The 57,671-nt window shown below is 41.8% G+C and carries 63 protein-coding genes (2 of these 63 only partly in view); 1 reads left to right on the top strand and 62 read right to left on the bottom strand.

Annotated elements, in window-relative coordinates; translation table 11 throughout:
* The 43 genes from NXG62_RS01730 to rpsO form a co-directional block, all read right to left on the bottom strand.
* A protein-coding gene (locus NXG62_RS01730) for a hypothetical protein (RefSeq protein ID WP_427113321.1) crosses the window boundary here: on the bottom strand, positions 1-187 show its 5' end (the start). 1,049 nt of this gene lie to the left of the window's left edge; only the first 187 of its 1,236 coding nucleotides appear in the window; its start codon is at positions 185-187; its stop codon lies off the left edge, out of view.
* On the bottom strand, positions 184-972 hold the full coding sequence (locus tag NXG62_RS01725; protein WP_427113320.1) for a phage distal tail protein: 789 nt from the start codon (positions 970-972) through the stop codon (positions 184-186). The genes NXG62_RS01730 and NXG62_RS01725 overlap by 4 nt, the downstream gene beginning before the upstream one ends.
* Before the next feature lies 1 nt (position 973).
* Entirely contained in the window at positions 974-4,069 is a 3,096-nt protein-coding gene (locus NXG62_RS01720; RefSeq protein ID WP_427113319.1) for a tape measure protein, read from the bottom strand.
* On the bottom strand, positions 4,057-4,344 hold the full coding sequence (locus tag NXG62_RS01715) for a hypothetical protein (protein WP_418804433.1): 288 nt from the start codon (positions 4,342-4,344) through the stop codon (positions 4,057-4,059). The genes NXG62_RS01720 and NXG62_RS01715 overlap by 13 nt, the downstream gene beginning before the upstream one ends.
* A gap of 38 nt (positions 4,345-4,382) precedes the next feature.
* On the bottom strand, positions 4,383-4,775 hold the full coding sequence (locus NXG62_RS01710) for a hypothetical protein (protein ID WP_187107529.1): 393 nt from the start codon (positions 4,773-4,775) through the stop codon (positions 4,383-4,385).
* Positions 4,762-5,238: a phage tail tube protein gene (locus NXG62_RS01705; RefSeq protein ID WP_118005337.1), complete on the bottom strand. Its 477-nt coding sequence runs from the start codon at positions 5,236-5,238 to the stop codon at positions 4,762-4,764. The genes NXG62_RS01710 and NXG62_RS01705 overlap by 14 nt, the downstream gene beginning before the upstream one ends.
* Positions 5,238-5,645 carry a DUF3168 domain-containing protein gene (locus NXG62_RS01700; RefSeq protein WP_427113318.1) on the bottom strand — a complete coding sequence of 136 codons (408 nt, stop codon included), beginning with the start codon at positions 5,643-5,645 and terminating at the stop codon, positions 5,238-5,240. The genes NXG62_RS01705 and NXG62_RS01700 overlap by 1 nt, the downstream gene beginning before the upstream one ends.
* Positions 5,642-6,082, bottom strand: a complete 441-nt coding sequence (locus NXG62_RS01695; protein ID WP_427113317.1) for an HK97 gp10 family phage protein — start codon at positions 6,080-6,082, stop codon at positions 5,642-5,644. The genes NXG62_RS01700 and NXG62_RS01695 overlap by 4 nt, the downstream gene beginning before the upstream one ends.
* Entirely contained in the window at positions 6,082-6,402 is a 321-nt protein-coding gene (locus NXG62_RS01690) for a head-tail adaptor protein (protein ID WP_427113316.1), read from the bottom strand. Before NXG62_RS01690 ends, NXG62_RS01695 begins: the two co-directional genes overlap by 1 nt.
* On the bottom strand, positions 6,402-6,668 hold the full coding sequence (locus tag NXG62_RS01685; protein ID WP_418804424.1) for a head-tail connector protein: 267 nt from the start codon (positions 6,666-6,668) through the stop codon (positions 6,402-6,404). Before NXG62_RS01685 ends, NXG62_RS01690 begins: the two co-directional genes overlap by 1 nt.
* 40 nt (positions 6,669-6,708) lie before the next feature.
* Complete coding sequence (locus NXG62_RS01680; protein ID WP_427113315.1) at positions 6,709-7,890, bottom strand: phage major capsid protein; 1,182 nt, start codon at positions 7,888-7,890, stop codon at positions 6,709-6,711.
* A 15-nt stretch (positions 7,891-7,905) separates the two neighbouring features.
* Positions 7,906-8,649 (bottom strand): head maturation protease, ClpP-related, encoded by a 744-nt coding sequence (locus tag NXG62_RS01675; protein WP_427113314.1) that lies wholly within the window; start codon positions 8,647-8,649, stop codon positions 7,906-7,908.
* Positions 8,600-9,934 carry a phage portal protein gene (locus NXG62_RS01670; RefSeq protein WP_427113313.1) on the bottom strand — a complete coding sequence of 445 codons (1,335 nt, stop codon included), beginning with the start codon at positions 9,932-9,934 and terminating at the stop codon, positions 8,600-8,602. Before NXG62_RS01670 ends, NXG62_RS01675 begins: the two co-directional genes overlap by 50 nt.
* 48 nt (positions 9,935-9,982) lie before the next feature.
* Complete coding sequence (locus NXG62_RS01665) at positions 9,983-10,396, bottom strand: hypothetical protein (RefSeq protein ID WP_427113312.1); 414 nt, start codon at positions 10,394-10,396, stop codon at positions 9,983-9,985.
* Between the two features lie 106 nt (positions 10,397-10,502).
* Positions 10,503-12,104 (bottom strand): terminase large subunit, encoded by a 1,602-nt coding sequence (locus NXG62_RS01660; RefSeq protein ID WP_427113311.1) that lies wholly within the window; start codon positions 12,102-12,104, stop codon positions 10,503-10,505.
* 87 nt (positions 12,105-12,191) lie between these two features.
* Entirely contained in the window at positions 12,192-12,416 is a 225-nt protein-coding gene (locus tag NXG62_RS01655) for a DUF7678 domain-containing protein (protein ID WP_427113310.1), read from the bottom strand.
* An 88-nt stretch (positions 12,417-12,504) separates the two neighbouring features.
* Entirely contained in the window at positions 12,505-12,681 is a 177-nt protein-coding gene (locus NXG62_RS01650) for a DUF5049 domain-containing protein (protein WP_427113309.1), read from the bottom strand.
* Positions 12,674-12,910 carry a DUF4314 domain-containing protein gene (locus NXG62_RS01645; RefSeq protein ID WP_288204386.1) on the bottom strand — a complete coding sequence of 79 codons (237 nt, stop codon included), beginning with the start codon at positions 12,908-12,910 and terminating at the stop codon, positions 12,674-12,676. The genes NXG62_RS01650 and NXG62_RS01645 overlap by 8 nt, the downstream gene beginning before the upstream one ends.
* A complete protein-coding gene (locus NXG62_RS01640; RefSeq protein WP_412619587.1) occupies positions 12,894-13,631 on the bottom strand; it encodes a virulence protein in 738 nt (245 codons plus the stop codon). Before NXG62_RS01640 ends, NXG62_RS01645 begins: the two co-directional genes overlap by 17 nt.
* A gap of 106 nt (positions 13,632-13,737) precedes the next feature.
* Positions 13,738-15,012 (bottom strand): site-specific DNA-methyltransferase, encoded by a 1,275-nt coding sequence (locus tag NXG62_RS01635; RefSeq protein ID WP_427113308.1) that lies wholly within the window; start codon positions 15,010-15,012, stop codon positions 13,738-13,740.
* 108 nt (positions 15,013-15,120) lie between these two features.
* Complete coding sequence (locus NXG62_RS01630; RefSeq protein ID WP_118005324.1) at positions 15,121-15,696, bottom strand: terminase; 576 nt, start codon at positions 15,694-15,696, stop codon at positions 15,121-15,123.
* A gap of 131 nt (positions 15,697-15,827) precedes the next feature.
* On the bottom strand, positions 15,828-16,181 hold the full coding sequence (locus tag NXG62_RS01625) for an HNH endonuclease (protein WP_427113307.1): 354 nt from the start codon (positions 16,179-16,181) through the stop codon (positions 15,828-15,830).
* A gap of 140 nt (positions 16,182-16,321) precedes the next feature.
* Positions 16,322-16,741 (bottom strand): DUF1492 domain-containing protein, encoded by a 420-nt coding sequence (locus NXG62_RS01620; RefSeq protein WP_118005322.1) that lies wholly within the window; start codon positions 16,739-16,741, stop codon positions 16,322-16,324.
* A gap of 67 nt (positions 16,742-16,808) precedes the next feature.
* Positions 16,809-18,164 (bottom strand): SNF2-related protein, encoded by a 1,356-nt coding sequence (locus tag NXG62_RS01615; protein WP_427113306.1) that lies wholly within the window; start codon positions 18,162-18,164, stop codon positions 16,809-16,811.
* Entirely contained in the window at positions 18,139-18,732 is a 594-nt protein-coding gene (locus tag NXG62_RS01610) for an HNH endonuclease (RefSeq protein ID WP_196592866.1), read from the bottom strand. The genes NXG62_RS01615 and NXG62_RS01610 overlap by 26 nt, the downstream gene beginning before the upstream one ends.
* Positions 18,710-18,994: a VRR-NUC domain-containing protein gene (locus NXG62_RS01605; RefSeq protein WP_427113305.1), complete on the bottom strand. Its 285-nt coding sequence runs from the start codon at positions 18,992-18,994 to the stop codon at positions 18,710-18,712. Before NXG62_RS01605 ends, NXG62_RS01610 begins: the two co-directional genes overlap by 23 nt.
* A 225-nt stretch (positions 18,995-19,219) precedes the next feature.
* A complete protein-coding gene (locus NXG62_RS01600; RefSeq protein WP_427113304.1) occupies positions 19,220-21,568 on the bottom strand; it encodes a VapE domain-containing protein in 2,349 nt (782 codons plus the stop codon).
* Positions 21,561-21,992 carry a DUF4406 domain-containing protein gene (locus tag NXG62_RS01595; protein ID WP_427113303.1) on the bottom strand — a complete coding sequence of 144 codons (432 nt, stop codon included), beginning with the start codon at positions 21,990-21,992 and terminating at the stop codon, positions 21,561-21,563. Before NXG62_RS01595 ends, NXG62_RS01600 begins: the two co-directional genes overlap by 8 nt.
* Positions 21,982-22,782, bottom strand: a complete 801-nt coding sequence (locus NXG62_RS01590) for a phage antirepressor (protein WP_427113302.1) — start codon at positions 22,780-22,782, stop codon at positions 21,982-21,984. Before NXG62_RS01590 ends, NXG62_RS01595 begins: the two co-directional genes overlap by 11 nt.
* Before the next feature lie 62 nt (positions 22,783-22,844).
* Complete coding sequence (locus NXG62_RS01585) at positions 22,845-23,372, bottom strand: sigma factor-like helix-turn-helix DNA-binding protein (protein ID WP_427113301.1); 528 nt, start codon at positions 23,370-23,372, stop codon at positions 22,845-22,847.
* Positions 23,373-23,738: 366 nt separating this feature from the next.
* The gene (locus tag NXG62_RS01580) at positions 23,739-25,325 is read right to left on the bottom strand and encodes a hypothetical protein (protein WP_427113300.1); all 1,587 of its coding nucleotides are present in this window, start codon (positions 25,323-25,325) and stop codon (positions 23,739-23,741) included.
* Entirely contained in the window at positions 25,300-26,052 is a 753-nt protein-coding gene (locus tag NXG62_RS01575; protein WP_427113299.1) for a M48 family metallopeptidase, read from the bottom strand. Before NXG62_RS01575 ends, NXG62_RS01580 begins: the two co-directional genes overlap by 26 nt.
* Complete coding sequence (locus NXG62_RS01570; protein ID WP_427113298.1) at positions 26,045-29,170, bottom strand: type I restriction endonuclease subunit R; 3,126 nt, start codon at positions 29,168-29,170, stop codon at positions 26,045-26,047. The genes NXG62_RS01575 and NXG62_RS01570 overlap by 8 nt, the downstream gene beginning before the upstream one ends.
* 13 nt (positions 29,171-29,183) lie before the next feature.
* Entirely contained in the window at positions 29,184-30,365 is a 1,182-nt protein-coding gene (locus NXG62_RS01565) for a restriction endonuclease subunit S (RefSeq protein ID WP_349702116.1), read from the bottom strand.
* A complete protein-coding gene (locus tag NXG62_RS01560) occupies positions 30,359-33,049 on the bottom strand; it encodes an N-6 DNA methylase (RefSeq protein WP_427113297.1) in 2,691 nt (896 codons plus the stop codon). Before NXG62_RS01560 ends, NXG62_RS01565 begins: the two co-directional genes overlap by 7 nt.
* A 36-nt stretch (positions 33,050-33,085) precedes the next feature.
* A complete protein-coding gene (locus NXG62_RS01555) occupies positions 33,086-33,298 on the bottom strand; it encodes a type II toxin-antitoxin system Phd/YefM family antitoxin (protein WP_047388351.1) in 213 nt (70 codons plus the stop codon).
* Positions 33,299-33,616: 318 nt separating this feature from the next.
* On the bottom strand, positions 33,617-35,002 hold the full coding sequence (gene rlmD / locus NXG62_RS01550) for a 23S rRNA (uracil(1939)-C(5))-methyltransferase RlmD (RefSeq protein ID WP_427113296.1): 1,386 nt from the start codon (positions 35,000-35,002) through the stop codon (positions 33,617-33,619).
* A 13-nt stretch (positions 35,003-35,015) separates the two neighbouring features.
* Entirely contained in the window at positions 35,016-36,323 is a 1,308-nt protein-coding gene (locus NXG62_RS01545) for a thymidine phosphorylase (protein WP_427113295.1), read from the bottom strand.
* Between the two features lie 24 nt (positions 36,324-36,347).
* Positions 36,348-37,523, bottom strand: a complete 1,176-nt coding sequence (locus NXG62_RS01540; RefSeq protein ID WP_427113294.1) for a phosphopentomutase — start codon at positions 37,521-37,523, stop codon at positions 36,348-36,350.
* A 19-nt stretch (positions 37,524-37,542) separates the two neighbouring features.
* Positions 37,543-38,091 (bottom strand): NUDIX hydrolase, encoded by a 549-nt coding sequence (locus NXG62_RS01535; RefSeq protein ID WP_427113293.1) that lies wholly within the window; start codon positions 38,089-38,091, stop codon positions 37,543-37,545.
* A 12-nt stretch (positions 38,092-38,103) separates the two neighbouring features.
* Positions 38,104-38,553, bottom strand: coding sequence for a dUTP diphosphatase (gene dut, locus NXG62_RS01530; protein ID WP_427113292.1), 450 nt, complete (start codon positions 38,551-38,553; stop codon positions 38,104-38,106).
* A 10-nt stretch (positions 38,554-38,563) separates the two neighbouring features.
* Positions 38,564-40,741, bottom strand: coding sequence for a polyribonucleotide nucleotidyltransferase (locus tag NXG62_RS01525; protein ID WP_427113291.1), 2,178 nt, complete (start codon positions 40,739-40,741; stop codon positions 38,564-38,566).
* 181 nt (positions 40,742-40,922) lie between these two features.
* Positions 40,923-41,189, bottom strand: a complete 267-nt coding sequence (gene rpsO / locus NXG62_RS01520) for a 30S ribosomal protein S15 (RefSeq protein WP_091649210.1) — start codon at positions 41,187-41,189, stop codon at positions 40,923-40,925.
* Positions 41,190-41,477: 288 nt separating this feature from the next.
* On the opposite strand from rpsO, the gene NXG62_RS01515 reads away from it, so the two are divergent.
* Positions 41,478-42,989 carry a dihydrolipoyl dehydrogenase family protein gene (locus NXG62_RS01515; protein WP_427113290.1) on the top strand — a complete coding sequence of 504 codons (1,512 nt, stop codon included), beginning with the start codon at positions 41,478-41,480 and terminating at the stop codon, positions 42,987-42,989.
* A 59-nt stretch (positions 42,990-43,048) separates the two neighbouring features.
* Here NXG62_RS01515 and NXG62_RS01510 read toward each other — a convergent pair whose 3' ends face one another.
* The 19 genes from NXG62_RS01510 to NXG62_RS01420 all read right to left on the bottom strand — a co-directional run.
* On the bottom strand, positions 43,049-43,924 hold the full coding sequence (locus NXG62_RS01510; protein ID WP_427113289.1) for a 5'-nucleotidase, lipoprotein e(P4) family: 876 nt from the start codon (positions 43,922-43,924) through the stop codon (positions 43,049-43,051).
* A 47-nt stretch (positions 43,925-43,971) separates the two neighbouring features.
* Positions 43,972-45,369: a class II fumarate hydratase gene (gene fumC, locus NXG62_RS01505; protein ID WP_427113288.1), complete on the bottom strand. Its 1,398-nt coding sequence runs from the start codon at positions 45,367-45,369 to the stop codon at positions 43,972-43,974.
* A 68-nt stretch (positions 45,370-45,437) separates the two neighbouring features.
* Positions 45,438-46,712: a phosphoribosylamine--glycine ligase gene (gene purD / locus NXG62_RS01500; protein WP_427113287.1), complete on the bottom strand. Its 1,275-nt coding sequence runs from the start codon at positions 46,710-46,712 to the stop codon at positions 45,438-45,440.
* A 1-nt stretch (position 46,713) separates the two neighbouring features.
* On the bottom strand, positions 46,714-47,316 hold the full coding sequence (locus NXG62_RS01495; RefSeq protein WP_427113286.1) for an IMP cyclohydrolase: 603 nt from the start codon (positions 47,314-47,316) through the stop codon (positions 46,714-46,716).
* Positions 47,317-47,318: 2 nt separating this feature from the next.
* Positions 47,319-47,942, bottom strand: a complete 624-nt coding sequence (gene purN / locus NXG62_RS01490; RefSeq protein ID WP_427113285.1) for a phosphoribosylglycinamide formyltransferase — start codon at positions 47,940-47,942, stop codon at positions 47,319-47,321.
* Complete coding sequence (purM, locus tag NXG62_RS01485) at positions 47,935-49,011, bottom strand: phosphoribosylformylglycinamidine cyclo-ligase (RefSeq protein ID WP_427113284.1); 1,077 nt, start codon at positions 49,009-49,011, stop codon at positions 47,935-47,937. Before purM ends, purN begins: the two co-directional genes overlap by 8 nt.
* Entirely contained in the window at positions 48,989-50,416 is a 1,428-nt protein-coding gene (purF, locus tag NXG62_RS01480; RefSeq protein WP_427113283.1) for an amidophosphoribosyltransferase, read from the bottom strand. Before purF ends, purM begins: the two co-directional genes overlap by 23 nt.
* Before the next feature lie 15 nt (positions 50,417-50,431).
* Complete coding sequence (gene purE, locus NXG62_RS01475; RefSeq protein WP_427113282.1) at positions 50,432-50,926, bottom strand: 5-(carboxyamino)imidazole ribonucleotide mutase; 495 nt, start codon at positions 50,924-50,926, stop codon at positions 50,432-50,434.
* Positions 50,927-51,163: 237 nt separating this feature from the next.
* Positions 51,164-51,883, bottom strand: a complete 720-nt coding sequence (locus NXG62_RS01470; protein ID WP_091649238.1) for an amino acid ABC transporter ATP-binding protein — start codon at positions 51,881-51,883, stop codon at positions 51,164-51,166.
* Positions 51,870-52,535: an amino acid ABC transporter permease gene (locus tag NXG62_RS01465; RefSeq protein ID WP_427113281.1), complete on the bottom strand. Its 666-nt coding sequence runs from the start codon at positions 52,533-52,535 to the stop codon at positions 51,870-51,872. Before NXG62_RS01465 ends, NXG62_RS01470 begins: the two co-directional genes overlap by 14 nt.
* Positions 52,536-52,664: 129 nt before the next feature.
* Positions 52,665-53,627: a 6-phosphofructokinase gene (gene pfkA / locus NXG62_RS01460; RefSeq protein ID WP_427113280.1), complete on the bottom strand. Its 963-nt coding sequence runs from the start codon at positions 53,625-53,627 to the stop codon at positions 52,665-52,667.
* Positions 53,628-53,631: 4 nt separating this feature from the next.
* The gene (locus NXG62_RS01455) at positions 53,632-54,180 is read right to left on the bottom strand and encodes a shikimate kinase (protein ID WP_427113279.1); all 549 of its coding nucleotides are present in this window, start codon (positions 54,178-54,180) and stop codon (positions 53,632-53,634) included.
* A 184-nt stretch (positions 54,181-54,364) separates the two neighbouring features.
* A complete protein-coding gene (locus NXG62_RS01450) occupies positions 54,365-54,673 on the bottom strand; it encodes a hypothetical protein (protein WP_427113278.1) in 309 nt (102 codons plus the stop codon).
* Between the two features lie 127 nt (positions 54,674-54,800).
* Positions 54,801-55,346: a hypothetical protein gene (locus NXG62_RS01445; RefSeq protein WP_427113277.1), complete on the bottom strand. Its 546-nt coding sequence runs from the start codon at positions 55,344-55,346 to the stop codon at positions 54,801-54,803.
* Between the two features lie 11 nt (positions 55,347-55,357).
* Complete coding sequence (locus tag NXG62_RS01440) at positions 55,358-56,038, bottom strand: hypothetical protein (RefSeq protein WP_427113276.1); 681 nt, start codon at positions 56,036-56,038, stop codon at positions 55,358-55,360.
* A gap of 111 nt (positions 56,039-56,149) precedes the next feature.
* Positions 56,150-56,587 (bottom strand): hypothetical protein, encoded by a 438-nt coding sequence (locus NXG62_RS01435; protein WP_427113275.1) that lies wholly within the window; start codon positions 56,585-56,587, stop codon positions 56,150-56,152.
* Positions 56,577-57,134, bottom strand: a complete 558-nt coding sequence (locus NXG62_RS01430) for a pilus assembly FimT family protein (RefSeq protein WP_427113274.1) — start codon at positions 57,132-57,134, stop codon at positions 56,577-56,579. Before NXG62_RS01430 ends, NXG62_RS01435 begins: the two co-directional genes overlap by 11 nt.
* The gene (locus NXG62_RS01425; RefSeq protein WP_427113273.1) at positions 57,082-57,438 is read right to left on the bottom strand and encodes a hypothetical protein; all 357 of its coding nucleotides are present in this window, start codon (positions 57,436-57,438) and stop codon (positions 57,082-57,084) included. The genes NXG62_RS01430 and NXG62_RS01425 overlap by 53 nt, the downstream gene beginning before the upstream one ends.
* Positions 57,431-57,671 carry the 3' portion of a pilus assembly FimT family protein gene (locus NXG62_RS01420; RefSeq protein WP_427113272.1) on the bottom strand. The gene runs 215 nt beyond the window's last position, so only the last 241 of its 456 coding nucleotides appear in the window; its start codon lies beyond the right edge, outside the window — the gene reads right to left on this strand; its stop codon occupies positions 57,431-57,433. The genes NXG62_RS01425 and NXG62_RS01420 overlap by 8 nt, the downstream gene beginning before the upstream one ends.

Below are 57,671 nucleotides of genomic sequence, written 5' to 3'. Positions count from 1 at the left end.
AGGAGTTTTTCTCACTGCCGCTGCCAAAAAAGGCTGTCCTTGTACCGTCAGCAGCATATGCAATAACCGTATACTGACCGGAATAATACTTCTTAGTTTCGCCTCTGCCGGCTTCCGCTACATTTCCTTTGGTAGTGCCAGCAAAGATAAACCGACCGAAGATACTTTTGCCAAAAGTAAAATTCATATAAACCACCTATTGGTATAAGTAATTTCAATACGGCCTGCTCCTCCTGTATAGAAAAAGCTGTTTTTCCCTGGTATAGCCTCTAAAAATTGTCCGTTAAAGGTATTTATGCTGTTGGCCGTATTTCTCCATACCGTTCCATCCTTACTGTTTATAACTGTAAAAGCAGGAGCAATGAGCAGTGCGTCCGAAAGCTTAAACTGTTCTTTCGTTTCTTTATGCCATATCGTAACATCCGCCATTTTATTTTTAGGTATAAATTTAAAGGTAAGAGGTGTTGCAACACTTCCTAAATTATGGAGTACCATTTTCGCTTGATAAGCTTCGGACGGGAAGTCATAAGTTACAAGGCTTTCCTGTCCCTCATACCTAAAGGGATCTGCTAATAAAAGACTTACCGTGATATGACTCCATCTTTGCTTAAAGCCATTCTCATATTCATGGGTTATTTTACTGATGCCTGCAACATTAAAACAGCGGTCAGACCTGCCGCAGTAAAGCTTATAATCCTTTTGAGCAAAATAGCGATAGGCCCTGTTTAATTGTTCATCATGAGAAAATTCATCCGCGGCAAGCATAGAAAATTTCACTTTAATAGTATGGCCTTTAATCATGCCGTCCCCTATAGCATCACCGCCATGTGAAAAGGTTCTGTCTTCTATTTTGCTGTTAAAATCATAACTTCCGGCATCAGATAGTGACCAGGCTGACGGAAGCACATATTCATGACCATCTTTTAAGATTTTAAGCTTATCTCCGTTATCTTCACGTTCCGGAAAATTCATCTCATACACCCCTTAATCCAGCAGCGACCATATTGGTCAGGCCTTCAAACAAATCATCCACATCAGCTGCATCATTAATATCGCCATAAATATTTTGCGTAACTGTACTGTTTCTGCTGCTTCCTGCTTCTACAATACCTTCAGCGATATTGTTAAATACAGCCCTGTTTAGAGGCAATGCTACCTCACTATCTGCTCCTTCACCAATAATGCCTAAAGTTGGTCCCGTAAAATATCCACCCTTAGCATAAGCGCCTACCTCAATATTACTGCCGGAGGTCTTTGCTCCGCCGCTTATTCCTGAAATGGCTGCTATAGATGCTCCCATTGCGGCTGCTGTTGTAAGTGATGTAGTAACCATACCCAAAGCTCTGGCCGCTGAACCTGGATGCACTGTTTCATAAGCTACTGCGGCAGGTGCCCATACAGCAAGTTCTGCTGCTGCCTGCGCTGTGCTGGCAGCCTGTTCTTTTTTCTGCAAATTCTGCCCCATAACATGGGATACAATCATCCCCGCAGCCTGCTTGGCAAAATACTGGGCAATAACCTTAATCATGCTCTTGCCCAAATCAGCAAAGGCATCTTTGGCACTTTTTGCATTCGTTAAAATACTGGTAAAAGCATCTTCCAAACCGTTCAAAGCCGTACTGTAAAGTCCCGCTGCAACCTGTGCCATCGTCATATGAGCCGCTAAAAAAGCCTCTTTATAGGTATCTAGCATTGTTTTCTGTGCTTCCATATCATTTAAACGAATAGCGGCTTCTTCAGTTAAAACCTCCTGCAGCCTGGCAAGATCATTCGTCTTATATGCCTCATCAATATTAGCCTGAATATCTTTGCACTGAGCATGATACTCTGCCCTCGTATCCTCATAAACTTTATCTTCAGCAAGCTTATCCTTAAGCATTTGTTTATGAAAGTCCAGCTCCCCTGTTTCAGTTTCCGTAAAAGCTATGTTTCGTTCTTTTAGAGCTGCGATAAAGACGTCCTTTTCAGTCTGGTTAAGGCCAATAAAGGTGTTGGATAATTTAGTCCAGCGTTCTTCAATACCGCTTACCGTCTTTTCATGTTCTAACTGCATCTGCATAAGTTCTGCAGCCGCTGCATCTGAATTAAATACAGTGCCTGCTTTTAAGGATTCAAAAGATGCATCGTGAATACTGTTTTGTATTTCCTGTGCTTTTTTAGCTTCTTCACAGAGAGAATTAATGTGCTTTTGAGCATATAACTCACTAAGACGCTGTTTATCTCTTTCGTAGTTTTCATTGGCAGACTTAGACTTTTCAAGTTCAGCTGTTTCTTCCTTATACCAACGGTCTACAAGCTGAGATTTGGTATTAAAAGTACGTACCCATTCGTCTTCAATCGTTTTAGATGTACTGGCAGCTTTATCTGAAAGATTATCTTCTCTTGAATCTGTGCCTCTTCCTCCGCTGGAATCAACGGAACCGACTGACGGAATTTCGCCGCTACCACTGCCTTTAAAATTGCTGAAATCCGGCATTTTCCATTCTTTTTTTGGTGTGCTTACTGCACTTTTACTTCCATTTTCTTCATTTTCTCTGCCAACACTATTTAGAGCTGCATTGGTTTCAAATATTTTAGAAATAAGACCGGATAGCCAGCTGACTGCATTCGAAACAAAATTAGAAATAGTGGATAGACCACTTGATGCCCAGGCGGGTAAAACACTATCCGCCATATTTCCTAAAACAGATGCTATGGCATTTAAGGCTGAGCCGATGGCATTCACCATCCATTCAAAAACACTGCAAATGCCTTCAATTACGCTGCTTACCGCAGTAAAGAGAAGTGCTGCCCCATTAATCAAACAGCCAAAATATAAAAGAACTCCTTCAATAACAACTGCTGCTATTGCACCAAAAGCTACAAATAGCGGTTTTAGAGCATTTAAAACACTGCTTAGCAAACTTCCTACAGCAGAAAAAGCTGACTGCAAAGCACTTCCTGCTTTAGTTAAAAGCTCCGTCTTTACACCCATGAGTCCAAATACATCGGCTGCACTCATGCCGCTTGACCACAAGGCATATAAACCTGAAGCAATTACGGTAATTGCTGCTATAAAAGGGGCCGCAGCTGTTACTGCAGCACCGATTCCTGCTACAAAAGGTGCTGCCATCGCAAGTGCCGCAGCTCCGGCGGCATACATGGCAGGAATCGCTACTGCGGTTAAAGCTGTACCAAAGGCCACAATTGCCACTTGTACTTCCGGTGGTATACAGTTCATAATAGCTTCTCTGATGCCTCCATTTTGCAGGTTTTCTGCAAAGCGGCTCAGCCACTCACCAATAGAGCTGAACAGTTCAGGCAAATTAAGTGCTTCGGCTATAGCAAGACCAGCCTGCGAAGCGACCTGCCCTAAGCCATCCATAAGGTTAGACCAAGTGCCTAGTATAGTACCGCTTTGCTGCTCCATCATGCCGCCATAACGGCCTTCCATGCCTCCGACAAGTGCATCCAGTGCCATTTGGCTGTCCACCATACTCTTAGTAACCATATCCTGTGCAGTTGCCACCTCTGTACCAAGCTTATCCGCCAAAAGCTGCCAGGCAGGAATACCAAGTTCTGTAATCTGCATCATTTCCTGGCTGGCAAGTTTTCCCTTAGCAGCAATCTGACCTAAAGCAATCGTCAGGCGATTAACACCGTCCTGCCCTGCACCAACTCCTGCGGCTGCATCACCTACGGCAGTCAGAGTTGGAATAATCTGTTCTGCCGTAAAGCCAAAAGCCAGAAACTTCTGACTTGCTTTTGTAACATCGTTAAATTCAAAAGGTGTATGTGCCGCAAAGCTCTGCAGTTCTTTTACAAAGGCACCTGCACGTTCAGCACTGCCCAGCATATTAGTCATGGCAACCTGAACGTTTTGGAGTTCACCACCTGCTTTAACAGCATATACACCTAAAGCACTCAAAGCTGCACCAAGGCCTTCTAAAACAGTAACCGCCTTACCGGATAAATTCATGCCTTCAGAGCCAAAAGCGGATTTAAGCTGTCTTTTTGTTGCTGCTATCTCTTTTCTTAAATCAGAAGAATCTGCCCCTATTTTTACTAATAACTCTGCTACCGTTGACACTCGTCCGCCTCCTTCCTTTTAGCATAAAACTCCCTAAAGAAGTTATCCCGTTCTAATTCTTTCTCACCTGTTGTTTTCTTAGGCAAAAATGGTTTCATAAGCTTTTCCGGGGTTATTCCCTTAGTCTGCGTGGCCATAAGATTTGCCGTAAAGTATGAAGCTGTCCAAAGATTGGTCATTCTTCTTTTTTCATACCCTTCAGCTAGTTTCACTAGTTCCATCGGTGTAAGTTCATAAAATTCCTTTGGCTTTAAGGCGAGAGGTCCATAAGCCACACTCTCTGCCCACTTCAGCCACGCAAAAAAAGAAGGGACTATCTGCCCTTCCTTGCGTTTTTTCTTTCTGCTGTTAATTCCTCACTTGCCGAATCCGTCATTTCTTCCGGAAACAGTTTGTAATATACGGCCTTACCTAAAATGCCGGACCCTGCAATACATTTAACCACGGGAATCTGAATATCTGTTTCAAGTTCTATGCCCTCCTCCACTAATTCCTGCATTTTCTCGGCATACCACTGCGGTGTACGCATTTTATGATGACGAAGTGCCACACTTAAAATGATAGTGAGCATTCCTAAATCAAGACTTTGGTTTTTGATGATGTCCCCGGCAGGCTTTCCCGTCATGCGTTCAATATCTATAAGCCTGCCGATATTTAAAAACATATACTCATTTTCGCCAAACAACGGAAACTCAACCTTCTTCATTTACCGTACCTCCAGTTTTTAGATCAGATAATGGACCAGCCCCGGAAAGCGTTCCTTTTAAGGTAGCTACATCATCGTGGGGCGTAGAAAGACTGCACTCTGTTAAAGAGGCCCACCCCATCAGATAGCTTTGATCTGGATATTCAAACTTAATATTTACCTGCTTATTATTTAAAAAAGCAGCTTCAAGAAATTTTGCTCCGGTATCTCCGGCAAGATAAACACTTTCTAAGTCAATAGACCAGCTTCTAAGTCCAGGAAGCGTTGCTTTCCAGCCACCGCTTGTTTTATCCGAAGCATCTATTTCATCTGCCTTGCGGGATAAATCACCGCTTCTCTGACCACCTACTAAGGTCCAGGTAGGTGCTGCTTCGGTAGTTCCTGTATTTACATACAAAAGATAATCTTTACCTGCCGTTGCCTTACTGGTACTGACAGGCTCAGCAAATACTGTATATGCCATTAATCTTCACTCCTTCTCATGTTCTGTACTAATATTACTAAACTGATCACTCCATTGTAGCCTGTTTCTTCCTCCGGATAAGCCTCAAAGAAATCCACCTGCTGCCGAATGGCTGTAAATTCATCTTCACTTAAATCTATCTGCTTGGTCTGCAAAAGGCTAATTACCCGGTTAGCAATACTGTTTATTTCAAACTTGCCTTTATAGGTAGACCAGATATTAAGCTGCACCGTTACTTCCACTATATCCTCGTACTTTGTGCCTGCCTCTTTACAATTAAATGCACCAAGCGTCATAAAAGGCAGTTTTGCCGTTTCCGGCACATAATCATAAACAGGCACTTTTTCATGTGCTCTAAGATACGCAATAAGAGCTTTCTGCAGTGCATTTAATGGTATACGTTTCACTTATTAAGCACCTTCTTCATACTGGACACTATCTTAAGTTCTTCTGCTTCAAAGCTTGGCTCGATAAAAGGCCTGCCTTTTCTGGTCGGTATTTTGGCACTTTTTCTGAAGATAACTTCCCCTCCTGCCGCAACGGTTAAAGCTTTTTTGTTTTTAGGGCGAACAATATGTGCCTTAGCACCAAATTCCACAATATGTGCATAAGGCGTTTTAGCCCTGACTGTTCCTTCTGGCTTACGTCTGTCGAACCCGGATTTTATGGACTTTTTAAGTTTTCCAGTTCTTTGGCTTACCTTCTGCCTTGCACCTCTGGCAATATTTTTCGTACCATCCTGCAGTGCATTTTCAATACCAAGGCGTGTTTTACCATCCCAGGCACTAATACCGTTCAACGCTTTTGTTAAATCATTACTGGTAACCTTCGCATAAAACTTCATTACACACCCTTCTCATATTCAACTATTTCTATGAAGGTGCTGTCCTTATAGAATCTCTCTACCGATACAATCTCATATTCCCTGCCCTGCCATAAAATATGCCAGCCCTTCTTGAGGTTAAGATAGGTACGTGTTTTCAGCATCACGTTATTAACGGCATTCGGAGTATCAAAAACCTGCTTGCCGGTATATTTGGAATCTTTAACTTCAACCCACAGTCCTGTCTCTTTTTCATACACAGTACCGTAGCCGCCATAACCATCACTTGTCAGCACAGGCCTTAAGACCTCAACACGCTGATTTAATTTTGCAATCCGCACTAAAATTCGCCCCTTCTTTCTGCAAAAAATAAAGAACGCAGGGTGAGCATGAGCTGCCTGTAATCTGCTTCTTCCCTGTGTTCATAAAAATAGGCAGCCGTATACATAATAGCCGTTTTGGCATTAGCTGCCATATCTAAAGCATTGGCATCACCTCTTACTACATCCATACATACTTTCTCAGCAGATTCCAATAAATGAGTAATAAGCTCATCCTCCTCATCTGAATCCACTCTGAGATACAGCTTCATTTCTTCTAATCTCACAAGCAAAATGCTCACCTACTTGTCCTTAAATTTCTATCTTTTATTCGCCGCTGTCAGCCTTCAGCTTTAAAACCTGCACGGCTTCCGGCAAAATAAGCTTTCCGTCTACACGCTCCTTAGCAAGATAAGCTACCATGCCGTTTCCTGCAAACAGTTCTCTAAGTTCAGAGAAAGAACGTACCCCACGATCACCGATGTTGTAATAGCTATAGTCACCAAAAGCAATAGCCGTAGTTGGTGCAAAAGCCGATGTATGTACTGCATAACCTAAAATTCTGTCCGGCTCACCTGCCTGATACGAAGGCTGCCACATATAGGCTCCATTATTATCTTTAAGCTTACGTAAAGCAGATAAGGTTTGGTCATTTAAAATAAAAGCTGCAGATTTTCTGTAAGGACGTTTTAAGGCATAAACCAAAGACAACATATCGTCTGCCTTAATTGCAGCGGTCAAAGTATCTGTTACTTCAGCACCGCCTGCAGCAGCCAAAAGTCCAAGAGGTTTACCTACCCCATCACCGTTTAAGAAGGCATCTTCTTCCGCATTGGCCAGTGCCTTGCCAAACTGGTCTAAAATATAGTTTTCAAGGTTAAAGGCATTATCATAGAGGAGTTCTTCAGTTACCTTAATAGCCACATGAAGCTTATGTGCATCTAAGAGAATCTGCTTAAAGGTTGCATCGCCAAAGGAAATAGCTCCGCCTTCTTCAATCCATGCCGCAGCTGGTTTAGTGGCTGCAATATTGATTTTGTGTTCACCGCTGGTAGTAATTGTCGTAGCAAGCTTACGCATAATGTTCTCTTCAGATAAGGTATCGATTAAGCGGCTGTCATATTCCTCTGGCACAAGGTAGCCGCCATCTGCATCCACGCCTTCCTGCAGGACATTACTTACACGTTTGAAGTTGGATCGGAAAGCATCCAGCATGGCGGTTTTATACGCATTAGATGCTCTGCCAGTCTTTTCTTTCATCGAAATATATGTCTGTGGTTTAGCAGTAATGGGTGTATTCACCGCTTTAGCAAGTTCTTTATCAAAAGCCTCCTGTTTTTCCATTCTTTGAATTTCCTTGCCCAGACTGTTGATGTCTTCCATCATACGATTATAGGTCTGGTCATCTTCAGCACTCAGTGTCCCTTTTTCCGTACGCTGATTTTCCAAAAAGGCCTTGGTTGCCTCCCATGCCTTGGCTCTTTTCTCTCTTAATTCGTTAATATTCATTGTGTATTTCCTCCCTTAAATATGATCCTTTAATAAATTTAACTGCTTCATGCATTCTTCTACCGAACGCTCTTGAATAATGGGTTCTGTCTTAATGCGACATTTTTCAGTAACCTTAGTAAAAAAAGAATTTGTTACTGCTGCCTTAGAATACATCACAGAAACATCCGGTTGGTCTAAAGCTGCACTTTCAGCATTTCTTTTTAAGATACCGTCTGCAAATCCAAGTTCCACTGCTTTATTCGCATTCATCCAGCTTTCCTCATCCATAAGGTGTGCCAGTTTTACTCTGGCAAGTCCCGTCTTAATTTCATAAGCATTAATAATGCTCTCTTTAACCTCAGAGAGCATTGCCATAGCTTTTTGAAATTCAGCTTTATCTCCAGCGGCAATCGTTGACGGATTATGAATCATAAGCATAGATACCGGACTCATTAAAACCTTACTGCCTGCCATTGCAATAACCGAGGCCGCACTTGCGGCAATGCCATCAATTTTCACCGTGATATTGCCCTTGTAATTCATCAGCATATTGTAAATCTGAGCCGCAGCTACGCAGTCACCGCCAGGACTGTTAATCCAGATGGTTACGTCACTTTTATCTGCCATAAGCTCCTGTTCAAACAGCTTTGGGGTAACATCATCGTCATACCATGACTCCTCAGCTATCGTTCCGTTTAAAAATAAAGTGCGCTCCAAAATAGGTTCATTATCTTTGTTTTTGATGGTTTTGTTCTTCCACTTCCAAAACTTCTTCATTCTTTTCCTCCGTTTCCTTAGATTGCTTTGCCGCAAAAATCCCTGCATCGGCAAGCTTGGTCATATTGCCGTTAATAAGATACAAATCTCCGCCTTCTTTTTTAGAGATGCGGTCAAGGTTCTCCAGCTGTCTGATGTCATTTGCGCTCATCCAGCCATTCTGTCTGGCAGTGGCATAGCCATTCATGCGGCTTTCGTAATCGCCCCTTAAAAGACCATCCACATTAAATTTAATGAAATACTGCTCCTTCTCCGTTTTAGATAAAAGAGACCGCACCATTGCCTGCTCCCATCTGACAAGCCAAGGCTCTAATGTATATTTAACAAATTCCAAACTCTGCTGCTCTATATTAGAAAAGCTCGATTTTTCAAGGTCACCAACCATGTGAGGCGGTACCCTAAAAATTCGAGCTATCTCATTGATTTGAAATTTTCTTGTTTCTAAAAACTGCGCCTGTTCCGGCGATATGCCGATAGGTGTATACTTCATGCCCTCTTCTAAAACTGCTATACGGTGAGCATTGCCGCTTCCTTGATAGACTGCATTCCAGCTTTCTCTTACTCTGGCAGGGTCTTTAACAATACCCGGATGCTCTAAAATTCCTCCCGGTGTCGCACCGTTAGCAAAGAACTTAGCACCATATTCCTCGCAGGCAATTGCCATTCCAACAGCATTCTTTGCCATTGCAATAGGGCTATACCCGACAAGTCCATCAAAGCCAAGTCCCGGAATATGCAGCACATCTGATGGCTGAAGAATGACTATGTTATCTCGGCTCAGCTTGGCTTCATCCTTACCTCTCCAATATTGGTAGTAAAGCCGTCCTTTATTGTCCCGGTCAACTGTCATACGGTTTGGCATCAAGGGATAAAGTGCAATAACCTCTCCCTTACCGTTGCGGATAAGCTGCGCATAAGCATTGCCCCAAAGGAGCAGGTGCGTCATAAGAGTTTCCCGAAACACAAAGGATGTCATCTCAGGATTTGGTTCATCATGCAGGAGAAAATATAGCTGATTCTCTGCTGCACGTTCTTTACCGCCACTTTCATTATATTTATATAGGTGCAGCGGCAAACCTGCTACTGCCTCTGCCAATATCCTTACGCAGGAATACACAGCAGTCATCTGCATGGAAGAACGCTCGGTTACAGATTTGCCGGATGTAGAACCACCAAATAAGAACCTGTAAGCACCTCCTGCGGTGCTGTTTGTAGGTTTATCTCTAGACTTGAATAATTTGTGCATTAAGTTAAAAATATCGACCACCTCCTTAAATTTGGACATAAGAAAAGCACTCATGCTATTTGCACAAGTGCTCACAAAGAACAGAATTTATTTTATTTCTACAACTGTTTTTACTATTTGCATCGTACGTATTGCATTTTCATCATATTTGTAGCAAGATGCAGATTTAAAATATTTTCCTCTATTATCTTTAGGCAAATCTTTTTGTTTAATAACTTTATATCCAAACGGTTTTAGAATAGATTTCACTAAGTTTCCTACCGCCGTTTTTGGAAAAGACAGCTTCAAATCCACTCCACAATTAACTTTTGAATCGTACCACTTCTCAATTTCAACTGCACAGGCAGCCAATGCAGGTTTATCACGATCAGAGAACTCAATCATTTTTATAATGTTTTCATCAGCGTTCAATTTATCAAATAATTCCTGCATATCTTTGTTATTCTCGTACCCAGAGCAATTTTTGTTTTCCATTATAAAATCATTAAATGTTGTTTTCATAGCTCATTCTCCTTTTTCAGTTATGTATTATCAGCTACCTTATAATACAATATTACTATATAGCAACGTGCTTGTCAACTGTTTTTACATAACTTATTTTGGATAACTATAAAATTAAAATTCCTCTCTCATCATAAACTGATGCTCCGTTATCATTTCCACAGCGAATTGCTCGGTCTAATGCCATTATTGTGGCTATCGCACCGTCAATCTTCTCTGTGGATTTTTCTTTATCCGCCTTGATGTTTCCAGCAGGGTCTGTACGAATAAAGATATTATCCATCATCCACCGAAGAACCGGATGACCGCTATGAGCCAAACGCTGCTCCAGTGTCAGCTTCATTAATTCTTTAGTTGGAGGACTCATATCCTTAAAGCCTTGGCCAAATGGCACTACAGTAAATCCCATTCCCTCCAAATTCTGCACCATCTGCACCGCACCCCATCGGTCAAAGGCAATTTCACGAATATTATATTTCTCACCTAACTGCTCAATAAATTTCTCAATATATCCATAATGCACGACATTGCCTTCCGTAGTCTGTAAATATCCCTGCCGTTCCCACACATCATAAGGAACATGGTCGCGTTTAACTCTAAGGCCTAATGTTTCCTCCGGTATCCAAAAATACGGCAGAATGCTGTATTTATCATCTTCATCTTCTGGTGGAAACACCAATACAAATGCTGTAATATCTGTGGTACTGGAAAGATCAAGACCACCATAGCAGACTCTTCCCTTTAAGCTTTCTTCATCTGTAGCAAAGGAGCAAGCATCCCATTTGTCCATTGGCATCCAGCGCACGGCCTGTTTTACCCATTGATTGAGCCGAAGCTGTCGGAAGCTGTTTTCTTCTCCCGGATTTTGTTTGGCAGATTCACAGGCAGCTTTTACCTTATCTATGCCAACCGTAATATCTAAAGAGGGATTAGCTTTCTTCCACACCTTAGGATCTGTCCAGTCATCTGTTTCTTTCGCACCGTATATTACCGGATAAAACGTACTGTCATGTTTTCTACCATCTAAAATATCCCCCGCTTTCTGATGAGTTTCATAACAGATAGAATGTGTATCCGTTCCGGCTGTTGTTATCAAAAAATATAAAGGCTGCATACGTGCATCACCGGAGCCCTTGGTCATAACATCAAATAGTTTTCGATTAGGCTGAGTATGCAGTTCGTCAAACACAACGCCATGAATATTAAAACCATGCTTACTGTAGGCTTCAGCTGATAATACCTGATAAAAGCTGTTTGTCGGCTGGTAAATTATTCGTTTCTGTGATGCTAGTATCTTTACTCTTTTATTTAGTGCAGGACACATACGCACCATATCGGCTGCAACCTCAAAAACGATTGATGCCTGCTGGCGGTCAGCTGCACAGCCATAAACTTCAGCTCGTTCTTCACCATCACCGCAAGTAAGGAGTAATGCCACAGCAGCCGCAAGCTCAGATTTACCTTGTTTTTTAGGTATTTCAATATAGGCTGTATTGAATTGCCTATACCCATTAGGCTTTAAAGTACCAAATACATCACGAATTATTTGTTCCTGCCAATCAATGAGTTCAAAAGGCTTACCTGCCCAGGTTCCTTTAGTATGGCATAAGCATTCGACAAAATTGACTGCATAATCTGCAGCAGCCTTACTATAAACGGAAGTTTTATCTTTGAATTTTGTGGACTTATATTTCTTCAACTTTCTCAAATGCTCACTCCCAATTAAGGCATAAAAATAACCGCTTAAAATCGGCTGTACTAGGAATAGAGCCTCCTGGCTCCGTTCCTTTTTTGTTTAATTATTTTCTTTTAAGATAATCGCTAAGGCAAGCTCTGCTCCTTCGCTTTCCGGTTCTACGTCCCAACCTCGGTCATAGTTTACTACAATCTCACCATCATGCTTAATCATTACCTTGGAAACCCTACCTCCTTCAATACCGTATTCACTGCCTTCCTCGTAAACCTTGGCTTGGTATTTGTAAACCTTTCCTCTGATTAAAATTGCTCCTTCTTTCCACATGGTGCCTGCCTCCTTTTGTTTTTGTACTACATATATCACTCTAAAGGCTCATGATAGCAAGTTATTTCTGTACAATAAAGCATATCTTTTATTGCTCTCCTGTAAGGATAAATCTTATATATTCCTTACTATGTTCTTCAAGAAAGATTACCAATTCGTAGTAGCCAAGCTCGTTAGCAAGATATTGAACCATATTAGTATCAAATATATTGGTGCGGCCGCTGTCACGAATAGAAAGTATCTGCTTTTTAATCGTTTCAGTCATTGTCACCGTCCCCAATCTTTACCGCTAGGTCTTCACCGTAAACAACATTAAGACCGCTGCCATTGTCCCAATCCACCATCAATGAAGCGGTATCATCCACCCCAGTAACAGTCCCAAGCGTTCCAAGAGGCGGTGCTTGGCAGTCATCCATTCTCACCAGTTCTACCCTTGTTCCTGCAGGGTATTCTCTGCGTACTTTCTCAACAATTTCTTTATTCGGAAATCTCATCGCTATTCATCTCCTTTTTCGCACCGCTCTTAAAGGCACTGCTGCCGTTAAGGTTCTTCAGCAGAATTTTACGGTCAGTTTTATAAATTTCTCCTATAAACCCCAATCGAAGAAGGAAACAGCGGAAAGCATATTTTTCATTGGGGACTTCCTTTTCCGTGCTGGAGATGCGTTTATGTTCTCGGCTCATTTTGCAGAGGGCAGAAATGAAATCCGTGTAAGCTTTGACGGTATCAGCAGCCAAGCCGTCTGAAAACCAAGGGAAGGAAATCTTATCTGCATCAATAATGATGGGAAGTTCGCTGATGCCCAGTGCCTTTTTGATAAGGCTGCTCTTGGATTCCAGAAGATTGGTAAGGTTGCCTGCAAGCACCGCATCCAATGGCATTGCCACTGTCAACCCCGCAGTTTCGTTTTTAAGTTTTTTTCCCGTAGTCCCGTATGCAGCCAATGGCTCTTTACTAGCGATTTCCGGCTGTGGTTCATCATATGCGGAACTCTTGCAGTGAAAGCCTTTTTGTTCAAGCTGTTCTAGCACCTGCTCGATTTCTTCGCTGTTTGCCATGTCGTTAAAGGTAAGATTTCCTTCTTTGGTTACTGTGAAATAGTCCACTGCATAAGCATAAGTTGGTGTTTTCTGATAAACCGCTTTGGCTCCAGTAATTTCTTCTAATGTCTTTACAAATGGTTTTCTGTCGGTGATGTTGTAAATAACTTTCATTTTGTAAGTACCTCCTTTTCTTCGGTACTACATATATCACTCTAAAAGGAATAAATAGCAAGCTAATTATGTAGAAACTTTTAAGTTATTTTCCATCGCCGCTGACCTACAAATCCTCAAAGCGGATGGTCTTTCCATCACGGATGACCGATACAGTATCTGCAGAGCCGACCTGCTCAATATAACGCTTTACTATAACATCACAGTATTTTTCATCTAGCTCAATGGTATGACAGATTCTGCCTAACTGTTCGCAGGCAATCAAAGTGCTACCGCTGCCGCCAAACGGATCAAGAACGATGCAATTGCTCATACTGGAATTCTTAATCGGATAGGCAATAAGTGGAATCGGCTTCATGGTCGGATGGTCACCGTTTTTCTTCGGCTTATCAAACTCCCATATGGTAGTCTGCTTTCTGTCGGAGTACCATTGATGCTTGCCTTTCTTTTTCCAACCGTAAAGGCATGGCTCATGCTGCCACTGATATGGACTCCTACCAAGCACTAGGCTCTGTTTTTTCCAGATACAAGTTCCCGACAAGTAAAAGCCTGCTTCCGAGAATGCCTTTCTAAAATTTAAGCCTTCGGTATCTGCATGGAACACGTAAATGCTGCCATCTTCTGCCATTACCCTTTCCATGTTTGTAAAAGCATCTAACAGGAACTGGTAAAACTTATCATTCTCCATATTGTCGTTTTTAATCTTTCCTGCACCGCCTTCATAGTTGACGTTGTAAGGCGGATCCGTTACAACAAGATTAGCTTTCTTCCCATCCATAAGAGTTACATAGGTTTCCTCCTTGGTGCTGTCCCCACAGACTAGGCGATGCTTTCCAAGCAACCATACATCACCGTCTTTAGAAACCGGCGGCTTTTTAAGCTCCCCGTCCACATCAAAATCGTCCTCCTGCGTATCACCATCATCTCCTGCAAACAGTTCAGCTATGTCTTTTTCGTCAAATCCTGTTAAGGCAACATCAAAATCTGCACCTTGCAGGCTCTCTATCTCCACTCTGAGCAGTTCTTCATCCCATCCTGCATCCATGGCCATACGGTTGTCCGCCAAAATATAGGCTTTCTTTTGAGCCGGAGTAAGATAGTCCACAAATACGCAGGGTACTTCTTTTATGCCTTCCTCCTTGGCTGCTAAAATTCGTCCATGACCAGCTATCACGTTATGTTCCCGGTCGATAATGACAGGATTAATAAAGCCAAATTCCCTTAACGATGAACGTAGTTTCAGAATCTGTTGTGGATTATGCGTTCTAGCGTTGTTAACATAAGGTACTAATTTTTCTATAGTTACTAACTGCATTTCCGTTGTTGTTTTTTCCATTAAGCACTGTTCCTTCCAAAATCTTGCTAAGGGCCTTTTCAGCACCCTTGATATTGTCAGCGAGAGCCTGTCCCTTTAAAGTTCTGACCTGCTGTTTAGTAAGCTTTGGTCTATAAAATTTCAGTTTATGTAAAAAAGCCGTAAGCTCCATCATCATTTTCTCCTTGCCCGCAAAAGCAGCTCCATGGTATCTGTCGTGCTATCCTCAAAAACCTCTGTGCAGTTTTGCTTAACAATGTCGTAAATTTCATACCAGATAAGATTGGCACTTTTCTGGTATTGCTGTGACATCTGCACAAAAGGCGAGGTCATAACCCCACCAGTCGTTGGATGTTTCCCCAATAAACCATATGTGCTTGTTGCCTCTTCGCATTGAATATATCTTGCCATAGCCTGTGAATAGGTTTCTATAAGCCGTGGATTTACTAATCTTTCACAGTTGCGCTCTTTTAACCACAGCCAGGTTTCTTTATATATTTCATCAGCACCTAAGGGAACTCCATTTTTCTGCCTTGCCGATAAATAGTCACTTGGCTTTGGCATATCCATTCCCTCTAAGACCGCTCCTTCCGGTAAATCTACTGCCTCTAATTCCGCTGTTTTAAGTACAGGAATATCATTGGCTAGAACCTTGACTGTTTTCCCATTTTGTATTTTCTCTGCGGCTGCAGTCGGCTTATCACCTGCTCTGACTCTTCTGCCACCACGGTTCGTACCGTCCCTTGCCATTATTCACACTCCTCAATCTATATCTTAGGGTTAATCCCCTGTTTGAACTGCTCTTTTTGTGCGTGAAGCCCCCCGCCCGTTCCTCCCGTACAAGGGCTTTGAGATTTGACACCCCCCTCCCTGCACCTTCATCAGTGCCAACGATCACCATTTTGTGCATGAATCCTTGCATGGCACTCTTTACACAAAGCTATAAGGTTCTTCCTATCATGAGTTCCACCTTTAGAAAGAGGCAGCTTGTGATGTATCTCTTCCGTCTTAACGTACCTGCCCTGTGCTACGCACTGCTCACACAAGGGATGCCCGGCAGCATAGCTGTCCCGGATTCGCTTCCAGGCTCGTCCATATCTACGGTGTACAGCAGGGTTTCTGTCGTACTTCTCGTAGCGTTTGTTTTCTTCTTTCTGGTGTTTCTCACAAAACCGTCCATCCGTTAAGTCAGGACAGCCTGGATAAGAACACGGTCGTTTAGGTTTTCTTGGCATCTTCTCACCTCATTTTAGGCATAATAAAAGCCCTGCAGGTCGGTGTGACCCACAAGGCTCTCTACGATTTTACCCGTTTATATTTTTTTGCTTTTCGCTATTATAATAATATCACAGGTGCTTACTCTCATTCTATCACATTAACTCTCATGTTCCGGTGGCAAGATAATTTCTTTCAGTGCCGCACTATGCATTCGGTGTATGTGCTGCATAGAATAATTCATATCCACGGCAATCTGCTCCCATGAGATAAAGCACAGATATCGTTTTTCTAACAGCGTCTGGTATTCCACATTTGGCACGGCTTTTATAACACCCATGATTTCTCGCTTTAGTTCTACAAGCGCATTGATGTCCATATTTATTTCTTCCTGCAAAGAAACAATTTTAATTACGGCATCTGCCATCTTGGAACCGCCACGGTTTGGATTTCTCGGCATATCACTGATTACAGCGGAACAGCTTGTAGCTAAATCATTTAAAGATTCCACCTGCTGAACCTTCGAGTGAATACGCTCATCCAGATATCGTGCCTGCAATAAGTATTCTTTTTCTGTCATATCCTTACCTCCGAAATTTTGTATTCCACTCGGATTGGCTTGGATTGTCATAGGTTGACTCTGATTTTCATAGATTGGCTTTTACGGCATCAATCAAGGCGGATTGGGAGGTATCCTTGGTTTTCAGTGCCTTGATGATTCTCTCGTCAATGGTGTCTTTTGCTATGATGTGGGTAATGACCACGGTTTCTGCGGACTGACCCTGCCGCCAAAGTCTGGCATTGGTCTGCTGATATAATTCTAGTGACCATGTGATGCCGAACCATACCAAGGCAGAACCACCCTGCTGTAGGTTCAGGCCGTGTCCTGCCGATGCCGGATGTATTACGGCAATTGGGATACTGCCGTGATTCCAGTCGGCTATATCCTTTGCGGTCTTGATTTCTCTCACATCAAAGCGTTTTTTGATACGCTCCAAATCGTGACGAAACCAATATGCCACAAGGACAGGCTTTCCGTTTGCCGATTCGATGATATCCTCCAGTGCATCCAGCTTTCTCTGGTGTATCTCCAGAACGCTCTCATCATCAGAATAGACTGCTCCGTTTGCCAGCTGGGACAGCTTGCCCGACAGCGATGCGGCATTGGCGGCTGTGATTTCTCCATCCGGCAGCTGAAGAATGAGGTCTTTTTTCAGTTCCTCGTATTTCTTCTTTTCCGCTTCCGACAATTCCACCGCCAGCTGTGTGCTGATCAGTTCCGGCATTTTCAGATGGTCGGTAGATTTCATGGAAATCGTAATATCCGAAATCTTATCATAAATCTGCTGTTCGGCATTTGGCAGCGGCTTGTAATTGTAAATAATTTGACCGTTCCGCTTGTCCGGAGAGAAATAGGCATTTCTGTATTGACCGATAAATCGTCCAAGCCTTGCACCCATATCCAAAAGTTTGAACTCTGCGAATAAATCCATTAAGCCGTTACTGGAAGGAGTGCCAGTCAGACCTACCATTCTTTTTACCTTCGGTCTTGCCTTCATCAGTGCCTTGAACCGCTTGGACTGATAATTCTTGAAGGACGAAAGCTCATCCACAACCACCATATCAAAGTCAAAGGAAACCCCGCTTTTCTCAATCAGCCACTGCACGTTCTCGCGGTTTATGATGTAAATATCCGCCTGTGTTTTCAGTGCCAACAGTCGTTCTGACTCAGAACCAACTGCCACCGAATACTGCAAGAGGCACAGATGCTCCCAATGTTGTATCTCATTCGCCCAAACATTACCTACTCTCAAAGGGCATATAACTAAAACACGATGAATATCAAAATAGTCAAACATCAAATCATTTATAGCCGTAAGTGATGTTACAGTTTTCCCAAGTCCACAATCTAAAAGGACTGCAGCTACAGGATGTTCAATAATAAAATTGACACTATATTCCTGATACCCATGCAAATCATTCTTTTTTAATAAATCTGCCATGACAGTCCCTCTCTTTCTGGGAAGCGTGTATTTTCATATGCTCTGAAGCTGTAACAACTTTTAAATTGGCAAAATCATTATTTAGATGATTGCCGTCAATATGATGAACATCCTCATTCTCTTGAAGTTTTCGTCCAATCTTCATTTCTGCAAGCCTGCGATACAGTTTTTCTCCTGATATCATTTGATTATCTGCACCAGCTTTTTCAAAATTGACGTAGTCGATATAGCACCCATAATCACAAAAATTATGCTCGTTTCTTGCAACATCAGAACGCTTTTTGTAAATTGGATTGCCACACCAATCGCATGATACATATATTTTTTTCACTTTGAATTCATAGCTGCATTCTGGGCAACAGAAGAAATGTTCGTTTCTCTTTTTATGGTTACCTCTGTATTCAAAAATTTTCCCACAGTTATCACACGTTCGCAGACTCTTCAATCGAAAACGTTCTGCGTTTGCTTTTCCTAAACACGCTCTGCAGCAATATTTTTTTTCATGAATGTGATTATGGTTTCTCTCAAATTCTTTTCCACACCAGTCACATTGAATTTTCAATTTCATCAAGAACCCCTCCAATCTGCTCCTCACTGTCAAGAACATACACTCGAAATCCCAGACGGCTCAGCAGTCTGTGCCTTGCCAGCTGTAACGGTCTTGGCTTTTCTCCCGGTGCTTTGACTTCCACAAAGGCAAACTTACCATGCGGAATAAGCACCAAACGGTCCGGCATACCATCGAAGCCGGTAGAAGTGAACTTGGGACATATCCCGCCATTCTTTTTTACTGCCATTGCAAGTTTCTGTTCTATTATTTTTTCTCTCATTTCATCCTCCTGTTCCCATTACCTAAAATCCCTATACGCGCGAATGTGTGCGTACTCGATGCAATCTACTCTTTATTACAATTATTTTATATTTAATATAATTATTAGGAACACAGGTACAAAAGCAGTAAAGTTGGCTACCGCCCTCACCCTTGAGGTGTTCCCAGCCTTGTTCCTGTCACTCATTTTAGGAACAGAAACACAGGTTGGGAACAGTTCCTAACATCACAGTTTTTTAGGAACATCGTCAGGAACACTTTTAGGAACAAAAACATACTGTGGTCCATATAACTGCATTCTGATTTTATTCGCCAGACGATTCCACTCGAGTTTAATCAAAATCGCTGTAATTGCATTTGAATCTGCCCGTCCGATATTGGCTCTTTCTTTGCCAAAGCACTCGCACCAAATTTCCATACTGCTGACCTGTGTTCTTCTTACGGTGCCTTTTCTGCCGATTTCGCCCAGCTCATTTCCACTTAGGAAATTTCTGCGTTCAAACAAATCCATAGCATCCCAGTTGTCAGGGAGCAGCGTATCAAGGTACTCGCGCACCAAACCCTCGCGCTCATCTGATTCCATAGCAGCTCGCTGTTCATCCTTAGCAAGACTATCCTCTTCTGGTGTCAGATACAGCTTTTCGCCTGCCTCAACAAGTTCCAGTGCTTCTGCCCAAATCTGCTTCACATCCTGTTCTTTCAATTCCCATGAATGCTTTTGTCCATTTCCCGGTGTCTTTACTGGCCAGAATCGTCTGTTGCCTGTAGTATCACGAAGATAGCCTGACTCTGCATTCGTAGTACCAATGAAAATACACTGACGGGGATGCGGATTTGGTCTCTTACCAAAAGCGGCTCTGTAAATATCATTCTGTCTTGAAATAAAAGAACGCAGTGTTTCCACCTCTGCCTTGCGAAGTCCTGCCAGTTCTCCAATTTCCAAAATCCAATATCCCTGCAGTTTTTCCGCTGCCGTCTTGTCCTTGGTATCGCTAAGGCTCAGTGAATCCGAAAACCACTCACCGCCAAGCAGTGAAATAAGTGTACTTTTACCGATACCCTGTGGGCCATTCAGCACAATCATCGTATCGAATTTACAGCCGGGGTCTAATACTCGTTTTACTGCAGCACATAATGATTTCCTTGTTACCGCACGAACATATTTATTGTCCTCTGCACCAAGGTAATCAACCAGAATGGTTTCCGCCCTCTTAATGCCATCCCATTCCGGCAATGCATGAAGAAATTCACGAATCGGATGGTAGGAACGGTCATCCGTCACCTTCGTTACAGCGATTTTATAATTCCTTTCAGAAAAGGTGCCATAGTTCGTATCAATGTAGCTAATCAGCTGTGCATCATCTGCATCTCTCCAATATTTAGCAGGATGCTGCCAAGGCACACTGCCTTTGATTTCCATACCATCAAGCTGTTGATTAAATACGATATCCTGCAATTTTTCATCATTCTCAAGCACCAATGTAAGGTTACGCAGAGTATTGCAAAGATTCCCGTTCTTATCACGCTGCAGTGCCTGCGTCCAATCCTCAAATTCCTGCTTGGCATTTTCCTGCTTTTCTTTTAACAGCTGTGTTCCTACACGCTCATCTTTTAGCAAAAACTCTACTGCCGCAGCATAAGATTTCTTTTCATCCAAATCTGCGAATTTGTGAACTCGAATCAAATCAAATGCATTAGACAGCTTGCCCCCGGCCGGGTCCGTTGCATGATGGCTGTAAGCAAATTTATCCTCATAAATCACAACACCCGCAGCCCCCTCGCCGGGAATGTAATCGTATCTGCCTGAACCATCAGCTGTTGGTGCATAAACATCAGAAAGAAATGTATCCATAGCATCCTGAATCGTATAGGCTCGGCACACCGCTCCGACTACACCTTCTTTTTCAAGTGGATCTTTCTGTTGCTGTACTTTTCTGTCAGCTACTTTACTTTCCTTCGGTGTGGTAGGGAGCAGAGAGCAGTCACGCCAATTTGGATGCTTTGCAAAGATCGTATCAGGGTCAAGCCAATCGCCCTCAATGACACCAAACAGATATTCTCCGTTGGATGGGCAGGTCGGCCAGTACATCAGCTGATGGGGCGAAAAGGAGCAAGGGTCAAGCATACTGATGAATCCGTTGTCCTGTGCGTAATATCTCGCTGCCGCATTGAACTCATCGGGTGTCATATCACGGCTGACCGGGATAATCATTCTCGCTCTCGGCTTGTCCGCTGTATGGCTGTGGGTTGTATAGTAGCAGCCCTTGTTGCTAATCTTGGCGCTGATATCCTTTAGAAAATCCTGTTCAATACTGTCGAGGTCATATACCAGCATGGAACGGCAGACCACTTTGTTTGCCTGTCTGCGATTGCCGCTCAGATGCCCTGCCACAAATCCACCCTTATCCTTAATATCATCACGCTGTCCCTTTGGCAGTTTCGGATATTCCTCCGCTGTTTCAGAGGTGTAGATTGGGGTACGCAGTCTGTCACACAGTTCCTCAAATTTTATGGTTTTATTCGACCAGAACTTTGCAGTTCTGCTGTTGCCGTATGCAATATTCAAATCACGCATTTTTGCTGACCTCCCTCAAATCACTGCTGAAATATCTTAATCTGTAATTTTTCCTTTTGGCTCTCCTGATTTCAGCATCCATCCCGGCTGAGATAATTTCTCCGAACACCCACACTTCGCTGCAGTGGCTCATCAGCACATTTCCAAAATGTATCCCTAGTTCACGTTCCGTTAAATCGTTATCGTTAAGAAACTGCGGAAACAGCAAATGCGGAGCAATGGGAATATACCCCTGCTCCACAGCATAACGGCTGTACTTTCGTGCATTTGCTGTGTTTCCGACAACATCTCCCGAAAATGGGGAGCATACATACACCATCGGTCTGTAGCTCCGAGCCACCTTCGTTTCCTGTTCGATATTGGATAAGGCACCGTAAGTGGTCGGATCAGGATAACCTTCGCTGTTATACCTATTAATCGACATCACTGCTCTCCTGTTCCATTGTTGGCAAAATTCCATCTGCTTTTAATAATTCATAGACAAACAATCTGCCTTTTTGTGTCCAGTAGGTATGTGGCTTAGTATGAATCGTTCCGTCATTAGCAGAATAGCTATGTGTCTTGGTGCTTGTATAACCTTTTTCTGCGTATTTCTGATATAACAGCCAAATGTCACCCTGTTTAAACTGCACACCTTTTTCATGGAGATAACGATTCATCCAAATAGCAGACTTTCCATAATCTTTCGCTACCGTAGAAGTGGAAATAAGGTCTTTGCAGTTAAGTACCACATCGTAATAGCTTGCCTTTGGCTTCATTTCCGCAATCTGCTGTTTTTGGACGGCAGTAGTTTGTTCAAGCAGTCGGTTCTTTTCTCGCTCTTCCTTTAATGCAGTAAATGCTGCAATCGCAAGGTCAGGATTTGCAATTAGTTCATCTGTCGCATACACACCATGTTTTCTTATAGTTGGAAGAATCTCGCTTGTTACCCAACGTTTAAACCTTCTTGCATTCGGCATCTTGCTAGAAAGAATAAGGCTGTAAAGGCCAGACTCATTTATCAGAACCGGAGCCTGTTCACGTCCGATGGAGTCACGAATCGTTACCCCATCGGTTTTATCCTCTTCATCCACATGGTCTAGCAAAGCTTTCCTTGTATTGCTATAGCCAAGAATTTCAGCTACGTCCTTTCCCACAAAATAAGGAACTCCATTAATGTCTGCTGTTCTCACCGAGCCAAACTCAGCATTTTGAAAAATCTGTATTCCGTTCATTGAAATACCTCCCATTCATATTTGGAGGATTAGTCCTCCTACCTCATAGCCACGGCAGAAGGTCAAATCTGACGATTTTTAAAAATACCTTGAAGTTTTTTCTCGGCTCGCTTTAATTTCTGAGTAATGTTGTTTTCGCTGACACCGATGGAACTGGCATATTCTCGAATCGACATGCCGTCAATACGTACTGCAATGAACATATCTGCCCAGTCCTGTTTTTTACCAAGAACCTTACGTATCCATTGGCAGACATCTTCATATTCATTTTGATAGGCTCGTTCGAGCTCATCTTTTCTAAAAACTCTATCATCGGCTACTTCTTTCATTAAAGGTTCTGAAGTATCACATTCCAGACCATCTGCATTTGGTTTGGCTATTGAATATCCCTTGTGCCTGTCAAATTTGTGCCAGTTATTGTATTCGGGCTTATTAAATATTTCATTAAAGGCATCTTGAATTAACCGTTCTTTGTCAGAGTTTGGAAGCTCATCACCTTCGAGCGATAAACTAATCCACATTTCCTCAGTTTCTTTTTCATTAAGTTCGATAATCTGAAATTTGTTGTCGTATCTTACTGATAATCTCATTAGATTCTCCTATCCCGTCCTGGAAGGCGGCGGAGAACTAATGAATCTTTGAAATAAATGACCAACAGAATTACTTCCTAAAATTACGTATAGGAAATAAAACGGAGGATCACAAATTTTCTAATAACCTGTTATTGGCTACCTTAGAATCATTTATGAATCCGCCGTCTTCTGCTGGCCAGCTTTAGACGCATATAATTTTTGTAAAGCTTGTACCTTACATTTATAAATATAATAGATTTCAAAATTTCACGACCAACTCGTTGAGTTGAGCTGAATTTGCCTATTTATCAGCCTTTTCTAATTTGGGCATAAAAAAAGAACCCCTTTCGGGGTCCTAAACCAACTCATCGAGTTATCAACTTTTTATTCTTTTATTTCACTACCTAATTCCTGAATACCACATTGCTCTAGAATACCATTGAAATCATCAAGCGAAAGCCCTGGCATAGTATCCATAATACGAATATATGTCTTATCGGGATCTTTATAATAATCTAGTTTATTATTTGATTTATCAAAAATATTTTGCGTAATCCTCGTGCATAACTGCATACCAACGCAGATGGCCATCAACACGCTCGTTGTCATGTTATTGGCTTTATCATTTTTTATTCTACCATGGTAATTTTTGTGGAGTCCTGTCTCTTCATTAAATTTATCAGGATAATTCCACTTTCTATTTTCCATCAAAAACCACAGACAATTACATAGTGTTTTGGTAGGATCACCAAGCAACTTAATGAGTTCAATTTCTTCATCCTCATTATAAGAAGCTAGCTGTTGAGAAAATGCTTGATATGTTTCTTCAGGCTCATTTAGTAAAGGGGATTGGTACTTAGGATGAAACGTAAGAAGTCTACTATCAATAGCTTCAACCTTCTTAAGTACCGCATACCCAAGCAAGTCTTTGTAAGTATTAGCGTATGATACAAAATTCTGTTCACGAATATTGATAACACATCTAGAAAGATTTTGCTTTGCCTTTGGTGTTAAAAAGAGTTTTCCATCCTTTTGTGTAACATATTGGCTGTCGGCAAGTACAAAATATCCGTCAGCGTATACAAAATGTCTTTCTGTTATCCAATTTTGTAGAGTTGAATCGGAATCTATTATCTTTACTGCTTCTACTGGTGTTAATTTAACAAAATCTTTATTACTATTGATTTCTTCATAGACATCATTGTAATCAGAGAACTCTGATATAGTATCCTCTAAACCAACTTCAATCAATCTATATTTTACTGATAGTCTTGATGTTATAAAGAAGCTGCTTAAATTCTCAATCAAGGTATCGCAAGAGTATATTATATTCTCACCAGATGCTTTATACTGCTCAATAAACTCTAACGCCTTCTTTTTAAAGCTGCTTTTGGGCATCAGTACTCTAGGTGCTAATCTGTGTGCTTGCCATTCCAACCATCGAACTTCATTTTCCTTTGTCTTCTTTCCTTCAGGCGGTGTAAAGAAAGTCTCAGATTGTCGGCATAAGATTGGATATAGTTTTTCAGATTCGTTTTTATTTTTAACCTCAAGAATTTGAAAATAAGTTTTATCTTTTTCCCAGTGGAGTGCTTCATGAATGAGCGTATTTCTTTTCGATCCTTCACCATATACAGCCTCAGACATGGGGTCAATCAATACTGTTCCAGCACTGAAGGAAGTTGATAAATATTTACCTGTTTCCCTATCATAAATATCCACATCTGCATCCAGAAGTAAACAACATCCAAAAATATCTAGGTCGCTTGATAAATGAACCTCTTGAACAGTAAGCCCCATATCCTTAAGAATGTCATCAACCGGAAGAGGCATCGGTTCAACCAATGCCTGTTTGCAGTATTTAGTCAGAAATTTTGTAGCATAATCATCAAGGCGATTCTTTCCAAGAATCAGAGCACCTGATTTTTTATTGACATCGAATATATCACTTGGAGTTATCTTCCTCTTCATAATCTACCTGTTCTCCTTTTTCAATATAATCCAAAGGCAACTCTGACAATAACTTTTTTGCCTCTTTCCAGGTAGGGTAGAACTCCTCCACAAGCGAATTGAATCTATGGCTGTGATTCTTTTCTAACAGGTGTACCAGTTCATGGATAACAACATATTCAAGACATTCTATTGGCTTCTTGGCTAGCTGTAGATTAATCCATATTCTTTTTTTGTCAATATTGCATGTACCCCACTTAGTTTTCATATTCTTAATTTTGTACTCATTAGCATGGAGGTTTGTTTTTGCTTCACACCTTGAAACAACGCCATCCAACACTCGTTTAAGTTCTTCTCTGTACCATTCATTAAATACCCTCTCCCTTGATTCTTTTGTTGATCTTTCGGGAGCAATCAATATTATCTTGTTTGGTAGTTTAGAAATCTCGTATTTGTTTCCTTCATAGACAACTTGTAGTCGATATGGCTTACCCCATAGGTAATGGGATTCTCCAGAAACATATTCTCTCTCTGTTTGACGTGCCTGCGATAGCATCCTGTCCCTTACTTTAGTGATTTCTGGCATTTTCTTTAATACAAAAAGCCTTATCTCTTCATCAGGATAATCACTAGGAGTACTAACTGTTATACTACCTTCTGGTGGATTTACCCTGATATATAGATTTTTAAGGTTTTTCTTTTTAATAATTTCAACTGGCATACCACCAATTACTTCTTCACTACACATCGTATTCTGCCTGCCTTTCAGTTATTTCGAAGACTGCAGCGGTCTCCGCCGTTGCTTCATCTTCGTCATAACCATATATCAATAGATTTTCATAAATAGCAAGCCTTATATTTTGTTGTTTCTGGAAATTCCTTTTCCAATCAGGACGTAATGCAGAAAGGATAGCACTGTCCAAATTTACAGCCAGATTTTCGTTCTTCGCAAAATAATCATAAAAGGCTCTTCTAGCCTCGCTATTCTTCACAGTATCAGGATAATCCAAGCTATCTTCTGGGTGTAAAATTGCTTGTGCCAACTCAACAACTTGTCGTAAATATTCCTCGTAACTCATAGCCTCTATTCGTCTCTGGTCGATTAGTACTTGGAGCATTTCTGATAACTTACCATAATAAACTTGGTTAGATGACATCTTCTTTACAATTTCATGCTGCAAGTTATTTTCGATGATTTCTGCTTTAGCATTTTCATTACCTGGAAGACCTTGTACCAGGGCCTCTATTGGTGTTGTTGAAGTGTTTTCAAGTAACAATTCCACCAACGACATATTCCCGAGTTCACTTACAACTGTAGAATCTTCTGCACGTATATAAGTATCAAGGACATATCGCATATCAGCCTCATATGGTTTTAAATCGATATAATCACAGCTTGCTAGTTTTACCATTTCTTTTATTTTGTTATAGCCTGAAATATCACTCCTCAGCCTGCTAACTTGCCCCTCTGAATAGCCATAATCACTCACAAGTTTATCACTGCAGTTAGCAAAAGAGCGTGTTAGCGAGGCTGTAAGAGTATATAAAATATCTCTGCGACCGGTGTTTTCATCATCTTCACTGTTTTCACCACAAAAATACTCAATATAATCCGTATCGTCTTTAGGATCGCTTACATTTTCTAATAGATCTTTCAGCGATGCAATTGCACCCACCATCTCAGATTTAGCTTCGTCATAGCGATTCTTTATAAGTCCCTCAACATCTTCCTTATCAAAGCTATCGAAAGCTTCAGCAGTATAATCAGCCACTGCAAGCTGAACATTACGAAACAAGTCCATATAATCTACGATATAGCCATAGTCCTTATCTTCGCCATCTGGTCTATTAACTCGGCAGATAGCCTGGAAAAGGTCATGATCCCTCATAGATTTATCAATATATAGATATGTCGCTGTTGGAGCATCAAATCCTGTTAAAAGTTTATCTACCACGATAAGAAGTTTCAACTTAGCAGGTTCTTTTTTGAACTGCTCTTTTACTTCCTTCTCAAATTCAGACAATTTTTTGCCCTTAAGCATACGCTCATAAATAGACTTCTTATATTCTTCTTCGCCCTCTTGACTTAAATCACTCGTAGCTGTCCTAACACTCGCGGTTGAAGGCTCAAAGGAAGTTACAACAGCACACTTGTTAAAGCCGTTGCTAGTAAAAATATCCCAGTATCTGCAAGCCTCATATATACTGTTGGCCACAAGCATGGCAGTACCACGCTCATTTTTTAGACGAGGTTTTAAGTTCATATCGAAAATGATATCGCTAGCTATTTTCTCAAGTCTTTGTTTTGAACTATATAATTTGTTGATTGAAGTCCAACTTTGTTTCAGCTGTATCTTTGCTCTATCTGTAAGACCTAAGGTTTTATTGTCAAACCATAAATCAACCTTGTCTTTACTAGATAAGTCTTGGTCAACATCTCTTGCTTCATAACGCAAATCAAGAACAACACCATCTTGAACACCTTCATCAAATTTATAAGTATGGATGTAAGGTCCAAAAGTCTCAAGACTCGTTACTTTATCTTTTTTGAGTAGTGGAGTACCTGTAAAACCAATAAGTGATGCTTCAGGCATCAGTACTTTTACAGCCTCATGCAATTTCCCTGAGTTAGTACGATGGCACTCATCAATAAAAGCTATAATATTTCCTTTTGATTTAAAGTCAGCTGGGAGGTCTTTTATCAATTCTTTACGATATTGATCCACGTCGGATTGTTTACCTGCATTATGTCCGTATTTATGAATCAAAGAGCAGATAATAGAATCATCATTTTTATTTAGAACCTCTCTTAAATCAGCACTGCTTTTTGTTCTTCGTACTTTTTCATTTACATCAATAAACAGGCTTTCAATTTGGTCATCAAGCTCATCTCGGTCGGTGATGATTACCACTCGGCTATCTGCTACATTCTCAATAACCCACTTAGTAAGCCATACCATAATTAGGGACTTTCCTGAACCTTGCGTATTCCAGATTATTCCACCTTCGCCTGCAAGAATTCTTTTCCTAGCAGCAATATTAGCAAAATACTGATTATGTCTTGCAATCTTTTTCACTCCAGCATCAAAAATAATAAAGTCGTGGATTAGTGAAAGAAACCTCTCTTTATGACAAAGAGAAATTACACCATCTCTTAGCTTATTTCTGTCCTTAGATTGAATACCTTTAATAGTCAAAGAAAGTTCGTCCGTAGCTTTAATATCTTCCTTCCAGTTCAGGTAATACTTCTCAGGAGTTTCGATTGTTCCATACTTCAGCCCTTCAGCTTCATTACCGGCAAAGAGAAACTGCGTAGTACTAAAGAAATTCTGAATATACTCTTTTTTTTGGTTTGTGAGATTCTGACGAATGCCCTCACCAATACTTACGCATGAACGCTTTAACTCAAATATGCCAAGAGCGATGCCGTTTATATACAGCACCACATCAGGGCGTTTTCTCTCTATTTGATTAAAGCAGAGAACACTTACTTCCTCAGCAGCATAAAAATCATTGTTCTCGACATTGTTCCAGTCGATATAATGAACTGTTTGACGATTTTTATTCTCGTCTTTAACACCTTGCTTGCCATAGCGAAGTAGGGAATAGACCTCTTTATTGATTTGGTAAAGGCTATCCACTTGATTGCTCGCTTTTGAAACAAGCTCAGTTACAGCTTTGGAAATCTGGTCTTTCGTATAACCTCGTTTTTCAAGATTCTTCTTCAGCAAATCTTCTCTAATAGGTTTGTTATTCTGATCCTCTAGATTTCCGAGATACGTATAACCTAGACCTCCTTCTTCCTCTTTATCTATTAACCAGTGAAGGACCTTGTTTTGCAATTTTCTTTCTAAATCAACAGACATAGCCTTTACCTCCTCATACTTTAAGGCGCACACGGCCTGTTAAGAGGTCGTCCATTGCACCTTCTTTAATTTGTATCATTTTTTCTTTTTCTGTTTCGAGAGATTCTATTTCTTCGTCCATTGCTGTCAGAACTTCGGCAATTGCTTGTTGTTCTTTTATTTCCCTCGGAAGTCGTATATTTATATTCTTTATTAGAGTTTTATTCAATCCACCACGTCCACCGTCACCTGATGAATGTTCTCTTAAATCAAGATACATATTTTCAATTAAGTAATATAAGAACTTAGGATTTGTTTTATCTGATGGGACTAATGCAGCTAGAGATTGGTTTAATGCCATTGGATAGGCTAGAAACGCTGCTGTTCCCCTGGTCTTTCCTTGTCCTGCTAGTGCAATTAATACCGAATCTTTTGGTGCTATTTTAGCGGATGAATTATTCAAACCAATTTCTGTAATGTTTCTGGTTGCTTTGGTAATTATTTTTTGATGAACTTCTGTAGAAGCAAGCCATGGAATTGTCCCGCCCCAGTATTTGTCTATCGTGGTTGAAGGAGTACCTCCTGTAATAATTGCACTTGTTGAACTTTCAATTGTTGATTCTATCCAATCACCGTCAAACCCGTCAACTCTTGTTCTCCCACTGATCAAATCATCCAAAGCACCTTCACGAATTGCTTTTTTCTTTTCAATTAGTTCAGACAGATTGTCTATATGCTCATCAAAATCTGATAATACTGAAGCTATAGCTTGTTGTTCTTTAGAAGAAAGAAGCGGGATTTTATACTCTTCAGTAACTGGTAATGAAATTTGTGAAAAAGAACTTCTTCCATCTCCAGCATTTCTAAAATAATCGACATTATGTTTCAGATAATAAAAAAGAAATTTTACTGCATATATATCAGATGACGTATAGCCCCACATCTCATTTTTAAATGTACAAGGGACATTGCAATATATAAAGTCTATTACCCCTCTTGATTGAACAATTACTACAGGATCACTAATAATATTTGCATTAGGCAAATCCGATACATTTGCTCTAATCTCTGTTGCTCCTCCGGCAAAAACTCTTATCGCTCCAGTAGCAGATTTTATTTTACTCATTCTTTCTGCAGTTATAGGAGTTCCTCTAACACGCTTATATATTTTTTTTATTTCGTTATACTCAATTGTATCTTTAGAATGAGTTACCATGTGTATCCCATCCTTTCTAATGCAGATTTAACCTTAGCCTTCGACTGAACTGTCTTTTCTTCAATCTCTCCTAAAGTGTGCTCATAGCGTTTGGCAATTAAGACAACCTTTGAGGCGAGACTATTCATCACCTGATCAATCGCATCAGTAATATCTTTTTCAAGCCTTGCCATCCACTTTTTGTCAAAGAGTAAATGCTTTACTTCATCAATCGTTAGTTCCCCGTATTTAGCAAGTACTAGATCATCCAGTTCTTTTTGAGAATCTTTAATCGCTTTATCAGCTTCTTCTTTTTCAGTTAACTTAGCTTGGTAAGAAAGAAGAGCATTATATTCTTCAACATATGTTTCTGGCATTATTGCATTGTCATTTGCTTCTTTTAATGCATTTCTTAACTTAGCCTTTCCAAATGAACCGTTCTTATTTCTAAGCTCATATGTCTTCAGCTCAATATTTGCTTTGACAATTTTCTCCATCTCCGAAGTACTGCCTGCATCAAATAATTCAATAAGCTTTGTAATGTCATCTATTACTTCAGAAGTCTTTTTACTTTCAAGTTCTTTTATTTGTTTATTCAGATTTGCTTTAGGTATACCGTCACCTTTTTCATTCAAAGCATTTATAAGCAAACCTTCGTCACCTGATTCTTCTTCTCTCATTTCATCCAGTTCAGATTCAAGCAATGCAGATTTTTCGATTAGCTCATTAAGAGCCATTAACTCAGTTTCAAAATACTCCTGTTCAATAATGTCTCTCGAAATTAAAGCACCTTCAAAAGACTTCATTTTTGAAGTATCATCGACTTTTATTTCTTCTCCATTTTCATCTTTAGCTTTCTTTTGAGCGTATACATATTCAATCTCACGTCCCGCATCATATCCGCTCGCTTTTATTACATATACATCATCTTGCATTTTCTCATTCCAATAGTTAAGCAAGAAGTCGTAAACATCGTAATTGTCTAGAAGTTTTGCCGATTCAAAATCTCTCAAAATTTCAATACCCAAGCTTCGAATTAATTCTTTTGGATTTGTATCTGTATTAATATTGAATAATGAATCTTTTACTTTATTTTTCCACGTCTCGAATAGAGAACCGTATTCAGTCTCCTTTTCAACCTTTATATTTTCATCTTCAGAAATGACTGTTTCAATTTCATTTGGTTTTATAGCAAGATTATAGATATTATGTTCTTCATCAACACAAGTGAATATCTCTTGTCTTAACTGTGGCGATATTTTCCAGAGTCTCTCTAAAGAGTTAATATCGACTTCTGGAATACCACCCTTAAGATGAGATGCAATGTTTTGAGGTAATGTGCCATCTATTTTTTGGATATAACGAGGCACATTAAGGTTTCCTTCGTTCTCTTCTAAAATCTCTTTATACGTAATAAAGCGAGAGTACCCCTCAACCTTTTCTTGGTGAATAAAGGTTTGTACAATTTTCTCAATATCCTGTTCACGTAGGCGGTTCTTATTTCCGTCTTTCTTAAACCCAGCGCTCGCATCGATCATAAAGATACCTTCACGCTTATCAGCGTTTTCTTTATCGATTATGATAATACTGGCAGGAATTCCTGTGCCATAAAATAAGTTTGTAGGCAATCCAACAATACCTTTTATATATTTCTTATCAAGTACCGCTTTTCTAATAGTCTTTTCTGCATTAGGTCTAGATAGTACACCGTGTGGCAGAATAATCCCCGCCTTGCCATTGCTTTCCAACGCTTTTAGAACATGTAGAAACCAAGCATAGTCACCATTCTTTTCTGGTGGAATGCCATAACCATCAAACCTCTTGTATTTATCTTCAGATGGTTTAATTCCATCAGTCCAGTCTTTATCAGAAAATGGTGGGTTCATGACAATAAAATCAAATTTTCTAAGTCCACCAAAATCATCAGTATATTGTGGATTTGCTAATGTATTCCCACTTTTGATTTCTCCTGTACCTTTGTTATGTAGGATGAAGTTCATCTTTGCTAAACCAGCAGTATCAGGATATTTTTCTTGTCCAAATATTGTAACTATGGAATCACCATTATCATCAGTTGGTGCTTCATCTGCTGAACGAATAAGTAATGATCCACTCCCCGCCGCAGGATCATGAAGAGTCCATTTCTTTCCTGTCTCTTGTTTAATATCGCCAATGCCAATAAGCTTAGCAATAATACGTGACACTTCACTAGGTGTATAAAACTGTCCCTTACTCTTACCAGACTCTTGAGCAAATTTCATCATAAAGTATTCATATGCATCCCCAATGATGTCATCGCCACTAGCTCTGTTGCTTTTAAAGTCGATCGCAGGATTTTGGAAAATAGCAATAAGACCAGAAACTTTATCAACTAGTTCTTTACCAGAACCTAGTTCATCCGGATTATTAAAGCTTACATCAGGAAGCGCACCTGCTAGCTTATTATCTTCTAGAAACTTTTGAAGAATTACATCAACTCTTTCGCCAACATCTGGTTTACCTTTTGCAGCAATCAAGTCGTCAAATGAGGCACCTTCATTTACTGTAAATTCAGCAAAACGTTGCCCTTTATATCTGTCTGATACATACTTGAAGAATAACAATACAAGCACATAATCTTTATACCTTGAAGGTTCTACCCCACCTCTTAATTTATTACAAGCATCCCATAATAGGGAATACAATTCTGATTTTTTCACGGCCATTCATTTAACCTCTCTCATCTCTTAATTGTTTTATATTTAGTATTCAGTTATATCTATTCCTGCTTTTAATAACCTTTCGTATCTCTCGTGAGAAATAAGCACTGCTACAGGCTTTCCGTTTTTCAAAACAAAAGCAGTTTTATCTTCATCTGATAAACCTGTGATCAATTTCGAGGATTGTCCTCTAAGAAAATCTGACATATTATAAAACTCCATTGGTTGCTTTTGGGCTTTATCTTCCTTATCCATACCTAAATCCACCTTTTCTTTTTATCATAACATTTTACAACTCTTATTTCAACCTTTATATGCACTTTAAAAGTAATTACTTTATAAGTGCATTTCAATCTTGTTTGTCCATTCAAGCCAATAGCCATCTTGTCAACTCACCACATTTTTGCCAGCAATCTTATCAACTCACCAAGCCTATATTCAAATTCGTAAATCCGGTGAGTAATCCATCACTCTTGGATATCTTCCCTAAAGCAAAAATCCGTGATTATCCTTCCGGCTTAGAACCAGATCTCAAATCACGGAAAGCCTTTATTTACTTATCTTATTACACGCTTACTTATCCACCCGTGACATCAATACTACCGTCTCCACATGGTGCGTTCTACTAAACAGGTCTACGGGCTGCGCTTTTACTGCGGTGTAGCCGTGTTGTGTCAGGTATTCCAGATCTCGTGCGAGGGTTGCCGGATTACAGGATACATAGACGACCCGTTTTGGTTTTACTCTTGCAATAGCTGCTAATACTTTTTCTTCACAGCCTGCTCTGGGCGGGTCGAGGATAATGACGTCGGGATGGATGCCGCTGCCGATGAGTTCCGGCAGTTTATAGGCGGCATCTCCCAGAATGAATTCGGTATTGTGTATTTTGTTTTCCCTGGCATTTTTTATGGCATCGTGAATCGCCGAAGCTACGATTTCTATCCCATATACTTGTTTTGCCCGCTGGGCTAAAAACAGCGTGATCGTACCGGTACCACAGTAGACATCGGCTACGGTTTCATTTCCTGAGAGGTCGGCAAATTCCAAGGCTGTTTCATATAGTTTTTGTGCTTGTTCACTGTTCACCTGGAAGAAAGACTGCGCAGAAATGTTGAATTTCAGGGTTCCAATGGAATCATGAATTGTTTCGCTGCCATAGATTTTCTTTGTTTTTTCTCCCAATATGACATTCGTATGACGTTTATTAATATTTTGTATGACACTGGCAAGTCCCGGAATGGCAGTTTTCAGCATGCGTACCAATTCCTTCATATGCGGTACCATATCGCCTGCTGTCACGAGGCATACCATGACTTCTCCCGTATGTACGCCGACACGGCCCATAATGTGACGGACAATACCCGTTTCCTTGTCTTCATTATAGGCAGGAATTTTATATTGTTTCATCCATTCCCGCACTACTGCGACAATTTGATTGTTTTGTTTTTTTTGTATGGCACAGTTTTCCACATTGATGACCCGATGTGTCGAAGCAGCAAAACATCCTATATCTAACTTTCCTTTTGCTTTGGAGGATACGGGAAATTGCATTTTATTGCGATATGCCCATGGGTCTGCCGCACCCAACGTCGGCAGTACCGTTAGATTCTTCAGGTGTCCGATCCGTTCCAATGCATCCTTGACCTGCCGCTGTTTTTCTATCAGTTCTGCCGAATAGCTCAGATGCTGGAGCTGGCAGCCCCCGCAGCGATTATAGACAGGACACAACGGTTTAACGCGGTCTTTGGCTGGTTCAAGAATCTTGAGCAGCGTTCCTGTGGCATATTGCTTTTTTACAAATTCGATCCGTACTTCCACCGTCTCCTTCGGCAGAGCAAACGGAACAAAAACTGTAAAATCTTCATATCTTCCAATGCCTTCGCCATTAGAGCCAAGGCTTTTTATTTCTATTGTATAGGTTTTCCCTTTTTCTACGGGAACTTGACGATTCATTTTCATACATATATCCTCATTACTCTGTAATTATTTCACTTACAACGGGTTTCTGATCCCTGCAAGGTGTTGCTTCTACAATAATCTGGTCCGCACATTGCTGTGCCAGCGTCTGCATATCGGCACGTGCATTGCCGTACAAGGTAAACAAGACTTCTCCGGCGTGTATTTCATCATATACTTCTTTGAACAGCCGGATACCTACTACGGGATTCACGGTGTCCTCCTTGCGGGAACGGCCGGCTCCCATGGTCATCGCGACAGCACCCAGTGCCCGGCCATGGATAGCCGTAATATATCCGCTTTCCGTGGAGACTGCCGTAAATACCTTCGGTGCTTTTGTCAGTGGACGTTTCCCGATCCAGGATACGCTTCCATGCTGCGCTTCTACAAACTGCTTGAATTTTGCAAGCCCGGCGCCGGAGGCTACCGACTGCTGTATGCGTTTACGTCCTTCTGCTTCTGTTTTAGCTTTTTGTCCCATAACGAGCATCTGCGCACCAATCGCTTCCACTACTGCCATAAGCCGCTTGCCGCCATGTCCGGACAAGGCTTCTACTGCTTCATCTACTTCAAGACTGTTGCCGATGGCAGTTCCCAGCGGAGCTTCCATCGAGGTAATCACCGCGGTCGTAGGCCGATGTGCCAGTTTTCCTATCTGTACCATCGTATGAGCCAGTTTCCGCGCCTCTTCACAGGTCTTCATGAATGCGCCATCGCCATATTTGACATCAAGAACGATAGCATCCGCTCCTGATGCTATTTTTTTACTCATTATGGAACTGGCAATAAGGGGAATACTCGCAACGGTACCTGTTGCATCACGCAATGCATACAAAAGTTTATCGGCCGGTGCTATTTTTGCAGATTGACCGATAATGGAAATACCGATCCGTCGAACCTGTTCCAGAAATTCTGTTTGTGTCAGTTCCGTGCGAAATCCGGGAATCGATTCCAGTTTATCGATCGTACCTCCCGTAAAGCCCAGACCGCGTCCGCTCATTTTAGCTACGGGTACACCCGCTGCCGCAACCAAAGGTGCCACAATAAGGGTTGTCGTATCCGCAATGCCTCCGGTACTATGTTTATCTACCTTGATTCCGGAAACAGAGGACAAGTCCACTACATCCCCGGAATGAGCCATCGCTTTCGTAAGCTCAGTCGTTTCTTCGGCTGTCATTCCGTTAAGATATACCGCCATCAGCCACGCGGCTGCTTGATAATCTGTGATTTTCCCCTGTGTATAGTCATGAATAAAGCGGTCGATTTCTGACGCTGTCAGTACGAATCCATCTCGTTTATGTTCAATACAATCAATAGGCCACACCGTATTCACCTCACTATGAAACAATTATTTCAGATGCTGCAGGAAACTTGTCCCGAAGGTTAATTTTTGCAATTTGAAATTTTCCATGATTGTTTGTCCCAAATCCGCATACGTAGTACGCACTCCCAGGTCTGTTGTCTCCTGTAACGCCGGACTGTATACGAGCAGCGGCACTTGTTCTCTTGTATGGTCCGTTCCCGTCCACGTAGGATCATTTCCATGATCTGCTGTAATCAATAGGATATCGTCCTCATTCAGCTGAGGCAATAAAGTACCTAATGCCTGGTCAAATTCTTCAATACACCGGCCGTAGCCTGCCGGATTGCGGCGATGTCCGTACATACTGTCAAAATCCACTAAGTTTACCATAATGATTCCTGTATCCCTACGGTGCCCATGCAGCTGCTGACTCAAAACCTGCATTCCTTCCTTGTTGTCAGCCGTATGATACGATTCCGTAAGTCCTATATGGGCATAAATATCACCGATTTTCCCAATACCGACGGTCATAAGGCCAGCTTCGGAGGTATAGGAAAATACCATCTTCCGTTCAGGCATACGACTGTAATCGCGCCGGTCTCCCGTCCGAATAAAATTTCCCTGCACGCCAATAAAAGGCCGTGCAATAATTCGTCCGCACTCATACGGACCTACACACACCTGGCTGCGAGTAATTTCACAAATACGGTAGAGTTCCTCCAACGGTATGACATCCGTGTGTGCCGCTATTTGGAATACACTATCCGCGGATGTGTACACGATGGGGGCCTTGGTACGGAAATGTTCCGGTCCCAGCCGTTCAATAATTTCTGTTCCTGATGCTATTTCATTCCCGATATAAGAATATCCGGTCTTTTCCGTAAAGGTCTGCAGCAAATCCGCAGGAAATGCATGATAAAAAACGGGGAATGGTCTTTCGACCGGATTCCCCATCATTTCCCAATGACCACTGGTCGTATCCTTACCGGCAGAGATTTCCCTCATTACGCCGTAAGAACCGGCCACATGGTCCGTATGCTGCTGTAATTTCACTATATTTCCCAGACCCAGGCGAAGCAGATTCGGTATATGCATTCCTTCTACGGCTGCATCGATATGTTCCAACGTATTCGCGCCTTCGTCACCGAAGGCTGCCGCATCCGGAGCATGACCTGCTCCCACACTGTCCATAACAATAACAATCATCCGTTTGAAGTTCATCAGAATCGCCTCCTGAAAATTATACTCCCCGCAGATAGGGCCGAGCTTTGGCAAAACAGGCAATCGTTTTAGCATCCATGATACCGCCGTCAAGAATAAGCTGTTCCATTTCTTTTGGCGTATACCGTTCCAGATTTATAAACTCATCCTCATCGAGATGCTGTTTGCTTTGCTTTAATTGCCTTGCCAAATATAAATAAATCTTTTCATCACAAAACCCCGGTGATGTATATACAAACCCCAAAGAAATCAGTTCACCGCATGTAACGCCGGCCTCTTCTTCCAATTCACGGGACGCACAAATATCAGGATTTTCACCATCCATTTCGATTTTCCCGGCCGGAACTTCAAGCATCGGCTGTGAAGCCGCATACCGATACTGTCGGACAAGGATGATTCTGCCATCATCGGTAAGCGGCAGGATAGCGCTGGCCCCATGATGCCAGACCGCTTCCCGCGTAGAGGTAATATCACTGTCGTTGATTCGGACCGTATCCACAGTTACATGAAGGACACGGCCAGTCATAATTTCTTTGCGGTCAATCATTTTTTCAACACTGATACTCATGCTATTTGCTCCTTACCGCAACCCAGTACTGCCAAAACCGCCAATACGGCTGCCTTGTGCCTGATCATCGCACGTAATCAAATATTTTACAAATATTCCCTGTCCAATACGTTCGCCTTTTGTGATAGAAAAGGGTTTAGACTGAGTATTGTAATAGGCGATCATAATATGGCCTTCATTATCGGGATTATTGTAATAGTCGCTGTCGATGACACCCACGCTGTTGACAAGCATCAGTCCGTTCTTAATGGAAATACCCGAACGGATATGAATTGCCAAATATTCATCGGCTTCCATGTAGGCTTTCAATCCTGTCGGTACAATAGTTACGGCCTGCGGAGCAAGGACTGTATCTTCCGCTGCTTCTATATCGTAGCCCGCACTTGTCGCTGTCTTGCGGACAGGCAGATGAATATGCTTTCCGACATACGCCGTTACAATTTCAAATCCTCTTTCTTCCATATTTCACACCTTACTTCCTGTCACGGTGTTCCCGATTACCGCGGGGACTATGATTATTGCGGGGACCGCGGTCGCGATCACGGTGAAAAGAAGAAGTATCTTCATTTTCGCATCCCGGCAGCAACGCCTTGCGGGATAGATTGATACGACCTTGACTGTCGATTTCCACACATTTTACCATGATTTCATCGCCGATATTTACTACATCTTCGACTTTTTCCACCCGTTCTTTGGCAAGCTGAGAGATGTGGACTAACCCTTCTTTCCCCGGCAGTACCTCCACGAAAGCGCCAAAGGCCATGATTCGAGTTACTTTTCCTACATATGTTTTGCCGACTTCGACATCCTTGGTCAGACGTTCCACCCAATCCTGTGCCTTTAAACCGCCTTCTGCATCGACTGATGCGATATATATAACACCCGTATCATCAATGTCAATCTTAGCGCCTGTTTCTTCTGTGATCTTTTTAATGATTTTGCCGCCAGGTCCAATAACATCGCGGATTTTATCCGGATCAATATGCATGGTGATAATACGCGGTGCATACGGCGACATTTCTTTTCTTGATTCCGGAATCGCTTCAAGCATCTTGCCCATAATAAAGATACGACCTTCATGAGCCTGTTTCAATGCCTGCTGCAGTATTTCACGGCTGAGACCTTTGATTTTGATATCCATCTGAATAGCGGTAACGCCCTTCATGGTCCCCGCTACTTTAAAGTCCATATCGCCCAGTGCATCTTCCATTCCTTGAATATCCGTCAGGATAGTAAAATCATTTCCCTTGGTAACGAGCCCCATGGCCACACCGGCAACGGGAGCCTGAATAGGAACTCCTGCATCCATCAGCGCCAAGGTACTGCCGCATACACTACCCATGGAACTGGAGCCATTCGATTCAAGAACTTCCGATACAACGCGGACAGCATACGGAAATTCTTCTTCCGTCGGCATAACCTGTGCCAGTGCCCGTTCGGCTAATTTGCCGTGACCGATTTCCCGACGCCCCGGTCCACGGGAGGACTTAGTTTCCCCCACGCAGAACGACGGGAAATTATAATGATGCATATAACGGCGTTCTGTTTCCGTACCTACCCCATCGATATGCTGTGCTTCGGACAGCGGTGCCATCGTAGCAATACTCAATACCTGAGTCTGTCCACGTGTAAATAATCCCGTACCATGAGTCCGTTTGAAAAGGCCCACTTCACAGCTGACAGGACGAACTTCATCCACACGTCGTCCATCGGGACGAATCTTATCTACGGCGATCATGTGGCGAACAATTTCCTTAATCATTTTCTGAGTAACTTCAGCAATATCCTTTTCATTATCCGGATAGATATCTGCAAAATGTTCATAAATATCAGCTTCTACGGCATTCATTTTTTCTTCACGAGCCATTTTATCCGCATCGCAGATAGCTTCCTTCATAGCAATTTCACCATACGCATGGACAGCTTCTACAATATCTGCATCCGGTTCCGCTTCTACGAATTCCTGTTTAGGAACGCTGATTTCATCAAGAAAACTATTTTGGAATTCAACAACCTTTTTTATTTCTTCATGGGCAAACATGATGGCATCCAGAATATCTGCTTCCGGAACTTGTTTGGCTCCCCCTTCTACCATGAGGATAGCATCCTTCGTACCGGCTACCACAATATCCATATCACTGACTTCGCTCTGTGCCACTGTCGGATTGGCCACAAACTGACCGTCCACACGGCCGACACGAACGCCGGCAATCGGACCCGCCCAAGGCAGATGGGACATAGCCAACGATACGGAAGCTCCGATCATGGCTGCTACTTCCGGCGCATTGTCCGGGTCTACACACATATCATAGGCAACCACATGGACATCATGACGATATGTCTTGGGGAACAGCGGGCGAATCGGGCGGTCTATAAGGCGGGCAAATAACGTAGCCGATTCAGGCGGTTTCCCTTCTCGTTTAATAAAGCCGCCGGGAATTTTCCCTACGGAATACATTTTTTCTTCATAATCAACGGTTAACGGGAAAAAATCCGCATCCGGTCTTGCTTCCTTTGAACCAGTAGCTGTAACAAGTACTGCTGTATCGCCATATCGTACCAAAGCAGCACCGCTGGCCTGTTTTGCCAACTTCCCCGTTTCAATAATCAGCGGGCGGCCGGCGAAATCCATTTGGAATACTTTTTCCATTCCAATTCCTCCTCTAATCCATTCAAAATTTTAATCTTAACATTATAATTTTACCATTAAATAAGTTTATATGAAAGTAAATTATAGGCCTTTTATCTTTTCTCCGGTAATAAAATAATTCTTTATCAACAAAATCAGCGAAAAAGGCCGATGCATATGCATCGGCCTTAAATGGGCAAGATTATTTACGCAAGTTCAGTTTTTCGATAATTGCGCGATACCGGTTTAAATCATGCTTTTTCAAGTATTCCAACAGGTTGCGGCGCTGACCTACGAGTTTCAACAAACCGCGGCGAGACGCATGATCCTTTTTGTGACTGCGAAGATGTTCCGTTAAATAGATAATGCGACTGGTCAAAAGAGCTACCTGCACTTCCGGAGATCCCGTATCATTTTCATTTGCGCCATATTTGGCAATAAGTTCTTTCTTTTCTTCTACATTTAACATAGTTGTTTCCTCCAATAAACTAATATTCGCAAAATGCTAAGTGAGCGTCGGAGTCTTCGACACACCTGGCACCCGTACGACATATGTATTATACACTATCCCTCTGCTGATGTAAAGCATTTAGAGCCGACAGCTTTCTACCTGCATATGTAATTCACTTTATATGTCGAAAAGACCGTACTAACCGTTTCTGTCCCTTGCTAAAAGAGTATAATAAATCGCTATGGATGCCTTGTAAAATATCCATCCATTAAGGTATACTAAAATTGTATAGAAAGGAGAATCACTATGGAAAATTATGATGTCATCATCATCGGCACAGGGGCTGCCAACATCGTCGCTGATGCTGCCGCCCGCCAAGGCTTAAAAATCGCGATCATTGAAAGAGGACGATTCGGCGGTACCTGTCTCAACCGCGGCTGTATCCCCACAAAAATCATGGTAACAGCGGCTAATTATATACGAGAATTTCGCGAAGCTTCTCAAATCGGCGTTCTTTCTGATCATGTCCGTATGGACTGGCAGGTTGTTTCCAAACGTTTATGGCACAAAGTAGACGAAAGTCGTGCCGTCAAAGAGTATTATGCAGCTATGCCTGCCATCGATATTTATGAAGGAACTGCTTCTTTTACCGATAAAAAGTCTCTCCATATTGAAATGAATGATGGTTCAGCGGCTGAAATCAGCGGCAGCAAAATCATTCTCGGTACTGGTGCCCGCACCAACATCCCGGTTCTTCCCGGTTTGGAGGAAGCAGGTTATGTTACATCCGAATCCTTATTCGGTGCCAAGTATCCGCAACAACCTTATAAAAGTCTTATCATCGTGGGGGGCGGTCCTATCGGCTGTGAATTTGCCCATGTATTTGATGCTGCCGGAACAAAAGTAACTATTGTGCAGCACAATGTCCGTCTGCTGCCAAAAGAAGATGAAGCTATCTCGCAATATATTCTGGATGCTTTTCACCGGTATGGCATTCAAGTCTTTCTCAATCAAGATACAGTGTCTGTACATATGGAAAAAGATAAAAAAGTTCTTTCCTTCCGCAATCGTACTACCGGAGAAGAACAAGAAGTATCGGCTCAGGAAATTCTTATTGCTCCCGGCATTGTGCCTATGACCGATCTGCTTCATCTGGAACACACGGACATCTCGCTGGATAAGCGCGGATATATAAACACCAATGAATTTCTTGAAACAAGTGCCGAAGATATCTGGGCACTCGGCGATGTAAACGGTCTGGCACCCTTCCGTCACAAAGCCAATTACGAAGCAGAAATTATTGCACACAATATTTTTTCAGGAAACGAACCGGATACATGGCGCTGGGCTCAGTATGAAACGGTTCCGGCTGTAACTTATACCTATCCGGAAGCTGCTCATGTAGGACTGACGGAAAAACAGGCACGTAATGCAAACTATGAAATCGATATTGCCGTCAATCATTTTTCAGCTTCCGCCAAAGGGTATGCTCTGGGTTACGAACCAGGTGACGCCAACGATGGCTTCGTAAAACTTGTGATCGACAAAAAAACAAAAAACATATTAGGAGTTCACATCATCGGACCGCAAGCCTCTATACTCCTCCAGCCCTTCATCAATCTTCTCAGCTGCGGACAGCGTACTGTGGAAGTGCTCCATGAGGAAATCGCTTCCCCTACCGTAAAAATGCTGCGTCATAAAAAATTAACAAGAAATCTAGATCCTCATTCGGTTATAACGATAGGAGAATCTATGACGCCCCACCCTTCTCTTTCAGAAGTTACTATGTGGACGCGGTATTATTACGAAGGAAAATAATACTATAACAACATAAAAAAACAGGCCTTTTTACGAGGCCTGTTTTTTTATGCTGCAGATTAATTCATAGTTACTTTTTTAAGCAGAATAGAACGATTTACCTGTTCCCGTTCCTGCGGTGTCAGAGAAAAATACCCTTTAGCCATAGCACCGACCCAGCTACCGTAAGCCGGATTAGGAAATACGATATATTTTATGCCAAAATCAGCCTGATGTTCATCAATGATCTTATTGCGCTGCACCATAGATGTACCATCGGTATACAACGGTAAATCACCGGCATTATCTCCCATATAGACAATCACATCATACTTAGCCGCTACCGAATCAAATCGCGGTTGTTTATCTGTTGTATTCGTCATTAACAGTACATGTTCTCTATCTACCGAGGGAAAATTCAATCCTTTCAAATTTTTCACAGTTGCCGCATAATTGATATGGGCAAATCGATTCGATACATAAAAGATAGAAACGCCCTTCCGATGTACTTCATTAAGAAATTTTGCCGCTCCCGGCATAGCCCCGGAACGCGCCTCATGAATCCAGTCCCGCCACCAAGCGCTGGTATACAAACCATTCCCAGCAGCGGCACTTTCACTCATGCCGCCAATATTATCCACCACGGTTTCATCACAATCAAGGACGATCGCCAACGGTTTTCCTTTGCGGGCGGGATCGGCCAATGCAGTATCCACCTGCGCCATAGCTGTATTATAGCCTTGATAGCAAAGCGCTCTGTACTCCGCTGCCGAACGCATCCAAAGAAGGCTCATCATTTCTTCTTTGGCAAGCTCCTGCTGTGTTGCCTGTATTTCTGTTTGTTGACCCACTTTGACCGATTCCGAAGATGCCGCAGGGGTTGCCAGAACCGTACCGGAAACAGTCATGATAAAACAAACCGTCGCAACCATTGTCATTTTTTTACTATAAAACATATTGTTTCACTTCCTATTAAAGTAGTAAAGGAACATATTTTTTTCCTCTATTGATCGTCTTTTTTAATGCCTGCCAATTGCGATGGATTCATATGTGCATCAAATTCCTCTTGTGTAACCCAACCGGTAGCAACTGCCGATTCGCGCAGTGTCAATCCTTCTTTTGCTGCTTTTTTGGCAATAGAACAGGCTTTATCATATCCGACAAGCGGAACAAGTCCTGTAACTAATATCAGCGATTGATGCAGATTATAATCAATTTTTTTATAATTCGGCTGTATGCCTTTTACACAATGATCGTTAAAAGAATGCATGCAGTCACTTAAAAGCCGGATCGATTGGATCAGATTATAGGCTATAACCGGCATGAATACATTAAGCTGAAAGTTTCCCTGACTAGCGGCAATTCCCATAGTCGCATCATTTCCCATTACCTGGACCGCTGCCATCGTCACCGCTTCACACTGTGTCGGATTGACTTTGGACGGCATAATCGAACTTCCCGGTTCATTTTCAGGAATCGTGATTTCCCCAATGCCGCAGCGCGGACCGCTGGCCAGCCAGCGGACATCATTGGCAATTTTCATTAGATCCGCCGCTAACGCTTTAAGCATGCCGTGCACTACAACAAGTTCATCTTTACTGGAAAGAGAGTGAAATTTATTAGGTGCCGTGTGAAACTCTTCTCCTGTAAGACGGCTGATTTGTTCCGCTACCTTATAGTCAAACCCTTCCGGACAATTAATACCTGTTCCGACAGCTGTTCCTCCCATACCCAGATCACGCAAGAAATCAATGCCCAATGTAATCATTTCCTTATTTCTTGAAATCATGCGGGTCCAGCCGGAAAATTCTTGTCCCAATGTCAGCGGAGTTGCATCTTGCAAATGTGTACGTCCTATTTTCACAATATCTTTGTATTCTTCCGATTTAGCCTGCAATGTCGCATACAATGCATCCATAGCAGGAAACAATTGTTGTTTAATCAGTAATACACCGGCTACATGAAGCGCTGTAGGAAAAATATCATTGGAACTTTGGGAATGATTGACATGGTCGTTGGGATGAATTTTAATTTTTTTCCCTTTCGACTGCAACAGCTGCATCGCACGGTGTGCTACTACTTCATTTACATTCATATTAAATTGTGTTCCACTGCCTGTCATCCATACAGAAAGCGGGAAATGATCGTCTAATTTATGCATCTGCACTTCATCACAAGCAGCGATAATGGCATTCGCCCGATCCGTATCAATCTCTCCTAATTCTTCATTAACCACAGCGGCTGCTTTTTTTAAATAGCCGAAAACACCTACCATTTCCAACGGAATTTTTTCCGTTCCAATACGAAAGTTTTCAAAACTGCGCTGTGTCTGCGCTCCCCACAATTTATCCGACGGTACTTTGATTTCACCCATTGAATCTTTTTCAATCCGATATTCCATGTATATCCCTCCTGTAATAAAAGCTGCCTCATATGATAGAAGGCAGCTCTCATAGCTTATAATCGTATTTACTTTAAGTGCCGCAACCCTTTAGCCCCTATATCTTTTCTGTATTGCATACCGCAAAAAGATATATGTTCCACATTTGCATATGCTTTCCGAATGGCCATCGGCAAGGTTTCTGCTACCGCTGTCACACCAAGAACACGGCCGCCGTTTGTTTGAAATGCAGCATCCCGCTTTACCGTTCCAGAGTGGAATACAACAACATTTTCTTTCTCTACGTTTCCAAGACCGGAAATGATATCCCCTTTATGAGAAGAGGCTGGATATCCTTTGGATGCCATGATAACACAGCAAGAAAATGCATTTTTCCATTTTACCATGGACGGTTCGAGTTTTCCCTTTGCGCAGGCATACATAATATCTGCTAAATCACTATCCAACAACGGTAATACAGCCTGTGTTTCCGGATCACCGAAACGGCAGTTGAATTCAACAACCTTAGGCCCTTCTGCCGTTATCATAAGTCCGGCATATAAACAGCCCTTATATGTGATGCCTTCCTGCGCCAAGCCTTGTACCACGGGATTCAGGATTTTTTGCTCCACTTCTTTTTGCAATTTTGCGGTCAATACCGGTGCCGGAGCATACGCTCCCATACCACCCGTATTAGGACCCTTGTCCTTATCAAAAATACGTTTATGGTCTTGTGCGGCAATCATAGGTACGATCGTTTTCCCATCAACAAAGGCAAGAAGACTAGCTTCTTCTCCTATCATGCATTCTTCAATGACAATTTTTCCGCCGGCTTCGCCAAAAACTCTATCTTCCATAATCGCATTAACAGCATCCACCGCTTCTTTTACGGTTGATGCGACTACTACACCTTTGCCAGCAGCCAATCCATCGGCTTTAACAACAATCGGAGCACCTTGTTCCCGGATATATTCCTTGGCATCTTCGCCATGTTCAAAAGAAGCATACGCCGCTGTCGGAACATGGTATTTTTTCATAAGATCCTTAGCAAATACCTTAGACCCTTCCAATTGGGCCGCATCCTTGTTAGGACCGAATACAGCAATCCCGGCTTGTTCACAAATATCTGTCAATCCCTGCGTCAAAGGGACTTCGGGACCCACCACCACCATATCAACATGCTGCATTTTGCAATAATCCGTAATCCCATTAAGATCTGATACCTGAATCGGCACACAAATAGCCATATTCTCCATGACAGCACTACCGGGAATAGCATATAGTTCTTCTACTTTGGGACTTTGTGCCAATTTCCATACGAGTGTATGTTCACGACCCCCGCTGCCAATAACCGCTACCTTCATATTATGCCTCCTTCTTGCCAATCTGCTTGGCAAGATATGCAGCGATTGCGGTGTCATAAACAGCCGTATGATGAAATGCTTCCTGTGCTAGTTCCAGTCGATATTCATCCGTAAATTCTCCATTCTTTTTAAGAAGGGAGATAATTTCATCATATTTTTCCGGATTTGTAACAATAGCTACATATTTATTATTTTTGGCCGAAGCACGAACCATGCAAGGACCGCCTATATCAATATTTTCAATGGCTTCAGCAAGGGTAACTCCCGGTTTAGCAATCGTTTGCTGAAAAGGATACAAATTGACAACAACAAGATCAATACCAACAATGCCATGTTCCTTCATAGCCTGTACATGATCCGGATTATCACGGATTGCCAAGATGCCTCCATGAATTTTAGGATGCAGCGTTTTAACACGCCCCCCCATCATTTCCGGAAAACCCGTAACGTCCTGAACCGCCATAACCGGAACACCTGCTTCTTTGAGAGCATGCATGGTACCTCCTGTGGAAATAATCTCAATTCCCATATCGGCCAAAGCTTTGCCTAATGCAACAACTCCTGTTTTATCTGATACGCTTACAAGCGCGCGTTTTACCTTCATTGTCATATCGCTCCTTTGTCTATTGCTCCACGTACTACCCGCCCGTTAATTTCGAGCTTGTCTTCACAAAACAGTGCTACGGCCTTTACAAAAGTAGGATGTTCCACTGTAAGTATACGCGCCGCCAATGTATCTGCCGTATCATCTTCCATAACCGGAACAACCGTCTGCGCAATAATGGGACCGGCATCCATATCCGCTTCTACAAAATGCACGGTACAGCCTGCCACTTTGACTCCTGCCTCTACAGCTTGACGTTGTGCATGAAGTCCCTTAAAGGACGGAAGCAGTGCCGGATGAATATTAATAATGCGATTTTCGTAATGAGAAATAAAACGTCCGCTCAAAAGACGCATAAAACCGGCCAGTGCTATCAAATCAGGCTGATACGGTTTAATTTGGTCTAGTATAAAATCTTCAAATTCCTCTTTGGAAGAAAATTGCTTACGATCGGCAATAATTGCAGGAATATTCCATTTTTCAGCTTTTTCCAACACAGGCGCATCAGGAATATCACTGACAAGAACAACGATTTCAGCATTAATTTTACCCGCTTTGATTGCATCGTAAAGTGCTTCAGCATTTGATCCGCGGCCAGAAGCAAAAATAGCCATACGCTTAGTCATCGAAAGCGCCTCCCCGCAACCGAACCGGAACATCGGATTCCACAACAGTGCCGATATAATATGCCTTTTCATTACGTTTTGCCAAATCAGCCATTACCGCATCGGCATCTTCCTTTGCAACCATCATGATCATGCCGATACCCATGTTAAAGGTGCGATACATTTCACGGTCATCCACACCGCCCCACTTTTGAAGCAGTCCAAAAATAGGAAGCTGCGGCCAAGCTGTCACATCAATTTCCACACCCAGTTTTTTCCCCTTAGGGAAAACGCGGGGAATATTTTCATAGAAACCGCCGCCAGTAATATGCACCATACCTTTTACATCGAAATTACGGATAATCGGCAAACATGGTTTCGGATACAACCGGGTAGGTGTAAGCAGGCATTCTCCAAGCGGCATATGAAGTTCATCCATATATTCCTGCAAATCTAATTTTTGGCGGTCAAAAACAATTTTACGAACCAGAGAAAATCCATTGGAATGAATACCCGTCGAAGGAAGCCCGATAAGGACATCACCCGCTGTCAGCTTTTCACCGGTAATAAGTTTGCTGCGATCGACAATACCGACGCCAAATCCAGCCAAATCATAGTCATCTTTGGCATAAAATCCAGCCATTTCAGCGGTTTCACCGCCTAAAAGTGCACAACCTGATTCTTCACATGCCTGTGCAACTCCCTTGACGATAGCCGCTACCTGGACCGGATCAAGCTTACCGACAGCAATGTAATCAAGAAAGAATAGAGGTTCCGCCCCCTGTACAAGCACATCGTTAATCGACATGGCTACACAGTCCTGTCCTACCGTATCATGCTTATTCATCATAATGGCCAGACGAAGCTTAGTTCCTACACCATCCGTGCCGCTTACGAGAACAGGTTGCTTCAGTCCAAATTCACATAGAGAAAAAAGACCGCCAAATCCGCCAAGATCACCCAGAACCTCCGGACGATATGTCGCTTTTACAGAGTCTTTCATCAATTCCACAGCCTTATTTCCGGCATCAATATCTACACCAGCATCAGCATAGGTCAAACCTTTATCACTTGTTGACTTCGAGAGCATATTTTTCTCCTTTCTCGTTCGCCGCCGGAATGTCCGTCGGATAGTCATTATTAAAGCAGGCCAGACACATATCCTCCCGCGGAATGTCGGGAATGGCCCGGCAAAGCCCTTCTATAGAAATAAAATGGAGTCGGTCAACACCTATAAACTTGCGTATTTCTTCTACACTGAGCGTCGCGGCAATAAGTTCTTTGCGCACTGATGTATCAATGCCGTAAAAGCAAGGATACATGATAGGCGGTGCAGACACACACATATTTACTTCTTTCGCACCTGCTTCACGCAGCAATTTACAGATAATGCCGCTGGTCGTACCTCGGACAATGGAATCATCCACCATCACGATGCGTTTTCCCTTTACAACCGATTTGACGACATTTAATTTCATCCGTACAGCGAGTTCCCGCTGCTTTTGATTCGGTTTAATAAAGGTACGCCCCATATACCGATTCTTGATAAGTCCGTGATTAAAAGGAATCCCCGATTCCATAGCATATCCGATAGCTGCTGTATTGCCGCTGTCCGGGACAGAAATAACAAGATCCGCATCATACTGTGTTTCTTTAGCCATTTCACGTCCCATCGCAAGACGTGCCTGATATACATCTTGTCCGTCAATAACACTATCGGGACGAGCAAAGTAAATATATTCAAAAGAACAAATTTGTTTGCGATCCGCTTTGGCAAAAAACGTAGATGTAATACCGCTTTCTGTAATGGATACCATTTCTCCGGGCTGAACATCCCGTACAAAAGAAGCTCCGATGGCATCAAGGCCGCAAGTTTCCGACGAAAGCACCCAGCCTCCGTTAGTTGTCCGGCCTATGCAGAGCGGACGGAATCCATAAGGATCACGCACGCCAAATAATTTATCCTTGGTCATAATAACAAGTGCATATGCACCTTGAATACGGTTCATGCTTTCCATGATTTGTTCTTCTACTGTATCTTTACGACTGCGGCTAATCAAATTGACAATAATTTCACTATCCATTGTCGTCTGAAACGTAGCGCCCCCATCGTCTAACTCCGTACGCAAGGTACGCGTATTCGTCAAATTTCCATTATGTGCCAGCGCAACCTGTCCTTTAGAAGTATAGACAGTAAGAGGTTGGATATTAGCCGGATTATTAGACCCTGTCGTCGAATAGCGGACATGGCCGATACCGATGTGTCCTTCAACCTCAGGAACTCCATCAGCAAAAACATTACTTACCAATCCCATACCGCGAAATGTTTTGATGCCGTCATCCGTGGAAACAGCAATCCCACCGCTTTCTTGTCCGCGATGCTGTAAAGCAAATAACCCCCAGTATACATACCGGGGAATATCCATACTTTTATCTAAAATCCCCAGTACACCACATTCTTCATGCCGTTTGTCCCAAATCGGATCGTATAACATGTGCCCCTCCTGTTATTAATTACTTTCTAAAGACTCTTGTAATTTTTTATTTTTAGCAATAACCTGTGCTGCCATATCTTCGCGATACGTTTTATATTTTGCAGCTAAGGTCGGATCATTGGCAGCTCCAATCTGAATAGCGAATAATGCTGCATTTTTTGCACCGTTAATAGCCATAGTTGCCACAGGCATGCCGGATGGCATTTGCACAATAGCCAGTAACGCGTCCATTCCTTTCAAGCTTGTCGCATCAATAGGTACTCCTATGACAGGTAAAGTCGTAAAACTGGCAATGACTCCCGGCAAATGCGCGGCAGCACCTGCTCCGGCTATAATACAGCTGAGTCCGCGTTCCCTTGCACCCGCCGAAAAGTCTTTAACTACCGCCGGTGTACGATGCGCCGAAGCTAACAGTACTTCACATGCAACATCAAATTCCTTGAACACATTCAAGGCTTTTTTCATAATGGGAAAATCTGAATCGCTTCCCATAACCAATCCGACTTTCAAAACAATCCCTCCTTAGAAAATAAAAAACCCAAAAGTGACACAAATCACCCTTGGGAACGTATTCATCTAGATAGACTGCCAGTGCATGAATTTATAAACCGCATATCTCCAGTCCATAAACATATATTCATGCCTGCATCTCCCCGTTGATGTATTAATTCATTGAATACACATAAATTGTATCAAAAACAATAAGCAGTGTCAATGTAAAAGGCACCCGAAAGGGTGCCAATATACCTACAATATTTTTGATAAAAATAATTTTGTCCGTTCCTCCTGTGGATGAAAGAACAAATCGTCCGGTTTTCCTTCTTCCATAATAACGCCTTCATCAATAAATAAAACACGATCTGCCACTTCCCTGGCAAATCCCATTTCATGTGTCACAATAGCCATCGCCATGCCTTCTTTAGCCAGGTCTTTAATAACATCAAGAACTTCACGGACCATTTCCGGATCCAAAGCAGATGTCGGTTCATCAAACAACATGAATTTAGGTTTCATAGCCAGCGCTCTGGCAATCGCCACACGCTGCTGCTGTCCACCGGACAACATTTCAGGATATGCATCTTTTTTATCTTCAAGACCCACTTTCTGCAACAGCTGAATCGCCGATTCTTCCGCTTCTTTCCGCGAAATATGGCGGGTCTTGATAGGAGACAGTGTAATATTATTAAGAACCGTCATATGCGGGAATAAATTAAACCGTTGGAACACCATCCCTACTTCCATACGTATGGCATTAATACTTTTAGTATCATTCATACTGAGCCCATCGACAGAAATCTCGCCGGAAGTCGGTGGTTCCAAATAATTTATACAACGAAGTATCGTACTTTTTCCCGAACCGGAAGGACCAATAATAACAACCACTTCTTTATCGTGAATCGTCAGATTAATACCTTTGAGAACCTGGAGGGAACCAAAATTTTTTCTCAAATCCTTAATTTCTATCATCGGTTGCAAACCTCCGTTCCAAATAACTCACTAAACGGGCAATACCAAAGGTCATAACAAGATAAATTGCAGCAACAGTGATCCATATTTCAAAGGATCCGTATGTTTTGGCAATAATAAGCTGCCCGCGGCGCGTCAATTCTTCGAAGCCAATTACCGATACCAGTGATGTTTCCTTCGTCATAGAAATAAATTCATTTCCTAGCGGTGGAATAACGTGTTTGAAAGCCTGCGGCAGAATAACGTACTGCATCGTCTGTCCCCAAGATAACCCCAGAGACCGTCCAGCTTCCATTTGTCCTTTATCAACCGATTGAATACCTGCACGGAAAATTTCTGAAACGTAAGCCCCGCTGTTGATAGAACAAGCAGCAACGGCAGCAACAAAAGGATCAATACGCTGTCCGACAATCATAGGAAGTGCAAAGTAAATCAGGAAAATCTGAACCAGCATAGGTGTACCGCGAATAATATTGACGTAGGATACAGCGATAAATTGAACAATTTTTACCCCTGATAACCTGCAAATACTAACAAACAAACCAAGCAAAAAGCCGATACTTACGGCAATAGCCGTAATCTCAATTGTAACAAGAGCACCTCCCAGCAAAAGTGGCAGAGATTGCACAATTAGATTAAAATCAAAGCTCATGAACAACACTCCTCATATAAATGAAAAAGTCCAACAAACAACATTTCTATTATAAATACATTATTATACAATGTCAATTAATATATTTACATTACCAAGCCCCGCTGCCGGATATACACATTTATATAGTTATTTTCCCAGTTGATGCAGTAAGTTATACATATTATCATCAATTGAAAAATGCATTCTGTCTGTTTCCGTGTAAGGTGTAGCTACCAGCCGATTCTGTAAAAGTCCGATAACTACATTAACGGTACCTTGGCACAAGCAGTCTACGGCTTTTTGTGCAAAAAGGCCTGCCAATATGGCATCTAATGCCGTCGGAGCCCCTCCGCGCTGCACATATCCAAGAACGGTTAAGCTAGGTTCCAAATACGTGTGTTCCTTAATATAAGATACCACATCAGAACCACTCATAGCACCTTCCGCAACAATAACAATGCTGCTGAGTTTTTTATGCTTATGCGATTCATACAGCCGATTGCAAAGATCTTCCAACGACACATTATGTTCCGGCACGAGAACAGCTTCTGCTCCGGAGGCCATTCCAGCGTGAAGAGCAATAAAACCAGCATGGCGTCCCATAACTTCCACGACGGCTACCCGTTCATGAGAATAAGCAGTATCTCTGATTTTATTAACGGACTGCAATACTGTATTTACAGCTGTATCAAATCCCAGAGTGTACTCTGTACCAGGCATGTCATTATCAATTGTACCGGGAATAGTTATAGTCGGCATACCCAATCGGCTTAAGCATTGCGCTCCTTTCATGGATCCGTCGCCGCCAACAACAATAAGAGCTTCTATCTCCCTTGAACGAAGAAAATCGACAGCCTGCCGCTGTGCATCTTCATGAATAAAGGATTCACAGCGGGCAGTCCGCAACATAGTTCCTCCCCGGTGAATGATTTCTCCAACAGAACGCTGATCCAGCAAAATACTTTCCTGACGAAGCAGTCCTTCATATCCGCGTAAAATACCTTCAACAGCAATTCCCTTATCTAATGCATACCGTGTAACGCCGCGGATAGCCGGATTCATACCGGGTGCATCACCGCCGCTTGTTAATATTCCTAATTTAGTAATCATCACTTCATTCCTCCTTCGGTACACGGGATGCAAATACAATTTCATCCGCTTTTATTTTTTCAATAATTTTATCCACAATCTGTCCTGCACTGAAAGTTGTTGTATCCACCACAAAATCACAATACGGATAAATTTCCTGCCATTCCCCCATCATCTTCATGACAAATTCATGCAAGTGATCATAATCTACGGTCGGGCGTTTGCCAACATGACGCCCAACCCGCTCTTCCACACGAAAAGGCTCGGATTGCAAAGCTACAATATACCCAAAACGATGCAAAACACGGTACAATTCCAAACTCATAGGAAAATTACCGCCAAAAGATATAATTGCCTCATGATAACGGCTTACCTGCTGCAATACATTTAATTCGCGTTCACGAAAAGCCGCCTCACCTTGCTCTGCGTAAAATTCGGCAATGCTTTTTCCGACAAATCGTTCAATACGACGATCCGTATCTACAAATTGCCATTGGAGACGTGCTGCAAGCTTGCGGCCTATATGGCTCTTGCCACTCCCCATCATTCCCACAAGGACTATATTCCGTTTCACTGCCGTCCCTCCTTCATATCTAACGTTACGTTCTTGAATTTCCCTTTATCTCTATACTGCTTTTATACTTAATATTATAATTATAGCAAATTTTCTCTTATAATTACATCATTAAAACGCTTTTTTCTGCTTCCCTATGATCTGGTTGAATAAAAGCAGAAAAAAGCGTCATGTATTTATCTTTTTATACCCCGCTTAAAATATATGCGGTCATTTTTATTTTTAAATTATCCTGTCCTGTTTCTACAGATTGAAGTTCTATTCTAATACAAGGAGCTTCTTTTTCTACTGCATTTAAAAAATATATAAGGCTGTAATAAGTCCCCTCCAATACTATATCATAAAAATATGAACGATCTTCCTTTACACGAATAGTTTCGAGATAGAGACCATATTTTTCAGCTTCTCTCTGCAAAACATTTAGCGGCGGCTCTTTTTGAACGGTATAATTACTTGTCCACGCTGCATCATTTACTTCCGTATATGACATCATCCCAGCTGAATTTTCCAAACTTTGTATTGTTTTTCTCCATAGACACCTTGTGTTGTACCAATAAAAGCACCGCCACATAAATCCTACATTCGTTAAAAATAAAACCAAACAAAGGACCGTTATACATTTATATTTTGTTATTTTCAGGTTTAAATATACCATCAGCTATCTCCATTTCTAAATCAAAAGCAATGGACTTAGGTTCTTTATGATTTATTCTGGTAACAGAAACAGCCGTAAATAGTGCTGTCTTCTGAAGTTTTTTCTGCCAGCCTTGTACCTGCGGCACTTGCAGTGCAACAGCATTAACACAAAGTTTTTTTTGACGAATTTGCAAGGACCGGACTTCTATATCATGCGGTTTCGTATCAGCCAGACAAACCAGTACGGATGTCCAAGGGGATATGGCAGCGCTATTTTTTTGTATGCCGGAAACCTCCCGTGTGATTTGCTCACAAATCCGGTTATTCTGTATAATCCAAGTTTGAACAGGCTGCAACTGATCCGTATAATATATTTTTTGTCTATCAACTTGTGCAGAAAATATAGTACCGGCAACAGCAAAACAAAAAGCGGATACCGACATAATACTAAATATCAAAAAAAGCACATCGTGTTTTATCTGCTTCCAGCGACAACAGCGTTCTTCCTGAGGAAGTAAATTAAAATGCATATCACTTCCTCCTATAATAATGGCAAAAAGAACGCTGTTGGATACTGTAAATGGTAATCAGATATTTTTTTTTGACAATCTTTCTGTATATAAGGCAAATTCCATTGTTCTTTTATTCTCACCAAAGGCCGATACAACATATCTTGTTCCCCATTATCCTCAATCCATTGTAAAAATTCTCCGGGAATACCATCATGCCACCGATACGCATTAAGTATTCCCCGGTCATATACGCAAATATGAGTACCTGCTTCAGCTTGACAATATAACGTGCCTGACAAATCACTATAAAATCGGCTTAAAAGACTTGGCATCGTATCTATCCTATCAACTATATTTTCTTCCTGTCTAAATGCTATGCAAAAAGCCATTATTAAATCATACGGATAAACAGCTGCCATCCAATAATGATTTATTCCATCTGTTGCAGTCCCGCTATAAGCAACATCAAAAATCTTTCTCTCATTATCATTGACAATTTCATCCCATTCCATAGCGGATAAAGCTGCCGCATGTTTTTTCGAAGGAATCTGAATACGCTTCAGTAATAATTTATCTCCTCCCAATATAATGGTAATGTAACAATGTTGTACTTTATATGATTTACATAATTGAGAAATAACTATACTAATTTTTTCACTATTTTTAAACCAGTCGGGACTACTGCATGGAAATACATCTACTTCTGTCATAACGCAGCGTCCATGCCAATTTCTATAATACGATATCATGTAAATCGAATTTTCAGACGGCATAATAATAATTCTTTTTCTATGGAACAATATCACAATTTTCACACTTCCTTAATATGATATATTTCGTATAGTCAATACAGGTCTCTTGTCTTCCATTACTTCAATGTCATAAGTTAAAGAACAGGTTCTGCTTACCATTGTTCTTTTTACCGTGCCAACAGCTGTAACGGTTCCCCGATACGGTTTTTGTCTTTTCTCCGTTACATAACGGACCCGCATCATTTGTCCGTCATCCGTAAGATGATATGGATCCTCCCATGTTTTTTCCCGTCTGTTAGGAATATCTTGCCAGTCCATTAATTGTAATTCCTCCCAGCTCTGTACAAGTGCAGACTCTGCCAAATACGCTGCAGTCACCATATCCCAATACCGGCAAGCCTGCTGTAGATACAAATGAGACAGATAAGAAGTCGTAATGGCAAGAAATACGACGATAAGCCCTAACCACAGTATAAAGAATGTAATAAAACCATTTTTATTCTGCATCGTTCTTTGCGCCTTTCCCATACTGTGCTGTCAAAGGAACAACAGATATAAAGCAAGGCCATTCTTGATTACTTTTACGATGACGTAATAGTAATGCAACTCGTATGGTTTGTCCCTGTGAAGAAAAGAAAGGGGTACGCTGTGACGAAACTATATAAATATCCTGCCATTGCCCCATTCCACTATTACCGGTAAGAGGCTGTCGTGTATTATCTTCAAGAATGCGAAATAGTATCCCGTTTTGTACGGTAAACCCTGTCGCCAGACCAGCAGGACTTGTAAATCGCACGGTATTATTTGTAACGGCAATATCTCTAGCAAACCGCAGCCCCACATAGAGTGTTTCGTCAATACTGCTTCCCTGATGATACAACTCCTCATAAACAGCCTGCAAATAGTAGCTACGAAATAGTTGCGCTGATGCCGTTAAAAAAGCAGTTAATATGACAGAAATCAATAAAACAGCAAGTATCAATTCCAGCATAATGAATCCGTTATTTTGTATTTTTTCTACGTTCCAACCTTTTGAAACGATATTCTTGTTCATCTGGACATCTCACCCATATTTCATGCAGACAGTACGTGTCATCAATACTACGGCAGTACCCTTTTATATCATATATATTCCCATGTTGTTCAAACCTTTTTTCAAAAAAGGTTTGACCGTCATCCAGACTTCGCATTTCTTCCATGCCAAGACGACCATACATAGCCATGGTTTGTATGCCTCGAGCGGTTTGATACGTAACAATGGTTTTAGATAAAAGCACCAACGAAGGTACAAATAAAGTCACACCCAGTACTACAGCAATAAGACAATCCGAAAGAATATATCCGTTTTTTTTATTCAACGCGTATTCGTCCTGTCTGAGCGGCAATAATAATCCGTCTTTCATACCGGTCATCTGCTGAACGAACTGTGATCCGCATATTTTTTCCTTTAGGCCTTCCTTGTACATCAAATCGAAAATCCTTTCTTGATTCTTCGATAGGAATATATACTCTATCTGAAAAAGGTCGTTTTTTATAAATGATATACCCATTTTGTACAATACGATACTCTTGATCGCGTACAGATAAACAC

Origin of the sequence: Megasphaera sueciensis (genome assembly GCF_050219315.1) — a bacterium.
Lineage (GTDB): Bacteria > Bacillota > Negativicutes > Veillonellales > Megasphaeraceae > Megasphaera_A > Megasphaera_A sueciensis.
Note: the sequence above shows the minus strand (reverse complement) of the source record. Positions and strands in the feature narration are given on the sequence as shown.

What these genes read in the sequence shown, in the direction of transcription:
- NXG62_RS01725 (WP_427113320.1), bottom strand. Translation starts at nt 972, where the DNA reads ATGAATTTTCCGGAACGTGAAGATAACGGAGATAAGCTTAAAATCTTA.
- NXG62_RS01710 (WP_187107529.1), bottom strand. Translation starts at nt 4,775, where the DNA reads ATGAAGAAGGTTGAGTTTCCGTTGTTTGGCGAAAATGAGTATATGTTT.
- NXG62_RS01705 (WP_118005337.1), bottom strand. Translation starts at nt 5,238, where the DNA reads ATGGCATATACAGTATTTGCTGAGCCTGTCAGTACCAGTAAGGCAACG.
- NXG62_RS01695 (WP_427113317.1), bottom strand. Translation starts at nt 6,082, where the DNA reads ATGAAGTTTTATGCGAAGGTTACCAGTAATGATTTAACAAAAGCGTTG.
- NXG62_RS01680 (WP_427113315.1), bottom strand. Translation starts at nt 7,890, where the DNA reads ATGAATATTAACGAATTAAGAGAGAAAAGAGCCAAGGCATGGGAGGCA.
- NXG62_RS01675 (WP_427113314.1), bottom strand. Translation starts at nt 8,649, where the DNA reads ATGAAGAAGTTTTGGAAGTGGAAGAACAAAACCATCAAAAACAAAGAT.
- NXG62_RS01670 (WP_427113313.1), bottom strand. Translation starts at nt 9,934, where the DNA reads ATGTCCAAATTTAAGGAGGTGGTCGATATTTTTAACTTAATGCACAAA.
- NXG62_RS01665 (WP_427113312.1), bottom strand. Translation starts at nt 10,396, where the DNA reads ATGAAAACAACATTTAATGATTTTATAATGGAAAACAAAAATTGCTCT.
- NXG62_RS01655 (WP_427113310.1), bottom strand. Translation starts at nt 12,416, where the DNA reads ATGTGGAAAGAAGGAGCAATTTTAATCAGAGGAAAGGTTTACAAATAC.
- NXG62_RS01650 (WP_427113309.1), bottom strand. Translation starts at nt 12,681, where the DNA reads ATGACTGAAACGATTAAAAAGCAGATACTTTCTATTCGTGACAGCGGC.
- NXG62_RS01645 (WP_288204386.1), bottom strand. Translation starts at nt 12,910, where the DNA reads ATGAGATTTCCGAATAAAGAAATTGTTGAGAAAGTACGCAGAGAATAC.
- NXG62_RS01640 (WP_412619587.1), bottom strand. Translation starts at nt 13,631, where the DNA reads ATGAAAGTTATTTACAACATCACCGACAGAAAACCATTTGTAAAGACA.
- NXG62_RS01630 (WP_118005324.1), bottom strand. Translation starts at nt 15,696, where the DNA reads ATGGCAAGGGACGGTACGAACCGTGGTGGCAGAAGAGTCAGAGCAGGT.
- NXG62_RS01625 (WP_427113307.1), bottom strand. Translation starts at nt 16,181, where the DNA reads ATGCCAAGAAAACCTAAACGACCGTGTTCTTATCCAGGCTGTCCTGAC.
- NXG62_RS01620 (WP_118005322.1), bottom strand. Translation starts at nt 16,741, where the DNA reads ATGACAGAAAAAGAATACTTATTGCAGGCACGATATCTGGATGAGCGT.
- NXG62_RS01615 (WP_427113306.1), bottom strand. Translation starts at nt 18,164, where the DNA reads ATGGCAGATTTATTAAAAAAGAATGATTTGCATGGGTATCAGGAATAT.
- NXG62_RS01610 (WP_196592866.1), bottom strand. Translation starts at nt 18,732, where the DNA reads ATGAAATTGAAAATTCAATGTGACTGGTGTGGAAAAGAATTTGAGAGA.
- NXG62_RS01605 (WP_427113305.1), bottom strand. Translation starts at nt 18,994, where the DNA reads ATGAGAGAAAAAATAATAGAACAGAAACTTGCAATGGCAGTAAAAAAG.
- NXG62_RS01600 (WP_427113304.1), bottom strand. Translation starts at nt 21,568, where the DNA reads ATGCGTGATTTGAATATTGCATACGGCAACAGCAGAACTGCAAAGTTC.
- NXG62_RS01595 (WP_427113303.1), bottom strand. Translation starts at nt 21,992, where the DNA reads ATGTCGATTAATAGGTATAACAGCGAAGGTTATCCTGATCCGACCACT.
- NXG62_RS01590 (WP_427113302.1), bottom strand. Translation starts at nt 22,782, where the DNA reads ATGAACGGAATACAGATTTTTCAAAATGCTGAGTTTGGCTCGGTGAGA.
- NXG62_RS01585 (WP_427113301.1), bottom strand. Translation starts at nt 23,372, where the DNA reads ATGAGATTATCAGTAAGATACGACAACAAATTTCAGATTATCGAACTT.
- NXG62_RS01580 (WP_427113300.1), bottom strand. Translation starts at nt 25,325, where the DNA reads ATGAAGAGGAAGATAACTCCAAGTGATATATTCGATGTCAATAAAAAA.
- NXG62_RS01575 (WP_427113299.1), bottom strand. Translation starts at nt 26,052, where the DNA reads ATGTGTAGTGAAGAAGTAATTGGTGGTATGCCAGTTGAAATTATTAAA.
- NXG62_RS01570 (WP_427113298.1), bottom strand. Translation starts at nt 29,170, where the DNA reads ATGTCTGTTGATTTAGAAAGAAAATTGCAAAACAAGGTCCTTCACTGG.
- NXG62_RS01565 (WP_349702116.1), bottom strand. Translation starts at nt 30,365, where the DNA reads ATGGTAACTCATTCTAAAGATACAATTGAGTATAACGAAATAAAAAAA.
- NXG62_RS01560 (WP_427113297.1), bottom strand. Translation starts at nt 33,049, where the DNA reads ATGGCCGTGAAAAAATCAGAATTGTATTCCCTATTATGGGATGCTTGT.
- NXG62_RS01555 (WP_047388351.1), bottom strand. Translation starts at nt 33,298, where the DNA reads ATGGATAAGGAAGATAAAGCCCAAAAGCAACCAATGGAGTTTTATAAT.
- rlmD (WP_427113296.1), bottom strand. Translation starts at nt 35,002, where the DNA reads ATGAAAATGAATCGTCAAGTTCCCGTAGAAAAAGGGAAAACCTATACA.
- NXG62_RS01540 (WP_427113294.1), bottom strand. Translation starts at nt 37,523, where the DNA reads ATGAACTTCAAACGGATGATTGTTATTGTTATGGACAGTGTGGGAGCA.
- NXG62_RS01535 (WP_427113293.1), bottom strand. Translation starts at nt 38,091, where the DNA reads ATGAGTATCAGTGTTGAAAAAATGATTGACCGCAAAGAAATTATGACT.
- dut (WP_427113292.1), bottom strand. Translation starts at nt 38,553, where the DNA reads ATGGAAGAAAGAGGATTTGAAATTGTAACGGCGTATGTCGGAAAGCAT.
- NXG62_RS01525 (WP_427113291.1), bottom strand. Translation starts at nt 40,741, where the DNA reads ATGGAAAAAGTATTCCAAATGGATTTCGCCGGCCGCCCGCTGATTATT.
- rpsO (WP_091649210.1), bottom strand. Translation starts at nt 41,189, where the DNA reads ATGTTAAATGTAGAAGAAAAGAAAGAACTTATTGCCAAATATGGCGCA.
- NXG62_RS01515 (WP_427113290.1), top strand. Translation starts at nt 41,478, where the DNA reads ATGGAAAATTATGATGTCATCATCATCGGCACAGGGGCTGCCAACATC.
- NXG62_RS01510 (WP_427113289.1), bottom strand. Translation starts at nt 43,924, where the DNA reads ATGTTTTATAGTAAAAAAATGACAATGGTTGCGACGGTTTGTTTTATC.
- fumC (WP_427113288.1), bottom strand. Translation starts at nt 45,369, where the DNA reads ATGGAATATCGGATTGAAAAAGATTCAATGGGTGAAATCAAAGTACCG.
- purD (WP_427113287.1), bottom strand. Translation starts at nt 46,712, where the DNA reads ATGAAGGTAGCGGTTATTGGCAGCGGGGGTCGTGAACATACACTCGTA.
- NXG62_RS01495 (WP_427113286.1), bottom strand. Translation starts at nt 47,316, where the DNA reads ATGAAGGTAAAACGCGCGCTTGTAAGCGTATCAGATAAAACAGGAGTT.
- purN (WP_427113285.1), bottom strand. Translation starts at nt 47,942, where the DNA reads ATGACTAAGCGTATGGCTATTTTTGCTTCTGGCCGCGGATCAAATGCT.
- purM (WP_427113284.1), bottom strand. Translation starts at nt 49,011, where the DNA reads ATGCTCTCGAAGTCAACAAGTGATAAAGGTTTGACCTATGCTGATGCT.
- purF (WP_427113283.1), bottom strand. Translation starts at nt 50,416, where the DNA reads ATGTTATACGATCCGATTTGGGACAAACGGCATGAAGAATGTGGTGTA.
- NXG62_RS01470 (WP_091649238.1), bottom strand. Translation starts at nt 51,883, where the DNA reads ATGATAGAAATTAAGGATTTGAGAAAAAATTTTGGTTCCCTCCAGGTT.
- NXG62_RS01465 (WP_427113281.1), bottom strand. Translation starts at nt 52,535, where the DNA reads ATGAGCTTTGATTTTAATCTAATTGTGCAATCTCTGCCACTTTTGCTG.
- pfkA (WP_427113280.1), bottom strand. Translation starts at nt 53,627, where the DNA reads ATGATTACTAAATTAGGAATATTAACAAGCGGCGGTGATGCACCCGGT.
- NXG62_RS01450 (WP_427113278.1), bottom strand. Translation starts at nt 54,673, where the DNA reads ATGATGTCATATACGGAAGTAAATGATGCAGCGTGGACAAGTAATTAT.
- NXG62_RS01445 (WP_427113277.1), bottom strand. Translation starts at nt 55,346, where the DNA reads ATGCATTTTAATTTACTTCCTCAGGAAGAACGCTGTTGTCGCTGGAAG.
- NXG62_RS01440 (WP_427113276.1), bottom strand. Translation starts at nt 56,038, where the DNA reads ATGACAGAAGTAGATGTATTTCCATGCAGTAGTCCCGACTGGTTTAAA.
- NXG62_RS01435 (WP_427113275.1), bottom strand. Translation starts at nt 56,587, where the DNA reads ATGCAGAATAAAAATGGTTTTATTACATTCTTTATACTGTGGTTAGGG.
- NXG62_RS01430 (WP_427113274.1), bottom strand. Translation starts at nt 57,134, where the DNA reads ATGAACAAGAATATCGTTTCAAAAGGTTGGAACGTAGAAAAAATACAA.